Annotated in this window: 56 protein-coding genes (1 of these 56 running past the window's edge); 32 read left to right on the forward strand and 24 right to left on the reverse strand. The window is 63.6% G+C overall.

What is annotated here, in order from left to right:
* The coding region (locus VA602_RS06735) for an ATP-binding cassette domain-containing protein (protein ID WP_323452830.1) at positions 1–439 on the reverse strand (439 nt) is incomplete at its 3' end.
* 245 nt (positions 440–684) lie between these two features.
* Between VA602_RS06735 and VA602_RS06740 the strand changes: the two genes are divergently transcribed.
* The 10 genes from VA602_RS06740 to VA602_RS06785 all read left to right on the forward strand — a co-directional run bounded on the left by VA602_RS06740 (position 685) and on the right by VA602_RS06785 (position 7,683).
* The gene (locus tag VA602_RS06740) at positions 685–1,659 is read left to right on the forward strand and encodes a KpsF/GutQ family sugar-phosphate isomerase (RefSeq protein WP_054894376.1); all 975 of its coding nucleotides are present in this window, start codon (positions 685–687) and stop codon (positions 1,657–1,659) included.
* A complete protein-coding gene (locus tag VA602_RS06745) occupies positions 1,660–2,184 on the forward strand; it encodes a KdsC family phosphatase (protein ID WP_323452831.1) in 525 nt (174 codons plus the stop codon). It begins immediately after the preceding gene.
* Between the two features lie 8 nt (positions 2,185–2,192).
* A complete protein-coding gene (gene lptC / locus VA602_RS06750; protein ID WP_054894378.1) occupies positions 2,193–2,765 on the forward strand; it encodes an LPS export ABC transporter periplasmic protein LptC in 573 nt (190 codons plus the stop codon).
* Positions 2,752–3,276, forward strand: coding sequence for a lipopolysaccharide transport periplasmic protein LptA (gene lptA, locus VA602_RS06755; protein WP_054894379.1), 525 nt, complete (start codon positions 2,752–2,754; stop codon positions 3,274–3,276). The genes lptC and lptA overlap by 14 nt, the downstream gene beginning before the upstream one ends.
* Complete coding sequence (gene lptB, locus VA602_RS06760) at positions 3,277–4,002, forward strand: LPS export ABC transporter ATP-binding protein (RefSeq protein WP_054894380.1); 726 nt, start codon at positions 3,277–3,279, stop codon at positions 4,000–4,002. It abuts the gene before it with no gap.
* A 173-nt stretch (positions 4,003–4,175) separates the two neighbouring features.
* The gene (locus VA602_RS06765; protein ID WP_323452832.1) at positions 4,176–5,669 is read left to right on the forward strand and encodes an RNA polymerase factor sigma-54; all 1,494 of its coding nucleotides are present in this window, start codon (positions 4,176–4,178) and stop codon (positions 5,667–5,669) included.
* A gap of 78 nt (positions 5,670–5,747) precedes the next feature.
* Positions 5,748–6,056: a ribosome hibernation-promoting factor, HPF/YfiA family gene (gene hpf, locus VA602_RS06770; RefSeq protein ID WP_323452833.1), complete on the forward strand. Its 309-nt coding sequence runs from the start codon at positions 5,748–5,750 to the stop codon at positions 6,054–6,056.
* A gap of 12 nt (positions 6,057–6,068) precedes the next feature.
* Positions 6,069–6,533: a PTS IIA-like nitrogen regulatory protein PtsN gene (ptsN, locus tag VA602_RS06775; protein ID WP_054894383.1), complete on the forward strand. Its 465-nt coding sequence runs from the start codon at positions 6,069–6,071 to the stop codon at positions 6,531–6,533.
* A gap of 2 nt (positions 6,534–6,535) precedes the next feature.
* Positions 6,536–7,390, forward strand: coding sequence for an RNase adapter RapZ (gene rapZ, locus VA602_RS06780; protein ID WP_063543167.1), 855 nt, complete (start codon positions 6,536–6,538; stop codon positions 7,388–7,390).
* A gap of 20 nt (positions 7,391–7,410) precedes the next feature.
* Positions 7,411–7,683: an HPr family phosphocarrier protein gene (locus VA602_RS06785; protein WP_065863251.1), complete on the forward strand. Its 273-nt coding sequence runs from the start codon at positions 7,411–7,413 to the stop codon at positions 7,681–7,683.
* Positions 7,684–7,712: 29 nt separating this feature from the next.
* On the opposite strand, the gene VA602_RS06790 is transcribed toward VA602_RS06785, so the two are convergent.
* From VA602_RS06790 to pmbA, 6 genes are all read right to left on the reverse strand, one after another.
* Entirely contained in the window at positions 7,713–8,606 is an 894-nt protein-coding gene (locus VA602_RS06790) for a ZIP family metal transporter (RefSeq protein WP_063543165.1), read from the reverse strand.
* An 11-nt stretch (positions 8,607–8,617) separates the two neighbouring features.
* Positions 8,618–9,229, reverse strand: a complete 612-nt coding sequence (locus VA602_RS06795) for a superoxide dismutase (protein WP_063543163.1) — start codon at positions 9,227–9,229, stop codon at positions 8,618–8,620.
* 1 nt (position 9,230) lies between these two features.
* Positions 9,231–9,692, reverse strand: coding sequence for a hypothetical protein (locus VA602_RS06800; protein ID WP_153772672.1), 462 nt, complete (start codon positions 9,690–9,692; stop codon positions 9,231–9,233).
* A 28-nt stretch (positions 9,693–9,720) separates the two neighbouring features.
* Positions 9,721–11,097: a class II fumarate hydratase gene (locus tag VA602_RS06805; protein ID WP_153772673.1), complete on the reverse strand. Its 1,377-nt coding sequence runs from the start codon at positions 11,095–11,097 to the stop codon at positions 9,721–9,723.
* The gene (locus tag VA602_RS06810) at positions 11,090–11,491 is read right to left on the reverse strand and encodes a FagA protein (protein ID WP_082421003.1); all 402 of its coding nucleotides are present in this window, start codon (positions 11,489–11,491) and stop codon (positions 11,090–11,092) included. Before VA602_RS06810 ends, VA602_RS06805 begins: the two co-directional genes overlap by 8 nt.
* Positions 11,492–11,620: 129 nt before the next feature.
* A complete protein-coding gene (gene pmbA / locus VA602_RS06815; protein WP_323452834.1) occupies positions 11,621–12,967 on the reverse strand; it encodes a metalloprotease PmbA in 1,347 nt (448 codons plus the stop codon).
* A gap of 109 nt (positions 12,968–13,076) precedes the next feature.
* Between pmbA and yjgA the strand changes: the two genes are divergently transcribed.
* Positions 13,077–13,598, forward strand: coding sequence for a ribosome biogenesis factor YjgA (yjgA, locus tag VA602_RS06820; protein WP_063543154.1), 522 nt, complete (start codon positions 13,077–13,079; stop codon positions 13,596–13,598).
* A gap of 140 nt (positions 13,599–13,738) precedes the next feature.
* On the opposite strand, the gene tldD is transcribed toward yjgA, so the two are convergent.
* From tldD to mreB, 8 genes are all read right to left on the reverse strand, one after another.
* The gene (gene tldD / locus VA602_RS06825) at positions 13,739–15,178 is read right to left on the reverse strand and encodes a metalloprotease TldD (protein ID WP_054894392.1); all 1,440 of its coding nucleotides are present in this window, start codon (positions 15,176–15,178) and stop codon (positions 13,739–13,741) included.
* A 2-nt stretch (positions 15,179–15,180) separates the two neighbouring features.
* Positions 15,181–16,032: a carbon-nitrogen hydrolase family protein gene (locus tag VA602_RS06830; RefSeq protein ID WP_054894393.1), complete on the reverse strand. Its 852-nt coding sequence runs from the start codon at positions 16,030–16,032 to the stop codon at positions 15,181–15,183.
* 8 nt (positions 16,033–16,040) lie between these two features.
* A complete protein-coding gene (locus tag VA602_RS06835; RefSeq protein ID WP_323452835.1) occupies positions 16,041–19,862 on the reverse strand; it encodes a YhdP family protein in 3,822 nt (1,273 codons plus the stop codon).
* Between the two features lie 73 nt (positions 19,863–19,935).
* Entirely contained in the window at positions 19,936–21,393 is a 1,458-nt protein-coding gene (gene rng, locus VA602_RS06840) for a ribonuclease G (protein ID WP_197892149.1), read from the reverse strand.
* Between the two features lie 54 nt (positions 21,394–21,447).
* Positions 21,448–22,044 carry a Maf family protein gene (locus VA602_RS06845; protein ID WP_054894396.1) on the reverse strand — a complete coding sequence of 199 codons (597 nt, stop codon included), beginning with the start codon at positions 22,042–22,044 and terminating at the stop codon, positions 21,448–21,450.
* Positions 22,045–22,073: 29 nt separating this feature from the next.
* Positions 22,074–22,562 (reverse strand): rod shape-determining protein MreD, encoded by a 489-nt coding sequence (mreD, locus tag VA602_RS06850; protein ID WP_054894397.1) that lies wholly within the window; start codon positions 22,560–22,562, stop codon positions 22,074–22,076.
* The gene (gene mreC, locus VA602_RS06855; protein ID WP_323452865.1) at positions 22,562–23,608 is read right to left on the reverse strand and encodes a rod shape-determining protein MreC; all 1,047 of its coding nucleotides are present in this window, start codon (positions 23,606–23,608) and stop codon (positions 22,562–22,564) included. The genes mreD and mreC overlap by 1 nt, the downstream gene beginning before the upstream one ends.
* 175 nt (positions 23,609–23,783) lie before the next feature.
* Positions 23,784–24,821 (reverse strand): rod shape-determining protein MreB, encoded by a 1,038-nt coding sequence (mreB, locus tag VA602_RS06860; RefSeq protein ID WP_323452836.1) that lies wholly within the window; start codon positions 24,819–24,821, stop codon positions 23,784–23,786.
* A gap of 202 nt (positions 24,822–25,023) precedes the next feature.
* Here mreB and gatC point away from each other — a divergent pair, with 202 nt between their 5' ends.
* From gatC to VA602_RS06890, 6 genes are all read left to right on the forward strand, one after another.
* Positions 25,024–25,311, forward strand: coding sequence for an Asp-tRNA(Asn)/Glu-tRNA(Gln) amidotransferase subunit GatC (gatC, locus tag VA602_RS06865; RefSeq protein WP_054894398.1), 288 nt, complete (start codon positions 25,024–25,026; stop codon positions 25,309–25,311).
* A 15-nt stretch (positions 25,312–25,326) separates the two neighbouring features.
* Positions 25,327–26,778, forward strand: coding sequence for an Asp-tRNA(Asn)/Glu-tRNA(Gln) amidotransferase subunit GatA (gatA, locus tag VA602_RS06870; RefSeq protein ID WP_323452837.1), 1,452 nt, complete (start codon positions 25,327–25,329; stop codon positions 26,776–26,778).
* Positions 26,779–26,789: 11 nt separating this feature from the next.
* Entirely contained in the window at positions 26,790–28,235 is a 1,446-nt protein-coding gene (gatB, locus tag VA602_RS06875) for an Asp-tRNA(Asn)/Glu-tRNA(Gln) amidotransferase subunit GatB (RefSeq protein WP_054894400.1), read from the forward strand.
* An 87-nt stretch (positions 28,236–28,322) separates the two neighbouring features.
* Positions 28,323–28,697 (forward strand): septal ring lytic transglycosylase RlpA family protein, encoded by a 375-nt coding sequence (locus tag VA602_RS06880; protein WP_196759881.1) that lies wholly within the window; start codon positions 28,323–28,325, stop codon positions 28,695–28,697.
* A 60-nt stretch (positions 28,698–28,757) separates the two neighbouring features.
* Complete coding sequence (locus VA602_RS06885) at positions 28,758–29,801, forward strand: calcium/sodium antiporter (protein ID WP_323452866.1); 1,044 nt, start codon at positions 28,758–28,760, stop codon at positions 29,799–29,801.
* A 10-nt stretch (positions 29,802–29,811) separates the two neighbouring features.
* Entirely contained in the window at positions 29,812–30,186 is a 375-nt protein-coding gene (locus VA602_RS06890) for a carboxymuconolactone decarboxylase family protein (RefSeq protein ID WP_323452838.1), read from the forward strand.
* A gap of 105 nt (positions 30,187–30,291) precedes the next feature.
* Here VA602_RS06890 and VA602_RS06895 read toward each other — a convergent pair whose 3' ends face one another.
* Together VA602_RS06895 and VA602_RS06900 are read right to left on the reverse strand one after the other, a co-directional pair.
* Positions 30,292–31,653, reverse strand: coding sequence for an amino acid permease (locus tag VA602_RS06895; RefSeq protein ID WP_063543144.1), 1,362 nt, complete (start codon positions 31,651–31,653; stop codon positions 30,292–30,294).
* 52 nt (positions 31,654–31,705) lie between these two features.
* Positions 31,706–32,647: an AEC family transporter gene (locus VA602_RS06900; RefSeq protein ID WP_054894405.1), complete on the reverse strand. Its 942-nt coding sequence runs from the start codon at positions 32,645–32,647 to the stop codon at positions 31,706–31,708.
* 190 nt (positions 32,648–32,837) lie between these two features.
* Between VA602_RS06900 and VA602_RS06905 the strand changes: the two genes are divergently transcribed.
* Entirely contained in the window at positions 32,838–34,463 is a 1,626-nt protein-coding gene (locus VA602_RS06905; RefSeq protein ID WP_323452839.1) for a phospholipase, read from the forward strand.
* A gap of 14 nt (positions 34,464–34,477) precedes the next feature.
* Positions 34,478–34,666: a hypothetical protein gene (locus VA602_RS06910; RefSeq protein WP_112897517.1), complete on the forward strand. Its 189-nt coding sequence runs from the start codon at positions 34,478–34,480 to the stop codon at positions 34,664–34,666.
* A gap of 58 nt (positions 34,667–34,724) precedes the next feature.
* Here VA602_RS06910 and VA602_RS06915 read toward each other — a convergent pair whose 3' ends face one another.
* Positions 34,725–35,285: a response regulator transcription factor gene (locus tag VA602_RS06915; RefSeq protein ID WP_054894408.1), complete on the reverse strand. Its 561-nt coding sequence runs from the start codon at positions 35,283–35,285 to the stop codon at positions 34,725–34,727.
* Entirely contained in the window at positions 35,282–36,541 is a 1,260-nt protein-coding gene (locus tag VA602_RS06920) for an ATP-binding protein (RefSeq protein WP_323452840.1), read from the reverse strand. Before VA602_RS06920 ends, VA602_RS06915 begins: the two co-directional genes overlap by 4 nt.
* 199 nt (positions 36,542–36,740) lie before the next feature.
* Between VA602_RS06920 and VA602_RS06925 the strand changes: the two genes are divergently transcribed.
* From VA602_RS06925 to VA602_RS06965, 9 genes are all read left to right on the forward strand, one after another.
* Positions 36,741–37,454 (forward strand): SIMPL domain-containing protein, encoded by a 714-nt coding sequence (locus VA602_RS06925; RefSeq protein WP_063543138.1) that lies wholly within the window; start codon positions 36,741–36,743, stop codon positions 37,452–37,454.
* A 374-nt stretch (positions 37,455–37,828) separates the two neighbouring features.
* Positions 37,829–39,454 carry an ABC transporter substrate-binding protein gene (locus VA602_RS06930; RefSeq protein ID WP_323452841.1) on the forward strand — a complete coding sequence of 542 codons (1,626 nt, stop codon included), beginning with the start codon at positions 37,829–37,831 and terminating at the stop codon, positions 39,452–39,454.
* Between the two features lie 204 nt (positions 39,455–39,658).
* Positions 39,659–41,251 carry an ABC transporter substrate-binding protein gene (locus VA602_RS06935; protein WP_323452842.1) on the forward strand — a complete coding sequence of 531 codons (1,593 nt, stop codon included), beginning with the start codon at positions 39,659–39,661 and terminating at the stop codon, positions 41,249–41,251.
* 159 nt (positions 41,252–41,410) lie between these two features.
* Positions 41,411–42,790: an OprD family porin gene (locus VA602_RS06940; protein ID WP_054893478.1), complete on the forward strand. Its 1,380-nt coding sequence runs from the start codon at positions 41,411–41,413 to the stop codon at positions 42,788–42,790.
* Positions 42,791–42,859: 69 nt separating this feature from the next.
* A complete protein-coding gene (locus VA602_RS06945) occupies positions 42,860–44,455 on the forward strand; it encodes an ABC transporter substrate-binding protein (protein WP_323452843.1) in 1,596 nt (531 codons plus the stop codon).
* Between the two features lie 72 nt (positions 44,456–44,527).
* Positions 44,528–45,538, forward strand: coding sequence for an ABC transporter permease subunit (locus tag VA602_RS06950; RefSeq protein WP_054893480.1), 1,011 nt, complete (start codon positions 44,528–44,530; stop codon positions 45,536–45,538).
* Positions 45,539–45,548: 10 nt separating this feature from the next.
* On the forward strand, positions 45,549–46,475 hold the full coding sequence (locus VA602_RS06955; RefSeq protein ID WP_197892890.1) for an ABC transporter permease subunit: 927 nt from the start codon (positions 45,549–45,551) through the stop codon (positions 46,473–46,475).
* A 10-nt stretch (positions 46,476–46,485) separates the two neighbouring features.
* Positions 46,486–47,454, forward strand: a complete 969-nt coding sequence (locus tag VA602_RS06960; RefSeq protein WP_323452844.1) for an ABC transporter ATP-binding protein — start codon at positions 46,486–46,488, stop codon at positions 47,452–47,454.
* Positions 47,454–48,422, forward strand: a complete 969-nt coding sequence (locus VA602_RS06965) for a peptide ABC transporter ATP-binding protein (protein WP_323452845.1) — start codon at positions 47,454–47,456, stop codon at positions 48,420–48,422. Before VA602_RS06960 ends, VA602_RS06965 begins: the two co-directional genes overlap by 1 nt.
* Before the next feature lie 169 nt (positions 48,423–48,591).
* Here the strand turns inward: VA602_RS06965 and VA602_RS06970 are convergent, their stop codons facing one another.
* Positions 48,592–49,530 carry a hypothetical protein gene (locus tag VA602_RS06970; RefSeq protein ID WP_063543127.1) on the reverse strand — a complete coding sequence of 313 codons (939 nt, stop codon included), beginning with the start codon at positions 49,528–49,530 and terminating at the stop codon, positions 48,592–48,594.
* Positions 49,531–49,771: 241 nt separating this feature from the next.
* Between VA602_RS06970 and VA602_RS06975 the strand changes: the two genes are divergently transcribed.
* From VA602_RS06975 to VA602_RS06990, 4 genes are all read left to right on the forward strand, one after another.
* Positions 49,772–50,596, forward strand: coding sequence for an AraC family transcriptional regulator (locus VA602_RS06975; RefSeq protein ID WP_176717866.1), 825 nt, complete (start codon positions 49,772–49,774; stop codon positions 50,594–50,596).
* A gap of 67 nt (positions 50,597–50,663) precedes the next feature.
* Positions 50,664–52,070 (forward strand): NAD(P)/FAD-dependent oxidoreductase, encoded by a 1,407-nt coding sequence (locus VA602_RS06980; RefSeq protein WP_323452846.1) that lies wholly within the window; start codon positions 50,664–50,666, stop codon positions 52,068–52,070.
* Positions 52,071–52,103: 33 nt separating this feature from the next.
* Entirely contained in the window at positions 52,104–52,445 is a 342-nt protein-coding gene (locus VA602_RS06985) for a cupin domain-containing protein (RefSeq protein WP_054893487.1), read from the forward strand.
* Positions 52,446–52,501: 56 nt separating this feature from the next.
* Positions 52,502–53,581: a polyamine ABC transporter substrate-binding protein gene (locus tag VA602_RS06990; protein WP_323452847.1), complete on the forward strand. Its 1,080-nt coding sequence runs from the start codon at positions 52,502–52,504 to the stop codon at positions 53,579–53,581.
* 53 nt (positions 53,582–53,634) lie between these two features.
* Here the strand turns inward: VA602_RS06990 and VA602_RS06995 are convergent, their stop codons facing one another.
* The 4 genes in view from VA602_RS06995 to VA602_RS07010 are tightly spaced (each overlapping or abutting the next) and all read right to left on the reverse strand, a layout consistent with a single transcriptional unit that may run on beyond the window.
* Positions 53,635–54,612, reverse strand: coding sequence for a FecR family protein (locus VA602_RS06995; RefSeq protein ID WP_153772687.1), 978 nt, complete (start codon positions 54,610–54,612; stop codon positions 53,635–53,637).
* Complete coding sequence (locus VA602_RS07000) at positions 54,609–55,166, reverse strand: RNA polymerase sigma factor (protein ID WP_054893490.1); 558 nt, start codon at positions 55,164–55,166, stop codon at positions 54,609–54,611. The genes VA602_RS06995 and VA602_RS07000 overlap by 4 nt, the downstream gene beginning before the upstream one ends.
* Positions 55,163–55,489 carry a DUF3325 domain-containing protein gene (locus tag VA602_RS07005; protein ID WP_323452848.1) on the reverse strand — a complete coding sequence of 109 codons (327 nt, stop codon included), beginning with the start codon at positions 55,487–55,489 and terminating at the stop codon, positions 55,163–55,165. The genes VA602_RS07000 and VA602_RS07005 overlap by 4 nt, the downstream gene beginning before the upstream one ends.
* On the reverse strand, positions 55,489–56,717 hold the 3' portion of the coding sequence (locus tag VA602_RS07010; protein ID WP_323452849.1) for a PepSY-associated TM helix domain-containing protein. It continues 343 nt past the right edge of the window; the window shows 1,229 of its 1,572 coding nt (coding positions 344–1,572); the start codon falls outside the window, past its right edge; its stop codon occupies positions 55,489–55,491. The genes VA602_RS07005 and VA602_RS07010 overlap by 1 nt, the downstream gene beginning before the upstream one ends.

The following is a 56,717-nucleotide window of genomic DNA, read 5'->3' on the forward strand; positions in this document are numbered from 1 at the left end:
CTGACAGCTCGTCCGGCATCAGATCGATGGCACCGCGCAGGCCCACGGCCTGCAGTTTCATCAGGACGATGTCGCGAATCATCTCGTCGGACAACTGGGTGTGCACGCGCAGCGGGAAGGCCACGTTCTCGAAGACATCCAGGTCGGTAAACAGCGCACCGCTCTGAAACAGCACCCCCATCTGCTTGCGGGCATCGAACAGGTCGCTGCGCGACAGGGCCGGCAGGTTCTGCCCGCCTACCCAGACTTCGCCACTGGTGGGGCGCAACTGCGCGCCCATCAGGCGCAGCAGGGTTGTCTTGCCGCACCCGGAAGGCCCCATGATGCCGGTGACCTTGCCGCGGGGGATACGGATGTCGACATTGCTGAAAATGCTGCGCGAACCGCGTTTGAAGGTGACCCCCTTCAACTCGACCGCGTAGGCGCTATCCGAACTCATCTAGACTCCTTGCAATGCAGCCTCGTCTACATGGACGCCTGCCTTCATCATGAAGGCACACGCATCCCTGGCGGGCCGAATAGCGGCGAACTATAGCACCGCGCAAAGTTGTCCCCAAGGCCATTTCCCCGAGTCGTTCAGGCACCGTACAGCTATTTTGCAACTTCCTACGACAACTCTAAGGTGAGCGTTTCACACATTGCCGCTATAATCGGCGCCTTTTCATCAGGCATTGCTTTTTCGACATGAGCCAATCCAGCGAGCTGATCCAATCCGCCCAGCGCACCCTGCGCCTGGAACTCGAGGCTGTAGAAGGCCTGCGGGCCCGTATCGACGACAATTTCGTCAAGGCCTGCGAGCTGATCCTGGCCAGCAAGGGGCGGGTTGTCGTGGTCGGCATGGGCAAGTCCGGCCATATCGGCAACAAGATCGCCGCCACCCTCGCCAGCACCGGCACCCCGTCGTTCTTCGTGCACCCGGCCGAAGCCAGCCACGGCGACATGGGCATGATCACCCGCGACGATGTCATCCTTGCTCTTTCCAACTCCGGCAGCACTGCCGAGATCGTCACGCTGCTGCCGCTGATCAAGCGCCTGGGCATCCAGATGATCAGCCTGACCGGCAAGCCCGACTCACCACTGGCACAGGCTGCAGAAGTCAACCTCGACGCCAGCGTCGCCCAGGAAGCCTGCCCGCTGAACCTGGCACCCACCTCGTCCACCACCGCCGCCCTGGTCCTGGGCGATGCCCTGGCCATCGCCCTGCTCGAGGCTCGCGGCTTCACCGCCGAGGATTTCGCGTTCTCCCATCCGGGTGGCGCCCTGGGCCGTCGCCTGCTGTTGAAAGTCGAGAACGTCATGCACGCGGGCGACGAACTGCCCCAGGTGCAGCGCGGCACACTGCTCAAGGACGCCTTGCTGGAAATGTCGCGCAAGGGCCTGGGCATGACCGTGGTCATGGAGCATGACGGCCGCCTGGCCGGCGTCTTCACCGACGGCGACCTGCGTCGTAGCCTGGATCGCAACATCGACGTGCACAAGACGCTCATCGACGAAGTCATGACCGTTCACGGCAAGACCGCCCGCGCCGAAATGCTCGCCGCCGAAGCCTTGAAGATCATGGAAGACCACAAGATCAGCGCACTGGTAGTGGTCGATCACCAAGATCGTCCGACCGGCGCCCTGAACATGCACGACCTGCTGCGCGCCGGAGTGATGTAAATGACCCAGGACCTGATGCAACGTGCCCAAGCCATCAAGCTGGCCGTCTTCGACGTGGACGGCGTGCTGACCGACGGCCGCCTGTACTTCCTCGAGGACGGTAGCGAATTCAAGACCTTCAACACCCTCGATGGCCACGGCATCAAGATGCTCATGGCCTCGGGCGTAACCACCGCGATCATCAGTGGACGCAAGACCCCCGTGGTCGAGCGCAGGGCAAAGAACCTGGGCAGTCCACACCTGTTCCAGGGCCGCGAAGACAAGCTGGTGGTGCTGGACGGCCTGCTCGCCGAGCTGGGCCTGAGCTACGAGCAGGTCGCCTACCTGGGCGACGATCTTCCCGACCTCCCGGTAATCCGCCGGGTGGGCCTAGGCATGGCCGTGGCCAATGCCGCGACCTTCGTCCGCGAGCACGCCCACGGCGTCACCCAGGCACGCGGCGGCGAAGGCGCAGCCCGCGAGTTCTGTGAATTGATCATGCAGGCCCAGGGTACCCTGGACGCTGCCAACGCCCATTACCTGTAGGCCACGCCATGCTCAGCAAGAAACTTCGAAATGCCGTGCTGCTGGCAGCCATCGCTGCGCTGCTGGTGGCGGTCGGCTACTGGAACATCAGCCCCGAGAGCTTCCTCGACAAGCCCACGGCACAGGTCGACGAAAGCGCCATCGACTACTATGCGATCAACGCCCACAGCGTACAGTACCTGCCCGACGGCAGGCTGCAATACGAAATGACCGCGGACAAGGTCGAGCACCTGAAGGCCAGCGAAGTCACCCTGGTGACCACGCCAGACATGCACATCTACCGTGGGACAGCGTTCCCATGGCATGTGCAGAGCGTGCGCGCCGAGGTCAACCCGGACGGTACCGAGGTCGAACTGATCGACAACGTGCGGATCGCCCGCACCGACGAAAAACAACGCGACACCCTGATCACCAGTAGCCGCATGACGGTGTTCCCGCAGAAGCAATATGCGCAGACCGCCCAAGCCGTTAGAATCGACGGCGCCGGTGGCACGACTACGGGTGTAGGAATGAAAGCATATTTGGAAGACGGCAGGATGGACCTGCTGTCCAACGTAAGAGGACAGTATGAGGCTCGTTAAAACCCTCCCCCTTTTGCTCAGCCTGAGCGCAGCACTGGGAAGCGCGAGCGCCTTGGCCCTGCCGAACGACCGTGACCAGCCAATCCGCATCCAGGCGGACAACGCGCATCTGGACGACAAACAGGGCGTTGCCACCTACACCGGCGATGTGATCATCACCCAGGGCTCGATGATGATCAAAGGCAACACCGTGACCATGACTCGCGCCGCCTCGGGCGACATCGACGTCGTGACCTCGGTGGGCAACCTGGCCTACTTCGAGCAACAGCAGAGCGCTGCAAAACCCGACAAGATGAAGGGCTGGGCCGTCACCATCCAGTACCAGGCGCAGAAGGATATCGTCATCCTCACCGACCGCGCCAAGGTCGAGAACGAAGGCAACACCACCGAAGGCGAGAAGATCGTCTACAACACCAAGACCCAGGTGGCGACCGCTGGCCGTGGTGGTAACGTGACCGCACCTCGTCAGCGTATCGACATGGTGATCCAACCGAAGAAAAAGGCCGAGTAAATGGCAACCCTCAAAGCCCAGCACCTGGCCAAGAGCTACAAGGGCCGCCAGGTCGTCCGCGACGTCAGCCTGTCGATCGACAGCGGCCAGATCGTCGGCCTGCTCGGCCCCAACGGCGCCGGCAAGACCACCTGCTTCTACATGATCGTAGGGCTGGTCCAGGCCGACCAGGGCCGCGTGCTCATCGACAGCAACGATGTCAGCCATCAGCCCATGCATGGCCGGGCCCAGGCAGGCATCGGCTATCTGCCGCAGGAAGCGTCGATCTTCCGCAAGCTGTCGGTCGCCGACAACATCATGGCCATCCTCGAGACACGCAAGGACCTGGACCGCGATGGACGGCGCAAGGAGCTGGAAAGCCTGCTGCAGGAGTTCCATATCAGCCACATCCGCGACAACCTCGGCATGAGCCTGTCCGGTGGCGAACGCCGTCGCGTCGAAATTGCCCGCGCCCTGGCGACTGCGCCGAAATTCATCCTGCTGGACGAACCCTTCGCCGGCGTCGACCCGATTTCCGTGGGTGATATCAAACAGATCATCCACCATCTGAAGGCCAAGGGCATCGGCGTACTGATCACCGACCACAACGTGCGCGAAACGCTCGACATCTGCGAGACCGCCTATATCGTCAACGATGGTCAACTGATCGCCGAAGGCGACGCCGAGACCATCCTGGCCAACCAGTTGGTCAAGGAAGTCTACCTGGGCCACGAGTTCCGACTCTGACGCCCGGGAGCTGCCTGGAGCATTGGAAATGCCTGGTGAAACGGGCTTAAGTGTTACAGTGCTCTAGGCAAACGCTACAATTTCAGGCATATAACTTGCTTAAGATTTGGCGCTTCGGCGCCCTGTAGTGGATGGCGCATGCGCGCCGGCGAACAAGGTATTAAGCCCCAGCCATGAAACCATCGCTCGTCCTAAAAATGGGCCAGCAACTGACGATGACCCCGCAGTTGCAACAGGCCATCCGTCTGCTCCAGCTCTCCACCCTGGACCTCCAGCAGGAAATCCAGGAAGCGCTGGAATCCAATCCGATGCTCGAACGTCAGGAAGACGGCGACGACTTCGACAACAGCGATCCGATGGCGGAAAACGGCGAAAGCAAACCTGCCGCCGAAGCCCAGGACAACAGCTTCCAGGAAACGACCGTCAGCACGGAAAACCTCGAAGAAGGCGAGTGGAACGAGCGCATCCCCAACGAATTGCCGGTCGACACGGCCTGGGAAGACATCTACCAGACCAGCGCCAGCAGCCTGCCCAGCAACGATGACGACGAGTGGGACTTCACCACCCGTACCTCTGCCGGCGAAAGCCTGCAGAGCCACCTGCTGTGGCAGCTCAACCTGGCACCGATGTCCGACACCGACCGCCTGATCGCGGTCACCCTCATCGACAGCATCAACGACCAGGGCTACCTGGAAGACAGCCTCGAGGAAATCTACGCCGGGTTCGATCCCGAGCTGGACATCGAGCTGGATGAAGTCGAAGCGGTGCTGCACCGCATTCAGCAATTCGAGCCGGCCGGCGTCGGCGCCCGTAACCTGGGCGAATGCCTGTTGCTGCAGCTGCGCCAGCTGCCGGCGAGCGTGCCGTGGATGGCCGAAGCCCAGCGCCTGGTTACCGACTACATCGACCTGCTCGGCAGCCGCGACTACAGCCAGCTGATGCGTCGTATGAAGCTCAAGGAAGACGAGCTGCGCCAGGTCATCGAGCTGGTGCAAAGCCTCAATCCGCGCCCGGGTTCGCAGATCGAATCCAGCGAGCCGGAGTACGTGATCCCGGACGTCATCGTACGCAAGGACAGCGACCGCTGGCTGGTCGAACTGAACCAGGAAGCGGTGCCTCGCCTGCGAGTCAATCCGCAGTATGCAGGCTTCGTCCGCCGCGCCGACACCAGCGCCGACAACACCTTCATGCGCAACCAGCTGCAGGAAGCGCGCTGGTTCATCAAGAGCCTGCAAAGCCGCAACGAGACGCTGATGAAAGTGGCCACGCAAATCGTCGAACATCAGCGCGGCTTCCTCGATCATGGCGACGAAGCCATGAAACCGCTGGTGCTGCACGACATTGCCGAAGCGGTAGGCATGCATGAATCGACCATTTCGCGGGTCACCACACAGAAGTACATGCACACCCCCCGCGGCATCTACGAATTGAAATACTTTTTCTCCAGCCACGTGAGCACCGCCGAAGGCGGCGAATGCTCGTCTACGGCGATCCGCGCGATCATCAAGAAACTGGTGGCCGCGGAAAATCAGAAAAAGCCATTGAGTGACAGCAAGATCGCTGGTTTACTGGAGGCACAAGGCATCCAGGTAGCCCGCCGCACCGTCGCCAAGTACCGCGAATCGCTGGGGATTGCCCCGTCGAGCGAGCGCAAGCGATTGATGTAGCGCCGGGATGTGCCACAGCGTTTCAGTGGCAGGTGCAATACCTGCCTCTTTATGCACGGGCAACAAAGGAGAAGCTGTATGCAAGTCAACATCAGTGGCCAGCATGTAGAAGTCACCCAACCACTGCGCGAATACGTGCTCGAGAAGCTCGCCCGCGTGGAAGGACATTTCGACAAGATCACCAATGCAACGGTGATCATGAAAGTCGAAAAGCTGCAGCAGAAGGTTGAAGCGACACTCCAGATTCCCGGCGGCGAAGTGGTCGCCAACGCAGAACACCAAGACATGTATGCCGCGATCGACTCACTGGCTGACAAGCTCGACCGCCAACTGAAAAAACACAAGGAAAAACAGCAAAGCCTGCTGCAAGGTGCAGCTGCCCGCTGATCCCCCTCATCCATGATCCGACTTGAAACCATCCTGACCCCCGGCCGTTCCCTCGTGAACGTGCCGGGCGGCAGCAAGAAGCGCGCCCTGGAAAAGGTCGCCAACCTGATTGCCGAGCAAGTACCTGAGCTTGCGATGCAAGACGTCTTCGAAAAGCTCATCGCTCGCGAAAAACTGGGCTCCACCGGTTTCGGTAATGGCATCGCCATTCCTCATTGCCGCCTGGAAGGTTGTACTGCCCCCGTCAGCGCCCTGCTGCATCTGGACGCTCCCATCGACTACGACGCCATCGACGGCGCCCCCGTGGACCTGCTGTTCGTGCTGCTGGTCCCGGAAGCGGCCACCGATGCCCACCTCGAACTGCTGCGCCAGATCGCCAGCATGCTCGATCGCAAGGAAGTCCGTGATCGCCTGCGTGCCGCCGACAGCAGCGAAGCCCTCTACCAGGTAGTCCTGGACGCACAGAACGAGCACTGAACATGCGCCTGATCATCGTCAGCGGCCGGTCCGGCTCCGGCAAGAGCACCGCGCTCGATGTGCTGGAAGACAACGGCTACTACTGCATCGACAACCTGCCCGCCGGGTTGCTGCCGCAGTTGGCGGAAAACGCGCTGATCAATACCGAACTGATGCAACCCAAGGTCGCCGTGTCCATCGATGCGCGCAACCTGCCAAGCCATCTGTCGCGCTTCCCCGAATTGCTCGAGGACGCTCGCGCGCGTCACATCCAGTGTGACGTGCTGTACCTGGATGCCGACGAGGACACGCTGCTCAAGCGGTTCTCCGAAACCCGCCGTCGACACCCTCTGACCAACGCGGACCGTTCGCTCGCCGAAGCGATCCGCGTCGAAAGCGAACTGCTCGGCCCCATCGCCGACCTCGCCGACCTCAAGATCGATACCACCAGCCTTAATCTTTACCAGCTGCGTGACTCGATCAAGCTGCGCCTGCTCAACCAGCCTGAACCCGGCACCGCTTTTCTCGTCGAATCCTTCGGTTTCAAACGCGGCATGCCGGTGGACGCCGATCTGGTGTTCGACGTGCGCTGCCTGCCAAACCCTTACTGGAAACCCGAGTTGCGCGAGCACTCTGGCCTTGAAGCGCCAGTGATCGAGTACCTGGCAGCACAACCGGACGTCGAGGAAATGTTCCAGGACATCTCCAGCTACCTGTTGAAGTGGCTACCGCGCTTTGCCGCCAGCAACCGCGCCTACGTCACCATCGCCATCGGCTGCACCGGCGGACACCACCGCTCTGTCTATATCACCGAGCGCCTCGGACAACTGCTGCAGCAAACCCTGAAAAACGTCCAGGTCCGTCACCGCGACCTCTAACCCACAGGATCCACCCCACGATGCCCGCCCGCGAAATCACCATCATCAACAAGCTGGGCCTGCACGCCCGGGCGGCAGCCAAGTTCGTCGGCGTGGCCGGGAAGTTCCCCTGCCAGGTTCGGGTCGGGCGAGCCCCCGATAAGTTGGTGGACGGCAAGAGCATCATGGCAGTGATGATGCTGGCCGCGGGCAAAGGCACCCAAGTGCACCTGCAAACCGAAGGCGAGCAGGACAACGACGCACTGGATGCGCTGGTGGCGCTGATCAACAATTATTTCGACGAAGGCGAGTAAGCTCCCGCCCCGTCCCTTGCCTGACAGCCTCAGGACATCGCAGTGTCCATCACCATCATCAGGCAGAAGCCGATGCATAACCCCAGGCTTGCCAGGCGATGATTGCCATTGCTGCGTGACTCGGGAATGATTTCCTGGGTCACCACCAGCAACATCGCTCCTGCCGCACACGCAAGCCCAAGCGGTAGCAGCAGCTCGGCAACATTCACCAGCCAGGCACAGATCACCGCCGCCACCGGCTCCACCAGCCCGGATGCAGCACCGATCAGGAAGGCCTTGAACCGCGACATCCCAGCCCCCGCCAACACCAACGCGATCACCAGCCCCTCCGGCACGTCCTGCAGGGCAATGCCCATGGCCAGGCTGTCGGCGTCTGGCATGCCGCCGCCAGCGGAAACACCAATGGCCATGCCTTCCGGGATGTTGTGCGCGATGATCGCGGCTACGAACAGCCAGATCCGCGCAGCGATCACCGGCTGATTGCCTTGCCCGACCATGGACTCCGGCGAAACCCCGGAGATTCTCAAGTCGACCAGGAACAGGCACAGCGCCCCGAACAACAACCCGGCACTGACCAGGCCACCGGCGCCCCAAGGGCTGAAGCCAATGGACTGAGCCGCATCAAGGCCTGGGATGATCAGAGAGAACGCGGTGGCTGCCAACATCACCCCGGCACCGAAGCCAAGCAAGGTGTCAGCCACCGCCACCGGCATGTTGCGGATCACCAGCACCGGTACCGCGCCCAGCGCCGTGCCCAGTGCGCACAATGCACCGCCTTCAAGCGCACGTAACATGCGCGGCTCCAGGTCCAACCAGGCGATGCCCCGCGCTACCAACAGCGCGGTGCCGACGAGCAACAGCAAAGTCCCAAGCGCCAGTCGGAACAGGCGCACACTGCTGACAGACATCACCTCGGAGCGCATGACAGATCGACTCACTTCAGGGCTTCAAGGTAGCGACGCTCAACTTCCGTCCAATCGACGACGTTGTAGAAGGCACCGATGTATTCCGGACGACGGTTCTGGTACTTCAGGTAGTAAGCGTGCTCCCACACGTCCAACCCCAGGATCGGTGTGTTGCCGTGCATCAGCGGGCTGTCCTGGTTGCCGCTGCTCTCCACCACCAGCGTCTTGGCCGGGGTCACGCTGAGCCAGGCCCAACCGCTGCCGAAACGGGTCAGCGCAGCCTTGGTGAACGCCTCCTTGAACGCCTCGAAGCCGCCGAGTTGCGTATCGATGGCTTGGGCGACCTGCCCCTGGGGTTGACCACCGCCCTTGGGTGACATCACGGTCCAGAACAACGCATGGTTGGCATGGCCACCGCCCTGGTTGATCACCGCTCCTTGCAGCTTTTCGGGCAACTGCTTGACCGCGCCGACCAGCTTGTCGATCGGCCATTCGGCCCACTCGGTCCCTTCGATGGCGGCGTTGAGGTTGTTCACATAGGTCTGGTGGTGCTTGCTGTGGTGAATCTCCATGGTCTGGGTATCGATGTGCGGCTCCAGCGCATCGTAGGCGTAAGGCAGTGCAGGCAAGGTGTGGGGCATGTCAGTGAATTCCGTATGCAGGTGAACGGTGGGTGGCATCCGGCCGGGCAGCCAGTTCGCTCGCTTCAGGTGCATGGCGATTGAGCAAGCGCTCGGTGCGTGGGTACTGGCCGTATTCGGCGATAAAGCTCAACAGCTCGGTGTAGGTACGCCCGCTGTGGCGCAACGCGGCATCACGCAGGGCCTGGGGCAGGCGCGACTCCTGACTGGCCTGGAGCAGCCGCTGATGGGCCGCACACAGGTAATCGGCGCTTTCGTGGGGCTGATTCAGGCGCAGGTGCAGGTCAGCCAGGTTGTGGTGGGCGATGACAAAGGCCGCCACCGCCTCGTCAACGTCATGCCAGCGCTCGAACAGCACCTGCGCCAGGGCCAGGGCTTGCAGGTAGTGCTCCCGGGCGTCTACCAGCTCGCCTTGGTCGAACAGGCGATTAGCGGTTTCCGTAGTGCGTTTCCAATGCTGCATGACGTGTCTCCTGGGCGAGGACCGTGGATCAGATACCGCCAGCGGTGAGTTTTTCCGGATCCAGCAGGGCCTCGAGCTGATCACGCGACAAGTCGGTATGCTCCAGCGCCACCTCCACGATCGGGCGACCTTGCTTGTAGGCGGTCTTGGCAATCTCGGCGGCCTTGAGGTAGCCGATGATCGGGTTCAGTGCTGTGACCAGGATCGGATTGCGCGACAGCGCCTCCTTGAGCTTCGGCTCATTGACCTTGAAGCTGGCGATCGCCTTGTCTGCCAGCAGGCGACTGGCGTTGGCCATCAGCTCGATGCTCTCCAGCAGGTTGCGGGCGATCACCGGCAGCATGACATTGAGTTCGAAATTACCCGACTGGCCGGCGACGGCGATGGTCGCGTCGTTGCCGATAACCTGCGCGGCAACCATCGCAGTGGCCTCGGGGATCACCGGGTTGACCTTGCCCGGCATGATCGAGGAGCCCGGTTGCAGCCCCTCGAGCTCGATTTCGCCAAGTCCGGCCAGGGGGCCTGAGTTCATCCAGCGCAGGTCGTTGGCGATCTTCATCAGCGCGACAGCGGTGGTCTTGAGCTGGCCGGACAACGCCACGGCCGTGTCCTGGGAGCCGATCAGGGCGAACAGGTTTTCCCCAGGGGTGAACGGGATACGGGTCAGGTCGCTCAGTTCACGGGCAAAGCCCACGGCGAATTGCGGGTGGGCATTGATCCCGGTGCCGACCGCTGTGCCGCCCTGGGCCAACGCCTGCAGGGCGGGCAAGGTGGCTTCCAGATGCGCTTGAGCACCCTTGATCTGTGCCGCCCAGCCCCCCAGGACCTGGCTCATGCGCACCGGCATGGCATCCATCAGGTGGGTGCGGCCGGTCTTGACGTAACGGTGAACCTCGACAGCCTTGGCCTCGATCACCTGAACCAAATGCCCCAGCGCCGGCAGCAGTTGCTCGTGCAAGGCCAGCGCCGCGCTGACATGAATGGTGGTCGGAATGATGTCGTTGCTGCTCTGACCGCAATTGACATGGTCGTTGGCGTTGATCTTGTCACCTAGCACCCGGCTGGCCAGGGTAGCGATCACCTCGTTGGCGTTCATGTTGGAGCTGGTGCCGGAGCCGGTCTGGAACACGTCCACCGGGAAATGCTGGATGAAGTCCTCGGCCAGCAGTTGCTCGACCGCCTTGACGATGGCACCGCCCTGCTCCGCGCTCAGTTGCTCCAGCGCGATGTTGGCCTTGGCTGCTGCGGCCTTGGCCAACAGCAGTGCCCGAATGAACTGCAGCGGCATGCGCTGGCCGCTGACCGGGAAGTTGTCGACCGCGCGCTGGGTCTGGGCACCATACAGCGCCTGGGCAGGCACCTGCAGTTCGCCCATGCTGTCACGCTCGATACGGGTATTACTCATCATCGGATCCTTGCATCAGTTCATCGGGGGAAATCGAAGGCAGCAACACGCAACTGGCCAGTTGCATCGCATAGGGCTGCCAGCGCTCGTTCTGCTCGCAACGGTCGAGGTTGCGCAGGTCAAGCAGCGGGCGCCAGGCCTGATCAAGGCACTGGCAGCGCCAATGCCAGGGCAACATGCGGTCGCAGGCGGTATCCAGCAGCAGACGGAAGGAGGTCAACGCCACGGTCCAGGGCGAGGTCTCGGTGCAACAGACCAGATAGCGCCCCTCGGCCAGATAGTGTTCGATCAGCCGCGGTTCGTCCGGCTCGAGGGCACAGCGGATGCGCCGACTCAACCAGCGCCAGTTTTCCAGGTAGGGCAATTCGTGGAGGACGGTTTTCATGAACATCATCGCCGGGGTTTATGGATAATGATATTCATTATTAATTGATAATTAGAATCACTTCAAGGGCGGAGCCACAAACAAAAAACCCGGCACGATGGCCGGGTCTGTCGTCAAGCGTGGGTCAGCGGTGCGCCGTCAGCTACCGGCGACGGTCATCCGTTCGATCAGCACCGAACCGCTGTGAATATTGCTGCGCGTTTCAATATCGCTGCCAATTGCCACAATCTGCTGGAACATGTCTTTCATATTGCCGGCGATGGTCACTTCCTGGACCGGGAACTGGATTTCACCGTTCTCCACCCAGAAACCCGCAGCGCCACGGGAGTAGTCGCCCGTTACCATGTTCAGGCCATGCCCCATCAGTTCGGTCACCAGCAAGCCGCGCCCCATGCGACGGATCAGTGCAGCCTGGTCTTCGACGCCATGGGTGACGAACAGGTTATGCACCCCGCCTGCGTTGGCGGTGCTGGGCAGTTTGAGCTTGCGACCGGCATAGGTACCCAGGATGTAGGACACCAGTTCGCCCTTGTCGATGAACGGTTTGGCATAAGTGGCCAGGCCATCGCCGTCGAACGCGGCACTGCCCAGCGCACGTGGAATGTGCGGACGCTCGTCGAGGGTCAGCCAGGTCGGGAACAGACGCTGGCCCAGGGTGCCTTCAAGGAACGACGACTTGCGGTAAAGGTTGCCGCCAGAGATCGCCGACAGGAAGCTGCCGAACAACCCGCCAGCCAGTTCCGCAGCGAACAGCACCGGCACCTCGCAGGTCGGCACTGGACGTGCGCCCAGACGGCTGGCGGCACGCTGGGCAGCGCGCTGGCCAATACTGCGCGGGTCGGCCAGCAATTGGCCCTGGCGATTGACGTCATACCAGTAGTCGCGCTGCATCTGCCCTTCGCCTTCGGCGATCATCACACAGCTCAGGCTATGGCGCGTCGAGGCATAGCCACCGATGAAGCCGTGACTGTTGCCATACACCCGCACGCCCTGGTGCGGGTTGAGGGTGGTGCCGTCGGCATTGAGAATACGCTTGTCGGCATCGAAGGCGGCCGCCTCGCACTCCAGGGCCATCTCGATGGCACGCTCGGGCTCGATGTCCCAATCGTGGTAGAGGTCGAGGTCGGGCATTTCACGCGCCATCAGTGCCGCGTCGGCCAAGCCCGAGCACTCATCCTCTGAGGTGTGCTTGGCAATGGCCAATGCAGCAGCCACTGTTTCGCGAATGGCCTCCGGACCGCTCGCCGAAGTACTGGCCGAGCCCTTGCGCTGGCCCACGTAGAGGGTGATGCCAAAGCCCTGGTCGCGGTTGAACTCGACCGTTTCGACCTCGCGCTGGCGCACGCTGGTGGACAGGCCCTGCTCCAGCGAAACCGCCACCTCGCAGGCACTGGCGCCCTGGCGGCGTGCTTCGGCAACGATCGCCTCGACCTGCTCCTGCAACGCTGGCAGGTCCTTCGGACCTATGCTCTGGACTGCACTCATGGTTTTCTCCACTCAAATTCTGCGTTCGGCGAGGGCCATTCTTCGACCGGGCCGGACAAAGCGGCCCCCGACTGGTTATCATGGCGGCGATTTCCTGCGGACTGCCACCATGGTTGATTCATACGACGACGCCTTCGACGGCGAAAAAAGCAAGACCCAGATCAAGCGCGAGCTGCATGCGCTGGTCGAACTCGGCGAGCGCCTCACCACGCTCAAGCCCGATATCCTCGCGCGCCTGCCACTCACCGACGAGTTGCGCAAAGCACTGGAGGAAGCGTCCAAACACACCGCCCACGGTGCCCGCAAACGCCACATGTCGTTCGTCGGCAAGCTGATGCGCGTACAGGACCTGGAGGCCATCCATGCGCTGCTCGAGCAGATAGACAGCTCCACGCGCCAGTACAACGAACGTTTCCACGGCCTCGAGCGCTGGCGCGACCGGTTGATCGACGGCAACGACGAAGACCTCGAGCGCTTCGTCCAGGAGTTCCCCGATACCGATCGCCAGCAACTGCGCTCGCTGATCCGCCATGCCCAGCACGAAAAGGCGCGGAACAAGCCGCCTGCCGCTGCGCGCAAGGTGTTCAAGTACATCCGTGACCTCGACGAGCTGCAACGCGGCCTGCGCTGAGCACCGCCCCCGACCGCTTGTAGGCGCGGCATCGCGTCGCGAAAGGGCTGCACGGCAGCCCCGTCTGTGTCGCCGAGATCTCGAGGCCGCCTGGCGGCCTTTGCGCGACACAAGGCCACTCCTGCAGGCAGGGCTTGTCATCAAGCCCCGGTACCGCCCACGGTGATCGCGTCCAGCTTCAGGGTCGGCTGGCCAACACCAACCGGCACCGACTGCCCATCTTTGCCACAGGTACCGACTCCGCTGTCCAGGGCCAGGTCGTTACCGACCATCGACACTCGGCTCATCGCCTCCGGCCCATTGCCGATCAGGGTCGCGCCCTTGACCGGCGCGGTGATCTTGCCGTCTTCGATCAGGTACGCCTCACTGGTGGAGAACACGAACTTGCCACTGGTAATGTCCACCTGGCCGCCGCCGAGATTGGCGCAGTAGATGCCCTTCTTCACCGAGGCGATGATCTCCTGCGGGTCACTCTCGCCGGCGCGCATGTAGGTGTTGGTCATGCGCGGCATCGGCAGGTGCGCGTAGGATTCGCGTCGACCATTGCCGGTCACCGCCATACCCATCAGGCGGGCATTGAGCTTGTCCTGCATGTAGCCCTTGAGGATGCCGTTCTCGATCAGCGTGGTGCATTCGGTCGGCGTGCCTTCGTCATCGACGCTCAGCGAACCGCGACGGCCTTCCAGCGTGCCGTCGTCGACGATGGTGCACAGCTTCGACGCCACCGCCTCACCGATCCGCCCGCTGTAGGCCGAGCTGCCTTTGCGGTTGAAATCACCTTCCAGACCGTGGCCGACCGCTTCATGCAGCAGTACGCCCGACCAACCCGGACCGAGCACTACCGGCAGCGTGCCGGCCGGTGCAGGTTGCGCCTCGAGGTTGACCAGCGCTTGGCGCAGCGCCTCGCGGGCATAGCCCATCACCCGCTCTTCGGTGAAGTAGCGGTAGTCGGTACGCCCGCCCCCGCCCTGGCCGCCCCGCTCGCGGCGACCGTTGTGTTCGACGATGACGCTGACGTTGAAACGCACCAGCGGCCGCACATCCGCGGCCAGGCTGCCATCGGCCGCCGCCACCAGGATCCGCTCCCACACGCCCGCCATGCTCACGCTGACCTGCTGGATACGCGGGTCGAGGGCACGGGTGGCAGCATCGACGCGCTTGAGCAGTTCGACTTTCTCGGCGCGGCTCAGGACATCGAGCGGGTTGCCCGGTGCGTACAGGGCGGTCACGTCCTGGCTGCGGAAGGCCTGCACCTTGCCGTTCTGGCCGGCGCGGGAGATCGAGCGGGCGGCGCGCGCCGCTGACGTCAGGGCTTCAAGGTTGATTGCGTTGCTGTAGGCGAAGCCGGTTTTCTCGCCAGACAATGCACGCACGCCGACACCTTGGTCGAGGTTGAAACTGCCTTCCTTGACGATACCGTCTTCCAGTGCCCAGGTTTCCGAGATCTGCCCCTGGAAATACAGGTCGGCAGCGTCGATGCCGGGCCCTGCCAACTCACCCAGCACAGCCTGCAGGCTGTCCAGGGTCAGTCCGCCCGGGGCCAGGAGCTGCTCGCTGACGGTGGATAACATCTGGCTCATAGTCACTCCGAGGTGTGCGCAGGTCGCAAGGCGTCCTGCGAGAAAAAGCGCCGGTGCGAAACGACCGGCATGCGCGCCCGTATGGACGCTTGTTCTTCAGCGTCGCGCTCGGCGAGCAATATCGCTTCGCCATGCGCATGTTCGGCGACGATCCGCCCCCAAGGGTCGACGATCGCCGCATGGCCATGGGTCTCCCGCGGGCCTGGATGGATACCGCCCTGCGCGGCGGCCAGCATGTAGCACTGGGTTTCGATGGCGCGGGCACGGATCAACACTTCCCAATGTGCCGCGCCGGTCACCGCGGTGAACGCCGACGGGGCGCTGATCAGCTCGGCCCCGGCAGCGCGCAGGGCGCTGTAGAGCTCGGGAAAGCGCAGGTCGTAGCACACCGACAAGCCCAGGCGTCCAACCGGCGTATCGGCCACCACCACCTGCGCGCCATGGGCGTAATCGTCCGATTCGCGGTAGCGACCGCGGTTGTCGGCCACGTCCACATCGAACAGGTGCAGCTTGTCGTAACGCGCGGCGATCTCGCCGTGCTCGTCAACCAGCAGCGAGCAGGCATGGGCCTTGGCCTCGGGCTCATCGACCGGCGGCAACGGCAAGGTGCCGGCAACAATCCATAACCTGAGGTCGCGTGCGGCACGTTTCAACCATGGCAGGATCGGGCCTTCGCCAAGCGCCTCGGCGCGACCGATCGCCGCCGCATCGCGCCGCCCCATGGCCGCGAAATTCTCCGGCAGCACCGCCAGCCGTGCACCGCTGTCAGCGGCCTGCTCCAGCAGCACGTGAGCCCGCTGCAGGTTGGCCAGTACGCCGTCCTGGCTGACCATCTGGATCACTGCTGACTTCATGACCACTCCTAGCGCGATTTATCGAAAGGTTTCACAAAGGTGATTTTAGGCTCTTTGACCGGACCTTCGACCCGATAGTGCACGCTGGCGAAGCGCGCGACCCGATCGCCGATCAGCCGATCGACAAGGAACAACGCGCCGCCGACCGCAGGTGCCCCGACGATCAGCGCCGCCAACGGCAGGTTGTTGGTGACCGGCAGGGTCACCTGCAGGTTGGCATCGATACGGTCGCGCACAAAGTCGAGGGTGCCATCGAGCTCGAAATTGCTGGAGGGGCCGGTGACAGCGATCGGTTCACGGGTGACATAAACGCCCTCGCTGGCCACCAGCAGGCCCTTGACCCGATCATAGGCCAGCCCCTCGCCGAACAGGTCGGAGAAGTCCAGGCGCAGACGACGACCAATGGAGTTGAAGTTGAGCAGGCCGAACACCCGCAACGCCTGGGCGCTCCCCTCGACCTCGACGAACTGGCCGGTGCGCAGCGAGGCATCGAGGCTGCCGGAGAATCGCTTGAGGTTGACCCAGGCCGGCGAACCCGGCCAACGACCATCGACATCCATGCGGAAATCGCGGCTGGTGACCGTGGGCGCGAAGCCCCAGGCCTTGAGCACGTCACCCAGGTCCTTGCCGTCCAGGCGCCCCTTGTACCAACTGTTGGTGCTGCCGGGAACACCTTCCCAGCCGCCGCTGCCGTCGATGTGAAGGCCCTTGAGATTGAGGTCGATGTCGTCCAGCGACACACCACGGGCATTCGGCCGCAGCTTGACCGAGGCGCTGCCGAACAGGTCATCACCGCGATACAACTTGTCGATACTCAGGTCCAGGACCGGCGCCTTGCGCGGGTCGAAGGTGGCCAGCGGATCAGGCGCATCTTCGGCCTGGGCCTCCTGCGGATCGGCCGGCGGCAGGCGCAAGGTCTGCAGTTTGACCACCATGGGCGCGGCCTTGGCATCCGGGATCCGCGCATTGCCGATCACTTCCTTGCTGTCCAGGCGCAGGTCCCAGGCGCTGGCAACACGAGCCAGACGCACCACTGCCTGGTTGAGGTCGGTGCCGAATGCCTTCAACTGGCCAATGCTCACATCCACGCTCTGCAGGCCCTGTCGTGCGCTGCCACCTGGGTCTTGACCTGCGTATTTGTCCAACTGCTGCTGCCAGGGCTCAAGGTCCAGCGATTCGAGGCGCCCACGCACCCGCAGGCCCTGGCCGCCCGGCACGCTCGCCTCGCCACCGCCGAGCACCAACTCGCCGCGTCCCTGGGCCAGCTTGTCGAGCGAAGCCGCATAGGCCAACCGTGCCACATCGGCGTAGCTCGCATCAAAGCGCCGCTCGGCACCTTGCAGGTTCATGCTGAAGCTACTGTCGCGTGACTCGCCCGCCGTTTTGCCGAAGGGCGCTGGCAGGTCGATGGTCAGCCCCTTGAGCGACGAGTTGACGCTCAGGCGAGTGTCGCGGCTCCCCAGGCTGACCTGAAGTTGATAGGGGATATCGCCCGAGGCCGGGAGTGCCTGCTTGAACTGCAGCCAGTCGGTCAACGACTTGAGCGGCACCTGGCCGGTGGCGTTGATCCGGGTCTGAATCTGGCCACCCTGCCCTTCGGCGAGAATCTGCGCGGTCACCGGCCTGTCGAAGGCCTGGAGGCTGATGCCCTTGCCGCTCAAGCCCTTGTCGAGGTCGAAGGTGAAGTCACCCTTCAAGCGGCTCAGATCGAGTGCCGGCGGCTCCACCTTGAGGCGAGCATCCGAAGTCGAGAAATCCACCAGCACCTTGGGACGCAGACCGTGCTCCAGCGGGATGTCCAACTTGACCTTGCCCTGCAGCGGGCCCTCGCCTTCCCAGCCGGCGAAGATCTCGCCAGTGCCGATCGGTGCCTCTTTCAGAATCTTCAGGCCGTCGCCCAGGCTGCCGTCGAACTCGCCGTCCAGGTACAGGCGGCTATGCTGGTCGCCCTCGACATGGGGAATGTTGACGCTGACATCACTGACCCGGGTGTCGAGCAGCAGACCCTTGCTGGCCTGGATGCGCACACCGGTATCCTCGATGTAGACATTGCCGTCCACCTGCTGCACCTGCGGCCAGCCCGGCTGGAAATCGAGCGCTGCGTCATGCACCTTGAAGAACAGGCTGATACTGCGCGAATGCGCCGGGGCGTTGTGGTTCAGCGATCCCTGATACTGGAAATAGCCCTCGTCGACCGCACCCTTGACGATGGCACTGCGAAGCCACTCATCCAGCGCCGGGCTGAGCACTTCCGGCAGGTACTTGGCCGTGTAGCGGCCATCGCCCTGGGTGAGGCCGACACGCAGGTCCATATAATCGGCCTGCTCTTCGTGGAACCTGAAACGAATGAGAAAATCGGCGGCGATCTTGCCCTCATCGCCCAGCACCTTGATGTAGGGCGCGATGAGGGTGAAGCCGTCCTTGTCGAGCGCCCAGGTCAGGCGGGCATTGGCTTTCTGGTAGTGCCAGGGTTTGCCGAAGATGGGGTACAGATGCAGCATGAAGGCATCGGTATCCAGGCGTAGTTCGCCGTGCCCGAGATCGCCGCTGATGCTGCCGCTGACATTGCCCGCTGCGGGCGCTCCGTGATACGCATCGAAGCCGATCTTGTCGAGATTGGCGGCGAACTGCAGGCGCTGGTCACCTTCGGCATGGGGACGGATGTCGAGCTGGACGTTACGCAGCGTGCCGGTCACGTTAAGGGCGTCGACGACGGTCATCAGGTTGTCCGGCAGCGGTGCCAGGCCATCGATCAGCGGGGTCAGCGGCGTCAGGTCGAGACGATCGGCCTGGACATGCCACACATCCTCGGCAGCCTCCTGCCCAGGACGCTGGCGCGCTTGCAAATGTGTTTCCCAGCGAGTTTCACCGATACTCGCAGCCAACGAATCGACCACGATCTCGTAGCCCTCCTTGCCGCGGCGCACCCAACTGGACAGCGCCAGGTTGTCGAGAGTCACGGTCTTGCGCCCGGCATAGGCGCCGCGCAGCTGCGGCGCGTTCAGGCGGGCGACGGCGCGCTGCAAATGGCCTTTGTTCCAGTCGATCCAGAATTCGCCCCCCGCACGCAGGGTCTTGGCTCGCCACTGCCCGAGCAGGCTTGGCGGCACCCAGCGGGCCCAATCGCTCTGCGGCAGGCTGACATAGGCCTCCAGGTGTCCGTCGCGCCAGGCGTCGGGGGTGGCGCGGCTGCGCAGGTTCACCGCCAGGGGCTGACCGTCGGGCAGGGTCGCGCGCATCTCCAGGCGCTGGCGCGACGGACCGGCTTGCAAGCCAAGGCTGACATAGGTGAGCGTGACCGAATCACGGCGCCACGGCTGGAAGGTAACCTGGCTGTCGAACACATCGACCCTGCCCAGTTGCTGGAGGCGTTGCAGCAATTGGGCAGGGTCGAGGGGCGCATCGTCTTTCTTCGGCAGGCCTTCAAGGGTCCAGGCACCTTGCTGGTCTTCATGCAGGATCAGTTGCAGGCCGCCGAGCTGGACATGCGCCAACCGCACTTCGCGAGCCTTCAAGCTGGCCCACAGGTCGGGCACCAGCTTGACGTCATCCAGGCGCAAGGCTGCAGAGCCTTCGCCCAATTGCAGGTCGCGCAGCCTGAGCACCGGGGCCAGACCACTCCATCGCCCTTCGAGCGCCCCCACATGCACAGGCAAACCCAAGGCTTGCTGGGCCTTGTCTTCGAGGTCGGCCCGGTATTCGGCCACCAACGGCACCAGTTGCCGACCGAGGCTGACATACAGTGCCACCAGCACCGCGAGCAAGGCGCACAGCCCCAGCCCCCAACGGGTCAACGCGCCTAGAACGCGGGTCAGACGTTCCATGGCCATTGCCCTCCGAGTCGTCCATTAACTATGGCCGCAAGCGGTGTTTTCGCCACTGGGCGAACGGTTTCAGAACGCGTCAGAGCAGCACCACATCATATTGTTCCTGGGAATACATGGACTCGACCTGGAAGCGAATGGTTCGCCCGATGAAGGCTTCCAGTTCGGCGACGTTGCCTGACTCTTCGTCCAGCAGCCGATCGACTACCTTCTGGTTGGCCAGCACGCGGTAGCCTTCTGCCTGGTAAGCCCGCGCCTCACGAAGAATTTCGCGGAAGATTTCGTAACAAATAGTCTCTGGCGTCTTCAGCTTGCCGCGCCCCTGGCAGGCCAGGCAGGGCTCGCACAGCACCTGCTCTAGGCTTTCACGGGTACGCTTGCGGGTCATCTGTACCAGGCCCAACTCGGTAATGCCGATGATATTGGTCTTGGCATGGTCGCGCTCGAGCTGCTTTTCCAGCGTGCGCAGGACCTGGCGGCGGTGCTCTTCGTCCTCCATGTCGATGAAGTCGATGATGATGATGCCGCCGATGTTGCGCAGGCGCAGCTGTCGCGCAATGGCGGTGGCCGCTTCGAGATTGGTCTTGAAAATGGTCTCTTCGAGGTTGCGATGGCCGACGAAGGCGCCGGTATTGACGTCGATGGTCGTCATCGCCTCGGCAGGATCGACCACCAGGTAGCCCCCGGACTTGAGCGGCACCTTGCGCTCCAGGGCGCGCTGGATCTCGTCCTCGACCCCATAGAGGTCGAAGATCGGCCGCTCGCCGGGATAATGCTCGAGGCGGTCGGCGATTTCGGGCATCAGCTCACCCACGAATTGCGTGGTCTTCTGGAAGGTTTCCCGCGAGTCGATGCGGATCTTCTCGATCTTCGGATTGACCAGGTCGCGCAAGGTGCGCAACGCCAGGCCGAGGTCTTCGTAGATCACTGTCGGCGCACCGCAGGCCTGGATCTGGCTGCCGATCTGCTCCCACAGGCGACGCAGGTAGCGGATGTCCTGGAGGATGTCTTCAGCACGCGCGCCCTCGGCGGCGGTGCGCAGGATGAAGCCGCCGGCGTCCTTGATCTTCTCTTGCGCCATCGAGTCGCTGACCACCTGTTTAAGACGGTCACGCTCGGCTTCGTCCTCGATTTTCAGCGAAATGCCGACATGGCTGCTGCGCGGCATGTACACCAGGTAGCGCGACGGGATCGACAACTGGGTGGTCAGGCGCGCGCCCTTGGTGCCGATGGGGTCCTTCGTCACCTGCACCACCAGGGCCTGGCCTTCGTGGACCAGTGCGGTGATGGTCTCGACCGCCGAGCCTTCACGCTGGGAGATCTCCGAGGCGTGGATGAACGCCGCACGCTCCAGACCGATATCGATGAAGGCGGCCTGCATGCCGGGCAGCACACGCACCACCTTGCCCTTGTAGATATTGCCGACGATGCCACGGCGCTGGGTGCGCTCGACATGCACCTCCTGCAGCACTCCGTTCTCCACCACTGCCACGCGTGACTCCATCGGCGTGATGTTGATCAGGATCTCTTCACTCATGGCAGGCTCTCGTCAAAGGTCTTCGGTAATGATGGATCGCTGTCGGGCGGCTGGCTAGCGCTGGACGGTATCCTCATGCTGCCAGCAGGGAATGCCGAACTGCTCCAGCAACTCGGCGGTTTCGCTCAGGGGCAGGCCGACCACGGCCGAATAACTGCCTTCGATGGCGCTGACGAACACCGCGCCCAGGCCCTGGATCGCATAGCCACCGGCCTTGTCCAACGGTTCACCGCTGTCCCAGTAGCGACATGCTTCATCGAAAGAGATAGTACGGAAACGAACCTTGGTCGCCACGCAAAGGCTCAGGGAGCGCGTGCCGTCGGTCACGGCCACAGCAGTGAGCACCTGGTGCTCGCGCTTGGACAGGTCGCCCAGCATCGCCAGGGCGTGCTCGCGGTTTTCCGGCTTGCCGAGGATCTGGCCGTCGAGCACCACGGCAGTATCGGCGCCGAGCACCACGCCCGGGGCATCGAGCAGGTTGAACCCGGCCACCGCCTTGGCTTGCGCCAGGCGCTCGACGTAGGCCTGGGCGGCTTCGCCAACCTGCGGGGTTTCGTCGATGGGGGCGCTGACCACGGTGAATGGCACGCCAATCTGCGCCAGCAACTCACGTCGACGTGGGGAGCCGGAGGCCAGGTGCAGTCGAGTCATGGGGACATCTCCGTGTCAGTGGCGACGCGTCAGTGGATATGCAGGCGTCGGCGCATGCCGCGCAGGGCGAAGCTGATCCAGGGCCAGAGCAAGGCGCTGATCACCGCCGACCACACCAGTGCAAGCGTCGGCAGGCGATTGCCGGTCAGGGCGCTGAGCCACAGCTGGATCAACTGGGCGATGCCGAACACCACCAGGATCACCAGGCTCTGCTGCCACATGGGGAACATGCGCAGGCGTTGTTGCAGGGACAGCACCAGGAAGGTGATCAAGGTGAGAATCAACGCGTTCTGCCCCAGCAGGGTGCCGTAGAGCACGTCCTCGGCCAGGCCGAGCACGAAGGCGGTGGTCATGCCGACCTTGCTGGGTACGGCCAGGGTCCAGAACGCCAGCAACAAGGCCAGCCACATGGGGCGGAACACCTCCATGAACTGCGGCATCGGCGTGACGCTGAGCAGCAGGCCGATGACGAAGGTCAGCCAGATGGCCCAGCCGTTTCTGCTGCGGGTACTGGCCATCATTCTCTCCGGGGCTGTGCAGGCGACGCGGGTGCGGCTGGCGGGTGTGAGGTGGACGAGCCGTGGGCTGGCGCGGTGGCGGCAGGTGCTGGCGCATGGGCCGGTGCGCCGCTCGCAGGCGCAATTGCCGGTGCTGGCACGGCTGCCGGCTTGGCACTCGCACCGTCCTGACGGTCGGCCTCTTCCTGGGCGATCGCTGCATCAGTGGCACGCTGCTCAGGCGTACGTCGATCGCTGAACACCAGTAGCATATAGCGGCTGCGATTGAGGGCGGCGGTAGGAATGGCGCGAACGATGGCGAACGGCTGACCGGAGTCGTGAATTACCTCGTTGACCGTGGCCACTGGATAACCGGCCGGGAAACGCTGCCCCATGCCGGAGCTCACCAGCAGATCGCCTTCCTTGATGTCGGCGGTATCGGCCACGTGACGCAGTTCCAGGCGCTCCGGGTTGCCGGTGCCGCTGGCAATGGCGCGCAGGCCGTTGCGGTTGACCTGCACGGGAATGCTGTGGGTGGTGTCGGTCAGCAGCAGCACGCGCGAGGTGTAGGGCATCAGCTCGACCACCTGGCCCATCAGGCCGCGGGCATCGAGCACCGGCTGGCCGAGGAACACACCGTCGCGCTCGCCCTTGTTGATCAGGATGCGATGAGTGAAGGGATTGGGATCGACCCCGATCAGCTCGGCGACTTCGACCTTTTCGTTGACCAGTGCCGAAGAATTGAGCAGTTCGCGCAGGCGCACGTTCTGCTCGGTGAGCGCGGCCAGCTTCTGCAGACGCCCCTGCAACAGCAGGGCTTCGGTCTTGAGCTTCTCGTTTTCGGCGATCAGCTCGGTGCGGCTGCCGAACTGCCCGGCCACGCCCTGCCACAGACGCTGCGGCAAGTCGGTGACCCAATAGGATTCCATCAGCACCAGCCCCATCTGGCTGCGTACCGGCTTGAGCACGTCAAAGCGCGAGTCGACCACCATCAGCGCGACCGACATCACCACCAGCACGAGCAGACGAACGCCCAGCGAAGGGCCCTTGGAGAAAAGCGGTTTAATGGGCCGTTCCTCGTGGACGACGATTCAAGCGGTCATTGCACGAGGTCAATGCAACCACCAGCCTGCGGATTGACGGAAACGACGCCCGACGGACGTCAACAGCGCATACAGGTAGCACTGTGCGTGCCACCTGTAAACCAGGCGATCTTCAGCGACGGCTGGACAGCGCCAGGACTCACTCGCTGGAGAGCAGGTCCATGGCGTGCTTGTCCATCATCTCCAGCGCACGACCACCGCCACGGGCGACGCAGGTCAGCGGGTCTTCGGCAACGATCACCGGCAGGCCGGTTTCCTGGGCCAGCAGCTTGTCGAGGTCACGCAGCAGCGCGCCACCGCCGGTCAGCACCAGGCCACGCTCGGCGATGTCGGACGCCAGCTCCGGCGGCGACTGCTCCAGGGCACTCTTGACCGCCTGGACGATGGTCGCCAGCGATTCCTGCAGCGCCTCGAGCACTTCGTTGGAATTCAGGGTGAAGGCACGTGGTACGCCCTCGGCCAGGGTGCGGCCGCGCACGTCGACCTCGCGGACTTCGCCGCCCGGGTAGGCGGTACCGATTTCCTGCTTGATGCGCTCGGCGGTGGATTCACCGATCAGGCTGCCGTAGTTGCGGCGCACGTAGGTGACGATGGCTTCGTCGAAACGGTCGCCGCCCACACGTACGGATTCGGCGTAGACCACACCGTTGAGCGAGATCAGGGCGATTTCGGTGGTACCGCCACCGATGTCGACGACCATCGAACCGCGGGCTTCCTCGACCGGCAGGCCGGCACCGATGGCGGCAGCCATGGGCTCTTCGATCAGGAACACTTCACGGGCACCGGCGCCCAGCGCCGATTCACGGATGGCACGGCGCTCGACCTGAGTCGACTTGCACGGTACGCAGATCAGCACGCGTGGGCTGGGCTGCAGGAAGCTGTTTTCGTGCACTTTGTTGATGAAGTACTGCAGCATCTTCTCGCAGACGCTGAAGTCGGCGATCACGCCATCCTTCATCGGACGAATGGCAGCGATGTTGCCGGGAGTGCGGCCGAGCATGCGCTTGGCTTCGGTACCGACGGCCACGACGCTTTTCTGGTTGCCGTGGGTACGGATGGCAACAACCGAGGGCTCATTCAGGACGATACCGCGCTCACGCACGTAAATAAGGGTGTTGGCAGTACCCAGGTCGATGGACAGATCGCTGGAAAACATGCCACGCAGTTTCTTGAACATGGGAAAGTGACCCTGGGGAAAGCGTGGGTAAAAAAGTGCGGCAAACTCTAACAATGGCAGGGATTTTGGGCAAGGAGCCAATATGTTAAATTGGCAGTTTTTCCGAGCACGCCAGCCGATGATCGCGGCCGTATGACCGCCAGAATCCCGGCATGTTCCTCATTACGGAAGCATTCTGTTTCTGTTTTTCCTGGAGATCCCCATGGCGCTTCAACGCTGTGACGTGGAAAAGATCGCCCATCTGGCCCGTCTGGGCCTCAATGAAGGCGAACTGCCACGCATTACCGATGCCTTGAACAGTATTCTCGGGCTGGTCGACCAGATGCAAGCCGTCGACACCACCGGCATCGAGCCCCTCGCCCACCCGCTCGAAGCCACCCAGCGCCTGCGTCCCGACCAGGTGACCGAAAGCAACCAGCGCGATCGCTACCAGGCGGTGGCACCCTCGACCGAGAACGGTCTGTACCTGGTTCCGAAAGTCATCGAGTAAGGGATAGAGCCTGCCATGCATCAACTCACTCTGGCCGAGATCGCCCGCGGACTCGCCGACAAGTCGTTTTCCTCCGAAGAGCTGACCGGCGCGTTGCTGTCGCGCATCAAGCAGCTCGACCCACAGATCAACAGCTTCATCAGCGTCACCGAAGCGCAGGCGCTGGAACAGGCCCGCGCTGCCGACGCCCGTCGCGCCAATGGCGAAAACGGCGCACTGCTGGGCGCACCGATTGCCCACAAGGACCTGTTCTGCACCCAGGGCGTACGCACCAGCTGCGGCTCGAAGATGCTCGACAGCTTCACCGCCCCCTACGACGCCACCGTGGTCGCCAAGCTCGCCGAAGCCGGCATGGTCACTCTCGGCAAGACCAACATGGACGAATTCGCCATGGGTTCGGCCAACGAATCCAGCCACTACGGCGCGGTGAAGAACCCCTGGAACCTCGAGCACGTGCCAGGCGGTTCGTCGGGTGGCTCCGCCGCAGCCGTGGCAGCGCGCCTGCTGCCGGTCGCCACCGGCACCGACACCGGCGGCTCGATCCGCCAGCCAGCTGCACTGACCAACCTCACCGGCCTCAAGCCCACCTACGGCCGTGTCTCGCGCTGGGGCATGATTGCCTACGCCTCGAGCCTCGACCAGGGCGGCCCGATGGCCCGCACTGCCGAAGACTGCGCCCTGCTGCTGCAAGGCATGGCCGGTTTCGACGCCAAGGACTCGACCAGCGTCGACGAATCGGTACCCGACTACAGCGCCAACCTCAACGCCTCGCTGCAGGGCCTGCGCATCGGCCTGCCGAAGGAGTACTTCGGCGCCGGCCTCGATCCGCGCATCGCCGAACTGGTCCAGGCCAGCGTCAAGGAACTGGAGAAGCTCGGCGCGGTGGTCAAGGAAATCAGCCTGCCGAACATGCAGCACGCCATCCCGGCGTACTACGTGATCGCGCCGGCCGAAGCCTCCTCCAACCTCTCGCGCTTCGACGGCGTGCGCTTCGGCTACCGCTGCGAAAACCCGAAAGACCTCACCGACCTGTACAAGCGCTCGCGTGGCGAAGGCTTCGGCGTTGAAGTACAGCGCCGGATCATGGTCGGCACCTACGCCCTGTCGGCCGGCTACTACGACGCCTACTACGTCAAGGCCCAGCAGATCCGCCGCCTGATCAAGAACGACTTCATGGCCGCCTTCGAACAGGTCGACGTCATCCTCGGCCCGACCACGCCGAATCCGGCCTGGAAACTCGGCTCGAAGAACGCCGACCCGGTCGCCGCCTACCTCGAGGACGTCTACACCATCACCGCCAACCTCGCGGGCCTGCCCGGCCTGTCGATGCCGGCCGGCTTCGTCGATGGCCTGCCGGTGGGCGTGCAACTGCTGGCCCCGTACTTCCAGGAAGGCCGCCTGCTCAACGTCGCGCACCGCTACCAGCAAGTCACCGACTGGCACACCCGCGCCCCCAACGGCTTCTGAGGAATTCACACATGCAATGGGAAGTTGTGATCGGGCTGGAGATTCATACCCAGCTCGCCACCCAGTCGAAGATCTTCTCCGGCAGCGCCACCACCTTCGGCTCCGAGCCGAACACCCAGGCCAGCCTGGTCGACCTGGGCATGCCCGGCGTACTGCCGGTGCTGAACCAGGAGGCCGTACGCATGGCCTGCATGTTCGGCCTGGCCATCGATGCCGAGATCGGGCCGCGCAACGTGTTTGCGCGCAAGAACTACTTCTACCCCGACCTGCCCAAGGGCTATCAGATCAGCCAGATGGACCTGCCGATCGTTGGCAAGGGCCACCTGGACATCGCCCTGGAAGACGGCACCCTCAAGCGCATCGGCGTCACCCGCGCACACCTTGAGGAAGATGCCGGCAAGAGCCTGCACGAAGATTTCAACGGCGCCACCGGGATCGACCTGAACCGCGCTGGCACACCGCTGCTGGAAATCGTTTCCGAGCCGGACATGCGCAGCGCAAAAGAGGCCGTGGCCTACGTCAAGGCCATCCACGCTCTGGTGCGCTACCTGGGCATCTGCGACGGCAACATGGCCGAAGGCTCGCTGCGTTGCGACTGCAACGTCTCGGTTCGCCCGAAAGGCCAGGTCGAGTTCGGTACCCGCTGCGAGATCAAGAACGTCAACTCGTTCCGCTTCATCGAACGGGCGATCAACAGCGAGATCCAGCGCCAGATCGACCTGATCGAGGACGGCGGCAAGGTGGTCCAGGAAACCCGCCTGTACGACCCGAACAAGGACGAGACCCGTTCCATGCGCAGCAAGGAGGAAGCCAACGACTACCGCTACTTCCCCGATCCGGACCTGCTGCCGGTGGTCATCGAGCCAAGCTTCCTCGAGACCGTCCGCGCCTCGCTGCCCGAGCTGCCAACGCAGAAGGTCGAGCGCTTCCAGAGCCAGTACGGCCTGTCGGCCTACGACGCCAACGTGCTCGCTAGCAGCCGCGAACAGGCCGACTACTTCGAGCAGGTGGCCAGCATCGGCGGCGACGCCAAGCTGGCGGCCAACTGGGTCATGGTCGAGCTGGGCAGCCTGCTGAACAAGCTGGGTGTCGAAATCGACCAGTCGCCGGTCAGTGCCGAGCTGCTCGGCGGCATGCTGCAGCGTATCCGCGACAACACCATCAGCGGCAAGATTGCCAAGACCGTGTTCGAGGCCATGGCTGCCGGTGAAGGCGATGCCGACAGCATCATCGAGAGCAAGGGCCTCAAGCAAGTGACCGACACCGGCGCGATCGACAAGATGCTCGATGAAGTGCTGGCCGCCAACGCCGAGCAGGTCGAACAGTACCGCGCCGCCGATGAAGCCAAGCGCGGCAAGATGTTCGGTTTCTTCGTCGGCCAGGCGATGAAGGCTTCCAAAGGCAAGGCCAACCCGGGGCAGGTGAACCAATTGCTCAAGGCCAAGCTCGAAGGGTGACCTGAACGCCCTCGTTCGCGGGCAAGTCGGAGCGGCGGTTCGGCGCTCCGACTTGCCCGCGAATGGAAGCACCGGAGAGCACCTGCCTTGCTGAAAAAAAACCTCGCCGCCCTGGCTCTTTTCTCTGCCTTGGCCGGCTGTGCCAGCCATGACATCGACCCACGCGGCTACGACGAAACCGGCACCGCCTCCTATTACGGTTCCCGCCACCACGGTAAACGCACCGCCAGCGGCGAAGCCTTCAACCAGCACGGCCTCACCGCCGCCCATCGCACCCTGCCGTTCGGCAGCCAGGTACTGGTGACCAACCTGTCCAACCAGCGCAGCGTGGTGGTGCGTATCAACGACCGCGGCCCCCACACCCGTGGCCGGCTGATCGACCTGTCACGCGCTGCCGCAGAAAAAATCGGCATGCTCCGTAGCGGAACGGCGCGAGTCCGGGTACAAGGTCTGAGCGACTGACCTGACTGGAGCCCTGCCATTTTCGACCTCGCCACCCTCCCCACCTTCAGCCTCCTGCAACTGGGCCTGGGCCTGGTGCTGTTGGTCATCGGCGCCGAACTGCTGGTACGCGCCGCCCTGCGCCTGGCCACGCGCCTGCACGTGCGGCCGCTGATCATCGGTCTGAGCCTGGTGGCCTTCGGCAGTACCGCGCCACAACTGACAGTGAGCCTGCAGGCGGCCTACCAGGGCGCGCCGGACGTGGCGGTGGGCAGTGTGATCGGCAGCAATATCTTCAATGTGCTGGTGATCCTCGGGCTTGCTGCGCTGATCATCCCGCTGCGCGTTTCGCGGCAACTGGTACGCCTGGACATCCCGTTGATGATCGCGGCCAGTGCAGTGGTCTACCTGCTGGCGGCCAACGGCGAACTGGGCAGGCTCGAGGGCGCGCTGTTGCTGCTGGGCCTGCTGGGCTACCTGGGCATGCTCTGGCATCAGTCACGCCACTATTCCCGCGCCTATCCTGCGCCCGACGCCGCTCGCCGCAGCCCGGGCCGCTTCTGGAGTACCGTGGTGCTGCAGACCCTGTTCGGGCTGGTGCTGCTCAGCCTCGGCGGGCACTTGCTGCTGGAGGCGGCGGTCGAGGTCGCCACCGACCTGGGCCTGTCCGAGCGGATCATCGGCCTGACCGTGGTCGCGGTCTGCACTTCGCTACCGGAACTGGCCGCCGCGCTGATCGCCGCCCTGCGTGGCGAGCGCGAGATCGCCGTGGGTACGGTGATCGGCAGCAACCTGTTCAACCTCCTGGCAGTGCTGGGGCTGACTGCCTTGACCACGCCCGAACCGCTGACCATCTCACCCAACGCCCTGGCGTTCGACCTGCCGGTGATGCTCGGGGTCGCCGTCCTTAGCCTGCCCGTGTTTTATTCCGGCTACCGGATCACCCGCGCCGAAGGGCTGGTGTTCCTCGCGCTCTACCTGGCTTACGGTCTGCACGTGGTGGCCTTCACCACCGGCATGCCACTGGCCGGGCGCCTGGAGCGCCTCATGCTGTTCTACGTCATGCCGGTGCTGGCGGTGGTACTGCTATACACCACGCTTCGCGCCTGGCGCCGCCAACACTGAGGAAAACGCAATGACCGACAACAAGAACGCCGGTGAGCAGGTTCGGCGCCAGGTGATGGGGGACGCTTTCGTGGATCGCGCCCTGGGCAATGCCACCGAATTCACCCAGCCCCTGCAGGACTTCGTCAACGAGCATGCCTGGGGCAGCGTCTGGTCCCGCGAGGGGCTGCCATTGAAGACTCGCAGCCTGATCACCCTGGCGGCGCTGACCGCACTGAAGTGCCCACAGGAGCTCAAGGGTCATGTTCGCGGGGCATTGAACAACGGCTGCACGGTGGAGGAGATTCGCGAAGCGCTGCTGCATTGCGCAGTGTACGCAGGGGTCCCGGCGGCGATCGATGCGTTCCGCGCGGCACAGGAAGTGATCGACAATTACCAGGCCTGAGTCGCACCGGCCTCTTCGCGGGTAAACCCCTCCCACTGGCACACCGCTGCGCGGCCCCTGTGGGAGCGGGTTTACCCGCGAAAAGAGCGACGCATCAGCGCAGATTCATCCCTTGGCCTGACGCGCCTTCTTCACCCGGAACGCCACCCACAGCGCTGCGATCCACAGCGGAATCAGCATCACCGAGATGCGCACTGGCGGGGTGAGGTACATCACCACCAGGATCAGCGCAATGAACGCCAGGCACAGGTAGTTGGTCAGCGGATGCCCCCAACTGCGGTAGAACGGCGTGATGCCCGCCGCCAGCTTGGCCTTGCGGAACTTCAGGTGGGTGATGCTGATGCTCGCCCAGTTGATCACCAGCGCCGATACCGCCAGAGCCATCAGCAAACCGAACGCCTCACCCGGCATCAGGTAGTTGATCACCACGCACAAACCCGTCGCCAGCGCCGAAACGCCCAGCGCCACCAACGGCACACCGCTGCGGCTGACCTTGAGCAACTGACGCGGCGCATCGCCCTGGCTGGCCAGGCCGAACAGCATGCGGCTGTTGGCGTAGACGCAGCTGTTGTAGACCGACAGTGCGGCGGTCAGCACGACGACGTTGAGCACGGTGGCGACCACGTCGCTGTCCAGCTCATGGAAGATCATCACGAACGGGCTGCCGCCCTGCACCACCTTCTGCCACGGGTACAGCGCCAGCAGCACGGCAAGCGCGCCGATATAGAAGATCAGGATGCGGTAGACCACCTGGTTGGTGGCCTTGGGGATGCTCTGGCGCGGATTGTCCGCCTCGGCAGCGGTGATACCCACCAACTCCAGGCCGCCAAAGGAGAACATGATCACCGCCAGCGCCATGATCAGCCCGGTGATGCCATTGGGGAAGAAGCCACCGTACTGCCACAGGTTGGCCACGCTGGCATCCGGGCCACCATGACCGCTGCCCAGCAGCCAGGCGCCGAAGCCGATCATGCTGACGATCGCCACTACCTTGACCAGGGCGAACCAGAACTCCATCTCACCGTAGACCTTCACCTGGGTCAGGTTGATGGCGTTGATCACCACGAAGAAGATCGCCGCCGTGGCCCAGGTCGGAAACTCCGGCCACCAGTACTGCACGTAGATACCCACGGCCGTCAGTTCGGCCATGCCAACCAATACGTAGACGACCCAGTAGTTCCACCCCGAGACGAAGCCGGCGAACTCGCTCCAGTATTGATGGGCGAAGTGGCTGAAGCTGCCGGCAACCGGCTCCTCGACTACCATTTCACCCAGCTGGCGCATGATCAGGAAAGCCATCAGGCCAGCGATCGCATAGCCCAGCAGTACCGAAGGGCCGGCCAACTGGATGGTCTGGGCGATCCCCAGGAACAGGCCGGTGCCGATGGCACCGCCCAGCGCAATCAACTGGATATGGCGATTCTTCAGCCCGCGTTGCAACCCCGCGGGCGTGCTCTGGTCTTGCATGAAGTGTCCTTTAGTTCAGGAGGCAGTGTTGTTGTGTTGTGGCGGCCAGCATCTAGATCCACCCGCCCCATTGCAAGATGAATATGCCGATATTGGTGGTGATCGCCGCCATTAGCGTCGTGATCACGATGATAGACGCAGCCAGCTCGTGATTGCCATTAGCCGCGCGGGCCATGACATAACTGGCTGCCGCCGTCGGGCTGCCAATGTAGAGAAACAGGATCCCCAGCTCCGCGCCGCGAAACCCGCACAGCCAGGCGCCCAAGGTGGCCACCAGCGGCAGCCAGACCATCTTCACCAGGCTGGCATCCACCGCGAGCTTGCCGCTGTCGCGCAGGGCCGCCAGCGACAGGGTGCCGCCGATGCAGATCAGCGCCAGTGGCAGGGTCATCTGCGCCAGGTAGTCGCCCGAGGTCAGCAACCAGTTGGGTAGGGGCACCTGCCCATACGCCATGGGCGTCGCTGCCAGCACGCTGATGATCAGCGGGTTGCTGAAGATGCTCTTGCACAGGCTCCACGGGTCGGATTTCAAGCTCGGGCTGTACACCGCCAACACCACCGTCGACAGCGAGTTGTAGAGCAGGATCACCAGCCCGGCGAGTACCGCACCGAGGGAAATCCCGTAGTCGCCATAGAGGCTGGCCGCCAGCGCCAGGCCGATCACTCCGTTATTGCCGCGAAACGCACCTTGCGTGTAGATGCCGCGGTCCTCTGGCGGGCTGCGCCAGATCGCCAGCCCCCAGGAGAGCGCAAAGCACACCAGGGTCGCGAGGATGAAGTAGAGGATGACCCCGGGCTTGACCGCCGTCGACAGGTCGGCGTGATAGATACCCAGGAACAGCAGCGCCGGCATGCAGGTGTTGAACACCAGCGAGGACGCGACCTTGATGAAGTTGTCATCGATCAAGCGGATGCGCTTGAGGAGCACGCCCATGAACAGCATGGCGAAAACCGGGGCCGTGATGTTCAACGTCTGGATAAGAAGGGCGAGCATTGCGCGCGATCCTGGAGAAGGTTGCCGATAGGGGGCTAATCATACGTCAGTGCCAGGTGATTGCGTCCGCCATGGATGAAGGATCTGTCCACAAACAGATCTTGACGTAGGAAATTTCCATCCTATTATCAAAATAACTGTATATACGTACAGTTAATTGGAATTTTTCAGACATCGCATGGAGCAAACAATGTCAGAAATGCAATCACTGCCCGCAACCGGCCAGGCCAATCTGCTGGTCGCGGACCTCGACCGCTTGTTCGACCTTGAGGGCGTCCCCCTGGAGGGAGCGCACACGCATCTGGTGCTGGTGGTGGACGGCCATCACACCGTCAAATATCACCGCCTGCCGCCACTCGACACACCGAAGCCCAGCGGTCCCGAGCTGCGTTTCGAAGGCGGCGAACACACCGCCATCGGCGACAACGTCCTGCTGCGCTTTGCCGCCAACCAACCACCGGTCGTGGCGCACCAGTCACCCCTGCCGTTGCCCAATGGCCTGAGCCTGACCTACGGCCAAGTGGTGGCTCTGGGCGGTGACTTCTATGGTGTGCCCGAACGCCCCATCGCCGATGGAGCAACACCCGCCGAGCGCATCGAACGTTTCCTCCAGGCTTTCGACTCCTTGGCCCGCCTGCCGGCCTCCCGTGCCGAAGCCCAGGACATTCTGGCGATCATGCAGGAAGAGATCTCGGCGGCCAATCGCGCCATCAAGGATGGCCGTCACCCCCATGAAGCCTATGACGCACTGGGCGACAGCCTGTCGGCGCGCTGGAATCGCATCACCGGAGGCGGCAGCGTGGCTTCGGATCTACTGCCACTGGGCCGCTACCTGAAACTGGCCGCCAGCAACTGGGACCATTTCGGCCGTTCGGCCCTGCTGGCTTACCAGGCCGGCCACGGCGCAGCACTGCAGCAGGCACTGCGCGCCCGTGACAGCGGCGACGAACGCGACCTGCAACTGGCCTATGCCATGAACGCCTTCGCCGACCACTTCCTTACCGACCTGTTCTCCGCCGGCCACCTGCGCGTACCGCGCAAGGCCCTGGCCGACACGGTCACGCCGAGCGATATCGGCTCGCTGGTGTCGCGCTTCATGCACGACGAGGACAGCAAGTATGGCCTGCGCGTACGCAATGCCGAAGGCGAGCAATGGCGGGCCTATGGCGACAAGCGTTATTTCGACAGCGTCGATGTGGCCAACCGACGCCAGGTCGGCCGCGCGGTACAGCGTTCGGCCGACGAGGTGTTCCAAGCCTTCGACAAGGGGCAGGCCACGTCGCCGGAGCAGTACGCCGCCCTGCGCCTGACGCCAGACCTGCAGGCAGCCGAACAGGACCTGGTGCCCGGCAATTTCGCTCCGCTCTACCGCCAGCAAGGCTCGACGGTGCTGCGACGCAAGAATGTGGCCGACCTCAACGACGGCCAGTACACCGGTGATTGGTGGGGCTGGAGCACTTACCTGCTGCTCAAGGACTACAAGCCCAACCGTCCGACGGGCTTCATCGATGCCCCGACAGCCTCGCCAGCCATCGTTGCCAACAGTTGGCAACGCCGCGAGCCGGATGGCCTGAACTGGCGTCGGGGTAACGCCGTGCGCTATGCCTTCAGTGTCGACGATGGCATCAACGAATCCTATATCGGCCCCTGGAATCCCTATAGCGAGCTGGGCGAGCACTTCCACCCGACCGTGCAGCTACCGCTCGATGCCCAACGCCGCGGGCGCAACCTGTTCCGCCAGTTTCGCGATGGCGCACCAGAGCTGATCGCTCGCCTCGACGGGCAGGCCACCACCTATATCGACCGTAACGCGTGACAAGGAGGTCACCGATGAACATCAGGATCAAACTGGAACTGGCTTCAGGCCAGTCGCTGCAAGGGATGCCGCTGGAGTTGCTGCGCGATGGGCAAGTGGTCGGGCGGGCGCAGGTGGCGCGGGATGGGGAGGTGTCGTTCGCGGTCGAGCCAGGCACAGGTGCGCTGGCGGTGCGAATGGATCGGGCGGTGATCGGGGGCTGATCTTCGCGGCGCCTGCTTCACGGGCAAGTCGGAGCAGACGCCGCGGTCTACCGATGGATCAGCGCCGCACCGGGCGCTTCTGCAGCTTGCGCTGCAAGGTGCGCCGGTGCATGCCCAGCGCCCGCGCCGTGGCGGAGATATTGCCCTCGTGCTCGGTCAACACGCGCTGGATGTGTTCCCACTGCAGGCGGTCCACCGACATCGGGTTTTCCGGCACCAGGGTATCGAGGTCGGCATGTTCGGACAGCAGCGCCGCCAGCACATCGTCGGCATCGGCCGGCTTGCACAGGTAGTTGCAAGCACCGCGCTTGATCGCCTCAACCGCAGTGGCGATGCTCGAATAGCCGGTCAGGATCAGCACGCGCATCTCCGGGTCCAGTTCCAGCAGCTTGGGCAACAGGACCAGGCCCGAGTCGCCCTCCATCTTCAAGTCCAGCGTGGCGTAGTCCGGCAAGTCCTGCTGGGCCAGGATCAATCCCTCTTCGGCGCTGGCGGCGGTGCTCACCCGAAAACCGCGGCGGCTCATGGCACGGGCCATCACCCGGGTAAAGGTGGCGTCATCATCCACCAGCAGCAGGTGCGGCAGCTCTTCGCCTTCGATCTGGTTCTCGTCGCTCATCGTTCATCTCCTCGCTTGCCATGGGGCAGGCGCAGCTCGGTCAGGGTGCCGCCCTCTTCATGACTATAGAGTTTCACCGAGCCCCCCGCGCGGGTCACGCTGGCCTTGCTCAGGAACAGGCCCAGGCCGAAGCCTTTGCCCTTGGTGGTAAAGAAAGGTTTGCCGATCGCCTCGGCGATGGCCACCGGTACGCCGGCGCCATGGTCGCGGATGCTGATCAGGATATCCTGGGCATCCCAGTCCAGACGCACTTCGAGGTCATTCGGACAGGCATCGGCGGCGTTGTTCAGCAGGTTGAGCAGCGCCTGGGTGAGGTCGGGTGGCGGAATCAGCCGCGGCACCTCGCCATCGCGCAGGCGCTGGAAGCGGTAACTGGCTTCAGGGCGCATCAGGTGCCAGCGGTTGAGCGCCTCGTCGAGCCAGGCGGTGACCTCCTGCTCCTGCACATTCATGCGTCGGTTGGCTTCGGCGGCACGCACCAGTTGCTGCAGCGTCTGCTTGCACAGCTTGACCTGGTCCTGCAGTACCGCAAGGTCTTCCTGCAACTGCGGATCGGTATGGTCCTGGCGCATCTCGTTGATCAGCACGCTCATGGTCGCCAACGGCGTGCCCAGCTCGTGGGCGGCCCCAGCCGCCTGGGTGGCCACGGCCAGCAACTGTTCATCGCGCAGGCTTTCCTCGCGCCGCTCGGCACGCATCTGCTCCTGGCGGCGCAGCTCCTCGGCCATGCGCGCGGCGAAGAAGGTAATGACAGCAGCGGCCAGGGCGATGCTCAGCCACATGCCATACACCTGCATGGTGTCGCGCGCCAGCGGCAGCGTCTCAAGCGGGTAGAACTGCACCAGCAGCAGGCTGTAGGCGACCAGCGCAATGCCCGACAACACCAGTGAATAGATCCACGGCAGGGTCACGGCAGCAATCGCCAGCGGCACCAGGTAATAGGAGACGAAGGGGTTGGTCGAGCCCCCCGAGTAGTACAACAAAGCACTGTGGATCAGCAGGTCACAGGCCAGTTGCAGGGCGTACTCCATCTCCGTGACCGGCAAGGTCAGGCGCAGGCGCAAGGCGGTGAAGGCACACAGCAGCGACGACAGCGCGAGTGTTGCCGCCAGCGACAGCCATGGCAGGGGCAGCAGTTCGGTCCAGTAGGCCACGCCCACGGAGCCGGCCTGGGCAGCCAGGACCAGGATGCGAATGATGGTCAGGCGCCAGAGGTTCTGGCGAGTGGCGGACATTGGGTGTGCGGGGGCGAGCATGAGCTCTCCTGATGAGTGCTCCAGGACAATCGGCTGGAGTATACCGAAGCCATGGCCCCCGCTGCAGCAATGCGGCAAAGCGCCACACTCTGTCACAAAGTCATGATGGCATTGTTGAACCCACTACGCTGTTTCCGGTCTGATTGGCCATGCGTGGAATGGACATCATCCCCACGCTTTCCATTTGAAGGAGTCATACATGCACATTTCCCGTCGCAGCGCCGCGTTCGTCCTGTCTTGTGGCATGCTCGCCAGCCTGCCGGCCCTGGCCGCAGACGAGCCACGCTACAACCAGGTTTCGCTGCGCGCCGAGGTCAGCAAGGAAGTGGCCCGCGACCTGATGGTCGTCACCCTTTACAGCGAAGCGCAGAACACCGACCCGGGCAAGCTCGCCAAGCAGATCACCGAGACCATGAACAAGGCGGTCCAGCAGGCCCGCGAAGTCAAGGACGTGAAGATCAGCCAAGGCAGCCGTAACAGCTATCCGGTCTACGACACCAAGGGCCAGAAGATCACCGGCTGGCGCGAGCGCGCCGAACTGCGCCTGGAAAGCGCCGACTTCCCAGCCCTGTCCAAGCTCACCGGTGAACTGCTGCAGGAACTGAAGATGGGCGGCATGGACTTCTCCATCGCCCCGGCCACCCGCAAGGCCAGTGAAGACGAGCTGCTCAAGGATGCAGTCAACGCCTTCAAGGCCCGCGCCCAACTGGCTACCGAGGCCCTCGGCGGCAAAGGCTACAAAGTGGTCAGCCTGAACCTCAACAGCAGCGGCTACCCGCGCCCCTACATGCGCAGCGCACCGATGGCGATGAAAGCCATGGCTGCGGATGAAGCGGCCTCGCCGGATATCGAAGCGGGCACCAGCGAAGTCAGCATGAATGCCGACGGGCTGATCGAAGTACAGATGCCGTGATCGCGGCTGCGCTCGACTGAGCGACCGGGGCCGCCGCCAGGACGGCCCCTTCCCTCCCCCTCTCGCCGCACCTGTCGCAATGACAGCGGCGAAGCCCTTACCGCAGCTCTTCAGATGAATATTCCTACGCACCCTTAAGGTGCATCCTACATCCCTCAACGCTTCGAAACATGTCGCAAAATGCCAGCTTTTTTCTTGCGCAAACGTTCAACCTACGCAAAATTTACATGAATGCGACATCCATGTACGACCGTGCCACATTTCTGGCGCCGACTATCCTGTTGAGTGTTGCAATGGGTACACCCCCTGCATAAGTATCCGCAGGTCGGCTCACGAGGCCACCTCAAATCAAAAATGACAACAATGAGGCCACCATGCTCAAACACGCAGTCATTCCGTTCCTGGTAGGCGCAGGCCTGCTGGCTGGCGCCCCTGCCGCCCTCGCCGCGTCCAACCTGGTGTTCTGCTCCGAAGGCAGCCCCGCCGGTTTCGACCCGGGCCAATACACCACCGGAACCGACTTCGACGCCTCGGCCGAAACGATCTTCAACCGCCTGACCCAGTTCGAGCGTGGCGGCACCGCCGTCGTCCCCGGTCTGGCCACCAAATGGGACGTTTCCGACGACGGCAAGACCTACACCTTCCACCTGCGTGAAGGGGTCAAGTTCCACACCACCGACTACTTCAAGCCAAGCCGTGAATTCAACGCCGACGACGTGCTGTTCACCTTCAACCGCATGCTCGACAAGGACATGCCGTTCCGCAAGGCCTACCCCACCGAATTCCCGTACTTCACCGACATGGGCATGGACAAGAACATCGCCAAGCTCGAGAAGGTCGACGAACACACCGTACGCTTCATCCTCAACGAAGTGGACGCCGCGTTCATCCAGAACCTGGCGATGAGCTTCGCCTCGATCCAGTCCGCCGAGTACGCCGACCAGCTGCTCAAGCAGGGCAAGGCTGCCGACATCAACCAGAAGCCGATCGGCACCGGTCCATTCGTGTTCAACAGGTACCAGAAGGATGCGTTGATCCGCTACAAGGGCAACAAGGACTACTGGAAACCGGACGACGTGAAGATCGACAACCTGGTCTTCGCCATCAGCACCGACGCCTCGGTGCGTATGCAGAAGCTCAAGCGCGACGAGTGCCAGGTCACGCTGTTCCCACGCCCAGCCGATATCGAGCCGCTGAAGAAGGATCCGAAGCTGCAGATGCCTGAACAGGCCGGCTTCAACCTCGGCTACATCGCCTACAACGTGATGGACAAGATCAAGGGCAGCAACGAGCCCAACCCCATGGCCCAGCTCAAGGTCCGCCAAGCGCTGGACATGGCGGTGAACAAGCAGCAGATCATCGATTCGGTGTACCAGGGTGCCGGCCAGCTGGCGGTCAATGCCATGCCACCGACCCAGTGGTCCTACGACACCACCATCAAGGACGCCAAGTACGATCCGGAGAAAGCCAGGCAGTTGCTCAAGGAGGCCGGCGTCAAGGAGGGCACCGAGATCACCCTGTGGGCCATGCCGGTGCAACGCCCCTACAACCCGAACGCCAAGCTGATGGCCGAGATGCTGCAGTCGGACTGGTCCAAGATCGGCATCAAGGCCAAGATCGTCAGCTACGAATGGGGCGAGTACATCAAGCGCTCCAAGAGCGGCGAAAACGGCGCCATGCTGATCGGCTGGAGCGGCGACAACGGTGACCCGGACAACTGGCTCGGCACCCTGTTCGGTTGCGACGCACTGGAGGGCAACAACTTCTCCAAGTGGTGCTACAAGCCGTACGACGACATCATCAAGCAGGCCAAGGCCACCTCCGACCAGGCCAAGCGCACGGAGCTGTACAAGCAGGCGCAGCACATCATCAAGGAGCAGGTGCCGATGACCCCTATCGCCCACTCCACTGTCTATCAGCCGATGAGTGCGAAAGTGAAGGACTTCAAGATCAGCCCGTTCGGACTGAACTCCTTCTATGGCGTAAGCGTGGAGAAATAGCGCCCAGCCAGCCCCGTCATTTGTCGGGGCTGGCGTGAGCACGGCGGGGCGCCGAAATTTCTCGGCAAACTTCCGAAATTTCTTACGCCACTAGACATATTCATTACCTGTCTCGCCCTTCCTGATGCCGCTAACGTCAGGAACGGGCTTCTGTTGCCGCCCGTTCAGTGTGCGGCAGCGCAAACGGATGAGGAAAGGATCGCCATGCGCCATACCACACTGCTCGGCACCGTGCTGGGCCTGGGACTGCTCAGCCAGGCCCTCCCTGCCCAGGCCAACAACCTGGTGTTCTGCTCCGAAGGCAGCCCAGCGGGCTTCGACACGGCTCAATACACCTCGGCCACGGACAACGATGCCGCCGAACCGATCTACAACCGCCTGGTCGAGTTCGAGCGTGGGGGCACCGCTGTGCAGCCAGGCCTGGCCACCGACTGGCAGGTCTCCGAAGACGGCCTGCGCTACACCTTCCACCTGCGGCCCGGGGTGAAGTTCCACCACAACAAGGACTTCAAGCCCACCCGCGACTTCAACGCCGACGACGTGCTGTTCACCTTCAACCGCATGCTCGACAAGGACCATCCGTTCCGCAGGGCCTACCCGACCGAGTTCCCCTACTTCATCAGCATGGGCCTGGACAAGAACATCGCCAAGGTCGAGAAAACCGACCCGCTCACGGTGACCTTCACCCTCAACACGGTCGATGCCGCGTTCATCCAGAACATCGCCATGGCCTTCGCCTCCATACTCTCCGCCGAATACGCCGAGCACCTGCTGGCCAGCGGCAGGCCCAGCGACATCAACCAGAAGCCGATCGGCACCGGCCCGTTCGTGTTCCAGCGCTACCAGAAGGACTCGCAGATCCGCTTCAAGGGCAACAAGGACTACTGGGCGCCTGACCGGGTGAAGATCGACAACCTGGTGTTCTCGATCAACATCGACCCTTCGGTGCGCATCCAGAAGCTGCGCCGCAACGAGTGCCAGGTCACCCTTCACCCACGCCCGGCCGATCTCCCTGCGCTCAAGCAGGACAGCAAGCTGCAGGTCATGACGCAGCCCGGCTTCAACCTCGGCTACATCGCCTACAACACCCAGCACCCACCGTTCGATCGACTTGAAGTGCGCCAGGCGATGGACATGGCGGTCAACAAGCAGGCGATCATCCAGGCGGTCTACCAGGACGCCGGGCAAACGGCAGTCAACGCCATGCCGCCCACCCAATGGTCCTACGACGATACGCTCAAGGACGCGCCGTTCGATCCGCAAAAGGCCAGGCAGGTGCTGGAACAGGCCGGGGTCAAGCCAGGCACGGAAATCACCCTCTGGGCCATGCCGGTGCAACGCCCTTACAACCCCAATGCCAAGCTCATGGCCGAAATGCTCCAGGCCGACTGGAGCAAGCTCGGCTTCAAGGTCCGTATCGTCAGCTACGAGTGGGGCGAATACCTCAAGCGCATGAAAAATGGCGAACACGACATCGCCCTGATCGGTTGGACCGGCGACAACGGCGATCCGGACAACTGGCTTGGAACCCTGTTCAGTTGCGATGCCATTGGCAGCAACAACTACTCGCAGTGGTGCGACAGCCAGTACGACGAACTGGTCAAGAAGGCCAAGCAGGTCACCGACCGCGAACAGCGCACCCACCTCTACCAGCAGGCCCAGCAACGCCTCAAGCAGCAGGTACCGATTACCCCGGTGGCCCATTCGACGGTCAACCAACCCCTCAGCATCAGTGTGAAAGACTTCAAGGTCAGCCCCTTCGGACGCAACGTTTTCTCCGGCGTCAGCATCGATTGACCCTGTATCGCCAGACCGGGAGTGCCCCACTCCCGCGACCGCGTGCAGCCCGGATTTGCCTGGCAATCCCAGGTGAACACCCGCAGTACCGCGTCACCGAGCCAAGCCCGACCCACAAGATCGGGCCACAGATATAAGAATAGAAAGGGAGCTTTAACCTTGAAACGAACCACCAAAACCGCGCTGGCCCTGTCCATCGGCGCCTTCTGCGCCGCCGCCCAGGCAGAACCTGTCAGCCAGGACTTCTACCCGCTGAGCCTCAAGTCGGGCAGCGAGCAGGCCGACGCCTCGGGCTTCTTCGAAGGCCAGAGCCTTTCCGGCAGCACCCGCAACTGGTACGCCCGCGAACGCGCCACCCGTGCGCCGCTGTGGAAGTACTACAAGAGCGACGGCACCCGCCACGACACCCACAGCCGTGACAACTGGGTACAGGGCACCATCCTCAACTACAGCTCGGGCTTTACTCAGGGCACCGTGGGCTTCGCCACCGAAGTCGCCGCCTACAACGCCATAGCCCTTGAGCGTGGTCGCGCAGCGATTGCCGGGCCGAACAACCGCACCCTGACCCATAGCGATGGCGACCCTGTCGGCCAGTGGAGCAAGGCGGGCCTGGCCAACGTCAAGGCGCGCATCTCCAACACCACCCTCACCGTCGGCCGCCAGTCCCTGGACACGCCGATGATCGCCTACATCGGCAACCGTGCCCTGCCTTCGAGCTTCCAGGGCGTGGCGTTGCACAGCGCCGAATTCGACAACCTGTCGTTCGACATCGGCACCTTCGACCGCGTCTCGCCGCGTACCGAACAGAGCCTGAGCAAGTTCCGCACCGAGTACAGCGCCACCGGCGTGGAAACCGACCGTGCCAGCACCGCCGGTATCAACTACCAGCCGTTCAAGAGCCTGACCACCAGCCTGTACGCCACCAAGGTCGACGACTTCTGGAACCAGTACTACTTCGGCGCCAACCACGTGTTGGGCGACAGCGCGGTGCTGAGCCTGACCACCGGCCTGAACTACTACAAGACGGTCGATGCCGGCAGCAAGAAGATGGGCGATATCGACAACGATACCTACAGCCTGTCGTTCGGCCTCACCCACCAGGCGCACACGCTCACCGCCTCCTGGCAGCAGGTCAACGGCAACGAGTACTTCGACTACCTGCACGAAACCAACGGTATCTACCTGGCCAACTCCCTGCTGTCGGACTTCAACGGCCCGAACGAGAAATCCCTGCAGATTTCCTACGTGCTGAACATGGCCCAGTACGGCGTACCAGGCCTGAAGTTCAACCTGTACAACGCCCGCGGCTGGGGCATCGACGGTACCCACTACCGCGGTACTGCCTACGACGTGCGTGGCATGGATGGCGAGACCCACTACGAGTGGGGCATCGGCACCAGCTATGCGGTGCAGAGCGGCATGCTGAAGGACACCAGCATCCGCGCCACCTATACCGCTCACCGCGCCAGCAAGGCCCAGGCCGATGGCAGCCTGGACGAGCTGCGCATCGTCACCACCATTCCGTTCAACATTCTCTGACCGCCAACGTCACGGCCCGGGCTATCCGGGCCGTGACGTCTACGCTGGAGTCATTCGCAGGGAGGTTCCATGAAATCGCTACCGCTACGCGCTGCCCTGGCAGCGATCATCCTGGGCGCTGCCGGCAACCTCGCGGCCAAGCCCCTGGTGGTGTGCACCGAAGCCAGCCCCGAAGGTTTCGATATCGTCCAGTACACCACCGCGGTCACCGCCGACGCCTCGGCCGAAACCGTGTTCAACCGCCTGGTCGACTTCAAGCCCGGCACCACCGATATCGAGCCGGCCCTGGCCGACAGCTGGGAAATCAGCGCCGACGGCCTGACCTACACCTTCCACCTGCGCCAGGGTGTGAAGTTCCACACCACCGACTACTTCACCCCCACCCGCGACTTCAATGCCGATGACGTGCTGTGGAGCCTGAACCGTCAGTTCGATGCCAAGCATCCGTGGCACGACAAGACCAGCGTCGGCTACCCCTATTTCGAGAGCATGGCCTTCGGGCAACTGCTCAAGTCGGTGAGCAAGACCGACGACCACACCGTGGTGATCACCCTGACCCGCCCCGAAGCGCCGTTCCTTCGCGACCTGGCCATGGCCTTCACCTCGATCTACTCCGCCGAATACGGCGACCAGTTGCTCAAGGCCGGCAAGACCGGCGACCTGAACAGCAAGCCGATCGGCACCGGGCCATTCGTGTTCCAGCGCTACAACAAGGACGCCCAGGTCCGCTTCAAGGCCAATCCCGACTATTTCCGCGGCAAGCCGCCCAGCGACACGCTGGTGTTCGCCATCGCCACCGACAACAACGTGCGCCTGCAGAAACTGCGGGCCAACGAATGCCAGATCGCCCTGTACCCCAAACCCGACGACGTCCCGGCGATCAAGACCGATCCCAAGCTCAAGGTCGCCGAGATCGAGGCCCTGGTCACCGGCTACATCGCCATGAATACCGAGCACAAGTACCTGAGCGACGTGCGCGTGCGAAAGGCGATCAACATCGCCTTCGACCGCCAGACCCACGTCGACCAGTTGTTCGGCAAGGGCAATGCGCTGGTCGGGGTCAACCCCTACCCGCCGACCATGATCGGCTACAACACCGCCAACAAGAACCCGCCGCGCGACCTCGACAAGGCCCGCGCCCTGCTCAACGAAGCCGGCGTCCCCGAGGGCACCGCCATCACCCTGTTCACCCGCAACGGTGGCGGCCCGACCAACCCCAATCCGCGTTTGTCGGCAGAAATGCTGCAGGCCGACCTCGCCAGGATCGGGCTCAAGCTCGACATCCGCGTGATGGAGTGGGCCGAGATGCTGCGCCGCGCCAAGAAGGGCGAGGCGGACCTGGTCTCCGCCGGCTGGGCCGGCGACAACGGTGACCCGGACAACTTCCTGACACCCATGCTCAGCTGTGATGCCGCCAAGACCGGCGAGAACTATGCGCGCTGGTGCAACCCTAAGTTCCAGGAACTGATCACCCGTGCCCGCGAGATCATCGACAACGATGAGCGTGCCAAGCTCTATAGCGAGGCGCTGGCGGTGTACGATGAGGATCAACCGTGGATCAGCATGGCCCACCCGAAGATGTTCACGGCCATGCGCGACAACGTAGAGGGATATGTCATCAACCCTCTGACCAATAACAACTTCGCCACCACCAAGGTGAAGTAGAAGAAAAACATGACCGCCGGCCTCTGCAAGGGCCGGCGGCTGCCTTGACCGGCCGATGAGGTACCTCCGACGATGTTGAGTTTTATTGCCCGGCGCCTGGGCCTGCTGATACCGACCTTCTTCGGTATCACCCTGCTGACCTTCGCGCTCATACGCCTGATCCCCGGCGACCCGGTGGAAGTGATGATGGGCGAGCGCAGGGTCGACCCTGAAATGCACGCCCAGGCCATGGAACGCCTTGGCCTGAACAAACCCCTGCCAGCCCAGTACATGGATTACATCGGCAAGCTCGCCCAGGGCGATCTCGGCGAATCGCTGCGCTCGCGCGAGAGCGTGTGGAACGAGTTCACCACGCTGTTCCCCGCGACGCTGGAGTTGGCGTTCTGCGCATTGATCTTCGCCGGCGTCTTCGGCCTGTTGGCCGGGGTGATCGCGGCGCTCAAGCGCGGATCGTTGTTCGACCATGGGGTGATGGGCGTCTCGCTCGCCGGCTATTCCATGCCCATTTTCTGGTGGGGCCTGATCCTCATCATGTTCTCGTCGGTGAGCATGGGCTGGACGCCCGTGTCCGGGCGCATCGACCCGTTGTACGACGTCGAGCCGGTGACCGGCTTCATGCTGATCGACACGCTGCTGGTGGGCGATGAAGGCTCGTTCAAGGATGCGTTCATGCACCTGATCCTGCCGACCATCGTGCTCGGGACCATCCCGCTGGCGGTGATCGCCCGCATGACCCGCTCCTCGATGCTCGAGGTGCTGCGCGAAGACTACATCCGTACCGCCCGCGCCAAGGGCCTATCGCCGGCCCGCGTGGTGTTCGTGCACGGCTTGCGCAATGCGCTGATCCCGGTCCTGACGGTGTTCGGCCTGCAGGTCGGCACCTTGCTCGCCGGTGCCGTGCTCACCGAAACCATCTTCTCCTGGCCGGGCATTGGCAAATGGCTGATCGAAGCCATCGGCGCCCGTGACTACCCCGTGGTCCAGAACGGCATCCTGTTGATCGCCTGCCTGGTGATCCTGGTCAACTTCGTCGTGGATATCCTCTACGGCCTGGCCAACCCACGCATCCGTCATCAGCGCTGAGGGCCCCGCCATGACTAACCCGACTTCCCACGCTGTGACCCAGGCCCCAACCGCCGACCACAGCCAGCTCTACCCCTCCCCGTACAAGGAATTCTGGCAGGCCTTCTCGCGCAACAAGGGCGCAGTGGCAGGCCTGGTCTTCATGTGCCTGATCGTGTTCTGTGCGCTGTTCGCCCCCTGGGTCGCGCCACACAACCCCAGCGAGCAATACCGCGACTTCCTGCTGACCCCACCGGTCTGGCTCGAGGGCGGCACCTGGCAGTTCATCCTCGGCACCGACGAACTGGGCCGCGACCTGCTCTCGCGCCTGATCCAGGGCGCGCGCCTGTCGCTGCTGATCGGCCTGTCATCGGTGGTGATGTCGCTGATCCCCGGCATCCTGCTGGGCTTGTTCGCCGGTTTCTTCCCGCGTCTGCTCGGCCCGTCGATCATGCGCCTGATGGACGTGATGCTGGCCCTGCCTTCGCTGCTGCTGGCCGTGGCCATCGTCGCCATCCTCGGCCCTGGTCTGATCAACACGGTGATCGCCATTGCCGTGGTGTCGCTGCCCTCCTATGTACGCCTGACCCGCGCCGCGGTGATGGGCGAGCTGAACCGTGACTACGTCACCGCCGCACGTCTGGCCGGTGCCAGCCTGCCACGCCTGATGTTCGTCACCGTGCTGCCCAACTGCATGGCACCGCTGATCGTGCAGGCTACCTTGAGCTTCTCCTCGGCGATCCTCGACGCCGCTGCCCTGGGCTTCCTCGGCCTCGGCGTCCAGCCGCCCACGCCTGAGTGGGGCACCATGCTGGCCTCTGCCCGCGACTACATCGAGCGCGCCTGGTGGGTGGTGAGCTTGCCTGGCCTGACGATCCTGCTCAGCGTGCTGGCAATCAACCTGATGGGCGACGGCCTGCGCGATGCGCTGGACCCGAAACTCAAGAACGCCGCCTGAGGAGAGCGCCATGTCACTGTTGCAGATCAACAACCTGAACGTGCGCTTCGGCGACGCTAATGCCGTACCTGTGGTAGACGGCCTCGACCTGTCGGTGGACGCCGGCGAGATCCTCGCCATCGTCGGCGAGTCCGGCTCCGGCAAGTCGGTGACCATGATGGCCCTGATGGGCCTGATCGACTCCCCCGGCCGCATCACCGCCGACAGCCTCACCTTCGACGGCACCGACATGCTCAAGCTCAGCGGTCGTCAACGGCGCAAGGTGGTGGGCAAGGACATCGCCATGGTCTTCCAGGACCCGATGACCGCACTCAATCCCAGCTACACCGTGGGCTACCAGATCGAGGAAGTGCTGCGCCAACACCTCGGTCTGAAGGGCAAGGCAGCACGCCAGCGCGCGTTGGAGCTGCTCAAGAAAGTCGAGATCCCGGCCGCCGAAAGCCGCCTGGACGCTTACCCGCACCAGCTCTCCGGCGGCATGAGCCAGCGCGTCGCAATCGCCATGGCGATTGCTGGCGAACCCAAGCTGCTGATCGCCGACGAACCGACCACCGCCCTCGATGTGACCATTCAGGCACAGATCATGGAACTGCTGGTCAACCTGCAGAAGGAGCGCAACATGGCGCTCATCCTGATCACCCACGACCTGGCAGTGGTCGCCGAAACCGCCAGGCGGGTGTGCGTGATGTATGCAGGACAGGCAGTGGAAGTGGGCCAGGTGCCGGAACTGTTCGACATCCCCGCACACCCTTACAGCGAAGCGCTGCTGGCGGCGATTCCCGAGCACAGCATCGGCGCCGAACGGCTGGCCACACTGCCCGGCATCGTGCCTGGGCGCTATGACCGCCCCCAGGGTTGCCTGCTGTCGCCGCGCTGCCCCTATGTACGTGACAACTGCCGGGCACAGCGTCCGGCCCTCGATCCCCAGGCCCACAGCCTGGTGCGCTGCTTCTATCCGTTGAACCAGGAGGTGGCGTGATGACTGTCGTTCTGTCCGCCCGTGAACTGACCCGTCACTACGAAGTCTCCCGCGGCCTGTTCAAGGGCCATGCTCTGGTGCGCGCGCTCAATGGCGTGTCGTTCGAACTGGAGGCCGGCAAGACCCTGGCCGTGGTCGGCGAGTCTGGCTGCGGCAAGTCCACCCTCGCCCGTGCCCTGACCCTGATCGAAGAGCCGTCCTCAGGCTCGCTGCAAATTGCCGGCACCGAGGTCAACGGCGCCGACAAGGCCCAGCGCAAGCAACTGCGCCGTGATGTGCAGATGGTCTTCCAGAGCCCCTATGCCTCGCTCAATCCGCGGCAGAAGATCGGCGAACAACTGGCCGAGCCGCTGCTGATCAATACCTCGCTGAGCAAGACCGAGCGCCGCGACAAGGTGCAGAAGATGATGCAGCAGGTCGGTCTGCGCCCTGAGCACTACCAGCGCTACCCGCACATGTTCTCCGGTGGTCAACGCCAGCGTATCGCCCTGGCCCGGGCGATGATGCTGCAGCCCAAGGTGCTGGTTGCGGACGAACCAACCTCGGCGCTCGATGTGTCGATCCAGGCCCAGGTGCTGAACCTGTTCATGGACCTGCAGAAAGAGTTCAACACCGCCTATGTGTTCATCTCGCACAACCTCGCGGTGGTGCGGCATGTCGCTGACCAGGTGCTGGTGATGTACCTGGGGCGCCCGGCGGAAATGGGGCCGAAGGAAGATATCTACGACAAGCCCCTGCATCCCTACACCCAGGCACTGCTCTCGGCGACTCCGGCCATTCACCCCGACCCGCTGAAGCCGAAGATCCGCATCGCCGGTGAGCTGCCCAACCCGCTGAACCCGCCTGATGGCTGCGCCTTCCACAAGCGCTGCCCCTATGCCACCGAGCGTTGTGGCAAGGAGATTCCGGCGTTCAGGCAGGTCGGGACGCGGCAGGTGGCGTGTCACTATGCTGAGCAGTTCCTGTAAAGCGGCATAAAGCCGCTTCTGCGGGTTGTACAGTTGTGAAAAGGGCCGCATTAGCGGCCCTTTTCTATTAGTGCATGAAGATCGCGATCAGAATGATCACCGGGATTGGCACCCCAAGCATCCAGAGCAGAATCGAGCGCATGATGGTTCCTCCAGTCGTGAATTCGAGTTAACGGACAACAGTGGTCGAAGCATGCAGCGCACGCGGGTCTTCTTCGACCCAACGAGCACGGTCACGCAGGCGACCACCGAACAAGGCTGCGAAGCTTGCGAAGAACGCACCGCACAGCAGGGCGATGAAGGTCCAGATGGCGGTCCAGGCCGCAACCTTCGCTGCTGTCTCGGCAGCTTCCTGAGCAGCCTGCTTGGCCTGCGCGGCATCCTGACGCGCCTCTTCATAAACTTGCTCGACGCGGGCCTGGGCCTCGGCCTGGGTCAGGCGAGTACGCTGGGCTACCAGTTGCGCCAGGTAGGTACGATCCTCGGCAGCCATCCCGCCATCGGCAGCCAGGCCGCGGATCAGGATCCGGCTGGCCACGCCATTGGCCGCATCCTCGCTCACCGCAACCGGGCCGTCGCCACGGAATAGACGATCCACGTAGTAGCCCATAGGGTCGGCGGCGCCTGAAGGCTTGCTCTTGTCATCGTTCATGGAAACGCTGGCCACGGCACCCGAGGCGGCAGCAGCACCCGCCGAAGCACCAGCACTGGCAAGCCCCCCTGCCGAAGACACGACCATCAACACCGTGACCAGGGTCGCAATAGCCCAGGACAGGAAGCCATGGGCGGTATCGCGGAAATACACCTCGTCACCATGCAGGTTGGCCCACTTCACTCGCAAGCGGCCAGCCATGTACCCGCCCAGCCCGGAGGCGAGGATCTGGGTAATCAGCAGCCAGACGATGGTGGATATCCCCAGCGCCTTGGCGCTGGCACCTTCGTTGGCCCAAGGCGAGGAGGCGGCAAAGCCCAGGCCCGCACCCAGTATCACGAGGATCAACGACAACGCAGCCGCAGCAGCGGCACCGGCGAAGATGGCAGCCCAGGAAACGCCCGAGCGGTTCGGGGCCTCGGAGACAGCAGTTGGCAGATCGGCAGTGGTAATCATGATTCGGCGCCTTATGAGGGTGAGCAAAACTTCCGTTTTGTTTGCCACTCGATTGGTGCAGCGCGCGTGCCAGTTGTGACAAAAAATGACTCCCAGCTAAATCAAGCACTTAGGCAAAAACCACTTCTTAGGATCGTGCGAATCGCCCGAACCCACCCAGTTGAACAGGGCGTTATGCAGTATCCACAGGCCTGGGGCCTCAACGGTCAGCCTGCACGCCCTTGTCGGCTGAAGCAGCCCGATGCATTATCGGCCCATGACCGCCACTCTCCTTCCAGACGGCCCCGCCCAGACCCCGCTCACTGCGGAAGTCGTCATGCGCTACCACCTGTGCTGGAAGCATCGTGACCTGGATGGGGTCATGGCGCTGTATCACCCGGAAATCCAATACCACGACTTTTTCCAGAACCGCGTGCTCGGCTTCGATGAGCTGCGCGAGTACGTGCGCGTCTCGTTGCCGCACGAAGCCGGGGAAGACATCGTCCACAGCGACCGCATCCGGGTCGACGGTTGCACAGCCTTCATCCAGTACCAGGTGACGGTCCAGGGCGGTGAAGGCCTGGTGGCTTTCCAGTCCAGCGAGGCGATCACGGTCAAGGACAACCTGATCTGGCGGGTCAATGAATACGGCACGCTGATCCGCCGCGACGGCAAGGGCGCCAGCGCGTCCGGGCCACGTCCCGCCACCAGCCGCCTGGGTCTTTCGCCCCGCCAGTTGAGCACCATGGCCCAGGACCTCGAACACTATTTCCAGGCCCAACGTCCCTATCTGGACCCTGAGCTGGACCTCCAGCAGGTGGCAGAAGAAAGCGGCTATAGCCGCAACCAGATTTCCTACCTGCTCAACCAGGTGCTCGGCCAGAGCTTCTACCGCTACGTCAACCAGGCCCGCCTGCAGCATCTTCTGGCCGGGCTCGAAGGCGCAGGCTGCCGAGCCCCCATCGACGAACTGGCTTTCGACGCTGGCTTCAATTCGCTGTCGGCGTTCTACAAGTGCTTCCGCGAACACACCGGGCTCTCGCCCAAGGCCTACGTGAAGCAGATTTCTCTGCGTGCACGCACGTAAGACAGCGAAGCGCCCGCACTACTAGCATCGCTCCCAGAACCTTGAACGGAAGTGGGAGCAGTACCTGATGCAAGCCTGGCGCACGATCAGCCTCTGGATGGACCAGCTCGACGAGCCGCTCGACGCTCGCCCGTCGCTGGAGCAGGACCTGGATGTCGACGTGTGCATCATCGGCGCCGGCTATACCGGCCTGTGGACAGCCTACTACCTCAAGCGCCAGGCCCCGCACCTGCGCATCGCCATCCTCGAGGCCAACACCGCAGGCTTCGGCGCCTCCGGGCGCAACGGCGGCTGGCTGATGGGCAACCTGCTGGGCGAAGACCGCCTGCTGGCCACCCTTTCCCCACAGCAGCGCCGCGCCAGCGTCGACCTGCTGCATGCAATCCCTGACGAAGTGCACGGCGTGCTGCAACGCGAAGGCATCGACTGCGACTACCGCAAGGGTGGGGTCATCTACTGCGCCGCCCGCTACCCGGAGCAGGAGCGCAGCCTGCGTGCCTACCTCGACGACCTGTACCGCCAGGGCATGAACGAAGACGACTATCGCTGGCTCAAGCCCGAACAACTGGCCGGCCAACTGCGGGTCAGCAATGCCTACGGCGCGATCTTCAGCCCCCACGTCGCCACCATCCAGCCCGCCAAGCTGGTGCGCGGCCTGGCACGCGTGGTCGAGGGCATGGGTGTGCCCATCTACGAAAACACCCCGGCCAGCGACTGGCAGACCGGTGAGGTGCGCACCGCCCAGGCCAAGGTCCGTTGCCAATGGGTCGTGCCGGCGGTCGAAGGCTACGCCGCCAGCCTGCCGCCGCTAGGTCGCCATCAACTGCCCGTGCAAAGCCTGCTGGTGGCCACCGAGCCGCTGCCGGAATCGGCCTGGGAGCAGATCGGCCTGAGCCAGGGCCAGGCCTTCAGCGAAGGCAGCCGCCAGGTCACCTACGGTCAGCGCACCACCGACAACCGCCTGGTGTTCGGCGCCCGCGGCGGGTATCGCTTCGGTGGCCGCCTGCGCGAGGACTTCAGCCTCAGCGACGCCGAGATCGAGCTGCGCCGCTATCTGTTCGGCGAGCTGTTCCCACACCTGAAGAACGTGCGCATCACCCACTCCTGGGGCGGCAACCTGGGGATGGCGCGGCGCTTCCGTCCGCACATGCTGTGCGACCGTCAACGCGGCCTGGCGCTATCGGGTGGCTATGGCGGCGAAGGTGTCGGCGCCACCAACCTGGGCGGGCGCACGCTCGCGGCACTGATTCTCGGCCAGCACAACGAACTGACAGCCCAGCCCTGGGTCCACGACAACCGCCCGCTGTCGAGCCTGGCCAGTTGGCCGCCCGAGCCCTGCCGCTGGCTAGGCTACAACGCGATCATCCAGAGTTTCGTCCACGAGGACCGCACCCTCGCCAACCCGGCCAGCCCGGCCTGGCGGCGGCGCCTGGCCAGCGGCCTGGCCGGATTCATGGAAGGTTTCATGCACTGAGTTGCACCCACTACCACAAGAGATCCTGCAGTCATGAGCATCACCCAGTTCAAGCACACCGACAGCGCCGCGCTGGAAACCTCCAACCCGGTCGCCGTCCCCCTCGGAGAACCCGTCGCAGTGACCTCGGTCACCTGCGTCGAACGCAACGATGGCGTCGAAACCGGTATCTGGGAATGTACGCCCGGGCGCTGGCGCCGGCAGATCGTGCAACAGGAGTTCTGCCATTTCATCAAGGGCCGCTGCACCTTCACCCCCGACGGTGGCGAGCCCCTGGTCATAGAAGCCGGAGACGCACTGATGCTACCGGCCAACAGCACCGGGATCTGGGATATCCAGGAAACCGTGCGCAAGACCTACGTACTGATTTTCTGATCCGCTGATCGCCTGCCGTTCTTCGATAACAACAGACAAAGCAAGGTAAACCGGACATGCGCAAACTCCTCCTCGCCCCCCTGATGCTGGCTGCTGGCGTCGCCAGTGCCGCCGACTCGGTGAAGATCTACAACTGGTCCAGCTACATCGCACCCGACACGCTGCAGAACTTCCAGAAAGCCACCGGCATCGTGCCCACCTACGATGTCTACGACAGCAACGAAACCCTCGACGGCAAGCTGATGACCGGCAACTCCGGTTACGACGTGGTCTTCCCCTCCAACCACTTCATGGCCCGGCAGATCCAGGGCAAGGCCTTGAAGAAGCTCGACAAGAGCCAGCTGCCGAACTGGCAGAATCTCAACCCGGTGCTGCTCAAGGCGCTGGAGGTGAACGACCCCGGCAACCAGTACGGCTTCCCGTACCTGTGGGGTAGCACCGGCATCGGCTACAACCTCGACAAGGTCAAGGCCGTGCTAGGCGACAAGGCACCGGTCGATTCGTGGGACCTGGTGTTCAAGCCCGAGAACATGGAAAAGCTCAAGAGCTGTGGCGTGGCCATGCTCGACAACGGCCCGGAGTTGCTGCCGATCGCCCTGAACTATCTGGGCCTGCCGCCGCACAGTCAGAATCCCGATGACTACAAGAAAGCCCAGGCACTGCTGATGAAAGTACGTCCGTACATCAGCTACTTCCACTCCTCGAAGTACACCGGCGACCTGGCCAACGGCAACATCTGCGTGGTGGTCGGTTTCTCCGGCGACGTGCTGCAGGCCAAGAACAGCGCCGACGATGCGAAGAACGGGGTGAAGGTGGGTTACTCGATTCCCAAGGAGGGTGCGCCGCTGTGGTTCGACATGGTCGCCATGCCGGCCGACGCTCCGGACGAGAAGGCCGGCTACGCCTACATGAACTACCTGCTGCAGCCTGAGGTGATGGCCGGCATCAGTAACTCGGTGCAGTACGCCAACGGCAACGCCAAGGCCGATGCTCTGGTCGATCCGGCGCTCAAGCAGAACACCATGATCTACCCAAGCGCGGATGTGATGGGCAAGCTGTTCGCCCTGGAAGCGATGCCGGCGAAGATCGACCGCATTCGCACGCGGCTCTGGACCAGCATCAAAGCGGGTAACTGAAGCTCCGCCTCTCCCCCCGCAGACACCAGGGTGTCTGCGGGGTAAAGGCGATTTCAGCGCACCACCGTCACCCGCCCGAACAGTGTCTGCGGCACGAAGCCCATCACCTTGCCCAACGACGCCAGCGCCAGCATGGGCTCCTCCACCGGGAAACTGCCGCTGACCTTGCGTTGCGCCAAGGCCTCGTCGAGCAACAGGATACGCCCCGGGTAATACCGTCCCAGGTCCTCGACCACCTGCGCCAGCGGCACCTGGTAATAGTTCAGCCAGCCCTGGCGCCAGGCCAGGCGACTGTCACTGTCCACGGCACTGATCGCCCCCGCCACGCCCTGGGCATAGTCCAGTTGCTGGTTGGCGGTCAGCTCACGCGCCACGGCGCCGGTAATCGGTGTCACCGCCACCCGTCCACTGCGCACGGTAACCTGGGCGCCGTCGCCCTGCCCGCGTACCTCGAACTGAGTGCCCAGCACTCGCACTTCGCCGCCCGCCGCATCGACCAGGAACGGCGCACCGGTGTGGGTCACCTCGAAGAACGCCGCGCCGCGCAGCAGGCGCACGCGCCGCTCGCCATGGTCGAAATCCACGACCACGGCGCTGTTGGCATCCAGGGTCAGGCGTGACTGGTCGGCCAGGGTGACCTGGCGCACATGCTCATCACTGCGATAGTCGGCGCGCAGGTCCTGCAACCAGTATTGCGGCTGCCAACCGGCCAGGCTGCCCAGCGCCAGCACCAGGCAGGCCGCTGCCGCCAGTGCTCCGCCACGCCGCCCCCAGCGGGCTTTCGGTCGACGCATGGCCTGCAGGTAGTACTCGAGGCCCTCGCGTTCCTCCGCGGCCAGACGCGCGGCGGGCGCTTCGCTTTGTTGCCACAGGGCCTGGGCCTCGGCATAGGCGGCGCGGTGCGCCGGATCGGCCAACAACCAGCGCTTGAACTCAGCGCCTTCGGCTGCCGGAGGATGCTCGTTGATGCGGCTCAGCCAGCCCAGGGCCATGCGCGACTGCTCGGCGGTGATCGGATAGGGCTGGCTCATCGACGGTCGCTCCCTGGCCTGCGCAATGGGGTAGCGGGCTCGGCGACACTCGCCTTGCACGCTTCGAGGGCGCGCATCATATGCTTTTCCACCGCACTCTGGGACACCTGCATGGCCTTGGCGATCTCGCCGTACTTGCAGCCGTGGATGCGGTTGAGCAGGAAGATCTGTCGCGTACGTTCCGGCAAGGCGCGCAGGGCCTGCTCGATGCGGCGCAGATCGTGATCGACCTCCAGCGCCTGCTCTGGCGCCTGGGCCGAGAGCGCCTCGTCGCTGATCGACAGCCCTTCGGTGACCCGACCGCGACTGCCTTCGCTGCGCAGGTGGTCGATCGCCAGGTTGCCGGCGCAGCGCAACAGGTAGGTGTCGAGCGCCTCGACCTTGACCGCAGGCCGACGCCAGAAGCGCAGGAACAGTTCCTGGACCAGGTCCGAGGCCGTGGCACGACAGCCAACGCGCCGGCTGACCAGCGCCTCCATGCGCCCGCGCTGGGCCAGGAACACCTGCAGGAAGCGCGCCCGTCCACCGGCCTCGTCGAGGTCGGGCTCGCTCACGCGCCGAACACCGCCACGACAGGCGCCAACACCAGGCTCGCCGCCGCCAGGCTCAGCAGCAGGCGGGGTTGGTACGGCAGGCCGAATACCCAGAGGGTCAGCCCGGCCATCAACACGGCCGTCCACTCCACCAGCCCCAGCGCCCAGCCACGCAAGTGCACGGCCAGTATCGCCGACAGCACCAGCAGTAGCCAGCCGGCGATGCGCAAGGCACGCAACTGGGCCTGCCGCGGCTTGCGACCCAGCAGGTCGGTGAAGTGTTTTTCCATGGCCAGGCACAAGGCAGCCAGGCCGGCAAAGGTGAACAGGGCCAGGCTCAGCATCAACTCGCCTCCACGGTTTCGGTGCGGGCCTTGACCTTGGCCGAGCGCTTGGCGACTGGCTTGGGCGCGCGCAGCATCTTGCCGGCCGCCCAGCCGAGGAACAGCCCGGTGGCCAGGGCCGTGAGATCGAAGCCGGCCATCGCCCAGTCACCGGCGATCAGCGAATGGTCCAGGCCCTGACCGGTGGTCACGGCATTGAGCAGCGGCAACGCAGCGAACACCACGGCACCCAGCGCCAACTGCTCGCCCCAGGCGCGACGACCGGGGCGCAGCATGGCGTGAAGCAGCGACAGTGCCCAGACCATGAAGAACGCATTGACCTCCCAGTCGGCCCGCCCTTGCAGCCCGATCGGCAGCAGGCGATTAGCCCAGAAGAACGCCGCCACGCCCAGCAGCAGGCCGCTCATGCTGGCGATGTTGAGGACCTCGACCAGACGCAGCTCCGCAGGCATGCGCTCGCTCTTGGCATGCTTGAGCTGACGCTTGCCCAGCCACATCACAAGGCCAGTGCCGATCACCGCCGTGCCGCCGACACCGAAGATGAAGTACAACCAGCGCAGCCATGGCCCGGCGAAGTTGCCCATGTGCAGACCGACAAAGGTAAAGGAGGTCATCATCGCGGCGCTTTCCGGCGCACCTTGGGTAAGCAGTGCACCGGTAGCACCGTCGAAGGTCCAGTTGGCGCTGCGCTTGTACGCGACACTGTCGGCCGAGGCACGATTCAAGGTGACACGGGCATTCTGGTCGCCAGGATTCTGTACCTGAATGAAGCCCATGCGTGCGCCTGGCGCTTGCTCCTGGACCTTGGCGTACAGGCTCGACAGCGGGACCAGCGGCGCGGCCACCCCGGCCACCTTCGGCACCTCGTCACGGCCGAACAGGTCGTTGAAATAACCGTTGGAGCTGCCATAGCTGGCCATGATTCCGGCCGGCATGACCATGTACATGAAGATCACCAGGCTGCTGTAGCTGATCATCAGGTGGAAGGGCAGTACCAGCACGCCAATGGCGTTGTGGCCATCGAGCCATGAGCGCTGGCCCTTGCCGGGACGGAAGGTGAAGAACTCCTTGAAAATCTTCTTGTGGGTGATGATCCCGGTCACCAGCCCCAGCAGCATGATGAAGGCACAGAAGGTCGACAGCCAGCGCCCCCAGGGGTGGGGCATCTCCAACTGGAAATGGAAACGGTAGAAAAAGTCGCCGCCACGGCTGTCGCGGCCCTCGACCA

Source organism: Pseudomonas machongensis (assembly GCF_034961125.1).
In the GTDB taxonomy this organism is placed as follows: domain Bacteria; phylum Pseudomonadota; class Gammaproteobacteria; order Pseudomonadales; family Pseudomonadaceae; genus Aquipseudomonas; species Aquipseudomonas machongensis.

Bases quoted from the DNA above. Each gene is read 5' to 3' on its own strand.
- hpf (WP_323452833.1), top strand. From the start codon at position 5,748: ATGCAAGTCAACATCAGTGGCCAGCATGTAGAAGTCACCCAACCACTG.
- VA602_RS06975 (WP_176717866.1), top strand. From the start codon at position 49,772: ATGCATTATCGGCCCATGACCGCCACTCTCCTTCCAGACGGCCCCGCC.
- VA602_RS06945 (WP_323452843.1), top strand. From the start codon at position 42,860: ATGAAATCGCTACCGCTACGCGCTGCCCTGGCAGCGATCATCCTGGGC.
- VA602_RS06745 (WP_323452831.1), top strand. From the start codon at position 1,660: ATGACCCAGGACCTGATGCAACGTGCCCAAGCCATCAAGCTGGCCGTC.
- VA602_RS06810 (WP_082421003.1), bottom strand. From the start codon at position 11,491: ATGATGTTCATGAAAACCGTCCTCCACGAATTGCCCTACCTGGAAAAC.
- VA602_RS06980 (WP_323452846.1), top strand. From the start codon at position 50,664: ATGCAAGCCTGGCGCACGATCAGCCTCTGGATGGACCAGCTCGACGAG.
- VA602_RS06835 (WP_323452835.1), bottom strand. From the start codon at position 19,862: ATGGCCATGGAACGTCTGACCCGCGTTCTAGGCGCGTTGACCCGTTGG.
- VA602_RS06925 (WP_063543138.1), top strand. From the start codon at position 36,741: ATGCACATTTCCCGTCGCAGCGCCGCGTTCGTCCTGTCTTGTGGCATG.
- VA602_RS06905 (WP_323452839.1), top strand. From the start codon at position 32,838: ATGTCAGAAATGCAATCACTGCCCGCAACCGGCCAGGCCAATCTGCTG.
- VA602_RS06970 (WP_063543127.1), bottom strand. From the start codon at position 49,530: ATGATTACCACTGCCGATCTGCCAACTGCTGTCTCCGAGGCCCCGAAC.
- VA602_RS06960 (WP_323452844.1), top strand. From the start codon at position 46,486: ATGTCACTGTTGCAGATCAACAACCTGAACGTGCGCTTCGGCGACGCT.
- VA602_RS06765 (WP_323452832.1), top strand. From the start codon at position 4,176: ATGAAACCATCGCTCGTCCTAAAAATGGGCCAGCAACTGACGATGACC.
- VA602_RS06920 (WP_323452840.1), bottom strand. From the start codon at position 36,541: ATGCTCGCCCCCGCACACCCAATGTCCGCCACTCGCCAGAACCTCTGG.
- VA602_RS06740 (WP_054894376.1), top strand. From the start codon at position 685: ATGAGCCAATCCAGCGAGCTGATCCAATCCGCCCAGCGCACCCTGCGC.
- VA602_RS06785 (WP_065863251.1), top strand. From the start codon at position 7,411: ATGCCCGCCCGCGAAATCACCATCATCAACAAGCTGGGCCTGCACGCC.
- lptC (WP_054894378.1), top strand. From the start codon at position 2,193: ATGCTCAGCAAGAAACTTCGAAATGCCGTGCTGCTGGCAGCCATCGCT.
- VA602_RS06800 (WP_153772672.1), bottom strand. From the start codon at position 9,692: ATGCAGCATTGGAAACGCACTACGGAAACCGCTAATCGCCTGTTCGAC.
- gatC (WP_054894398.1), top strand. From the start codon at position 25,024: ATGGCGCTTCAACGCTGTGACGTGGAAAAGATCGCCCATCTGGCCCGT.
- VA602_RS06845 (WP_054894396.1), bottom strand. From the start codon at position 22,044: ATGACTCGACTGCACCTGGCCTCCGGCTCCCCACGTCGACGTGAGTTG.
- yjgA (WP_063543154.1), top strand. From the start codon at position 13,077: ATGGTTGATTCATACGACGACGCCTTCGACGGCGAAAAAAGCAAGACC.
- VA602_RS06995 (WP_153772687.1), bottom strand. From the start codon at position 54,612: ATGAGCCAGCCCTATCCGATCACCGCCGAGCAGTCGCGCATGGCCCTG.
- ptsN (WP_054894383.1), top strand. From the start codon at position 6,069: ATGATCCGACTTGAAACCATCCTGACCCCCGGCCGTTCCCTCGTGAAC.
- lptA (WP_054894379.1), top strand. From the start codon at position 2,752: ATGAGGCTCGTTAAAACCCTCCCCCTTTTGCTCAGCCTGAGCGCAGCA.
- rng (WP_197892149.1), bottom strand. From the start codon at position 21,393: ATGAGTGAAGAGATCCTGATCAACATCACGCCGATGGAGTCACGCGTG.
- VA602_RS06965 (WP_323452845.1), top strand. From the start codon at position 47,454: ATGACTGTCGTTCTGTCCGCCCGTGAACTGACCCGTCACTACGAAGTC.
- gatB (WP_054894400.1), top strand. From the start codon at position 26,790: ATGCAATGGGAAGTTGTGATCGGGCTGGAGATTCATACCCAGCTCGCC.
- mreD (WP_054894397.1), bottom strand. From the start codon at position 22,562: ATGGCCAGTACCCGCAGCAGAAACGGCTGGGCCATCTGGCTGACCTTC.
- VA602_RS06830 (WP_054894393.1), bottom strand. From the start codon at position 16,032: ATGAAGTCAGCAGTGATCCAGATGGTCAGCCAGGACGGCGTACTGGCC.
- VA602_RS06915 (WP_054894408.1), bottom strand. From the start codon at position 35,285: ATGAGCGACGAGAACCAGATCGAAGGCGAAGAGCTGCCGCACCTGCTG.
- VA602_RS06955 (WP_197892890.1), top strand. From the start codon at position 45,549: ATGACTAACCCGACTTCCCACGCTGTGACCCAGGCCCCAACCGCCGAC.
- gatA (WP_323452837.1), top strand. From the start codon at position 25,327: ATGCATCAACTCACTCTGGCCGAGATCGCCCGCGGACTCGCCGACAAG.
- VA602_RS06985 (WP_054893487.1), top strand. From the start codon at position 52,104: ATGAGCATCACCCAGTTCAAGCACACCGACAGCGCCGCGCTGGAAACC.
- VA602_RS06895 (WP_063543144.1), bottom strand. From the start codon at position 31,653: ATGCAAGACCAGAGCACGCCCGCGGGGTTGCAACGCGGGCTGAAGAAT.
- VA602_RS06990 (WP_323452847.1), top strand. From the start codon at position 52,502: ATGCGCAAACTCCTCCTCGCCCCCCTGATGCTGGCTGCTGGCGTCGCC.
- VA602_RS06805 (WP_153772673.1), bottom strand. From the start codon at position 11,097: ATGAGTAATACCCGTATCGAGCGTGACAGCATGGGCGAACTGCAGGTG.
- VA602_RS06790 (WP_063543165.1), bottom strand. From the start codon at position 8,606: ATGCGCTCCGAGGTGATGTCTGTCAGCAGTGTGCGCCTGTTCCGACTG.
- VA602_RS06795 (WP_063543163.1), bottom strand. From the start codon at position 9,229: ATGCCCCACACCTTGCCTGCACTGCCTTACGCCTACGATGCGCTGGAG.
- VA602_RS06950 (WP_054893480.1), top strand. From the start codon at position 44,528: ATGTTGAGTTTTATTGCCCGGCGCCTGGGCCTGCTGATACCGACCTTC.
- VA602_RS06910 (WP_112897517.1), top strand. From the start codon at position 34,478: ATGAACATCAGGATCAAACTGGAACTGGCTTCAGGCCAGTCGCTGCAA.
- lptB (WP_054894380.1), top strand. From the start codon at position 3,277: ATGGCAACCCTCAAAGCCCAGCACCTGGCCAAGAGCTACAAGGGCCGC.
- VA602_RS06890 (WP_323452838.1), top strand. From the start codon at position 29,812: ATGACCGACAACAAGAACGCCGGTGAGCAGGTTCGGCGCCAGGTGATG.
- pmbA (WP_323452834.1), bottom strand. From the start codon at position 12,967: ATGAGTGCAGTCCAGAGCATAGGTCCGAAGGACCTGCCAGCGTTGCAG.
- VA602_RS06935 (WP_323452842.1), top strand. From the start codon at position 39,659: ATGCGCCATACCACACTGCTCGGCACCGTGCTGGGCCTGGGACTGCTC.
- mreB (WP_323452836.1), bottom strand. From the start codon at position 24,821: ATGTTCAAGAAACTGCGTGGCATGTTTTCCAGCGATCTGTCCATCGAC.
- VA602_RS06900 (WP_054894405.1), bottom strand. From the start codon at position 32,647: ATGCTCGCCCTTCTTATCCAGACGTTGAACATCACGGCCCCGGTTTTC.
- VA602_RS07005 (WP_323452848.1), bottom strand. From the start codon at position 55,489: ATGCTGAGCCTGGCCCTGTTCACCTTTGCCGGCCTGGCTGCCTTGTGC.
- rapZ (WP_063543167.1), top strand. From the start codon at position 6,536: ATGCGCCTGATCATCGTCAGCGGCCGGTCCGGCTCCGGCAAGAGCACC.
- tldD (WP_054894392.1), bottom strand. From the start codon at position 15,178: ATGAGCCAGATGTTATCCACCGTCAGCGAGCAGCTCCTGGCCCCGGGC.
- VA602_RS06930 (WP_323452841.1), top strand. From the start codon at position 37,829: ATGCTCAAACACGCAGTCATTCCGTTCCTGGTAGGCGCAGGCCTGCTG.